The organism is Citrobacter telavivensis, from assembly GCF_041807075.1.
GTDB lineage: Bacteria > Pseudomonadota > Gammaproteobacteria > Enterobacterales > Enterobacteriaceae > Citrobacter_A > Citrobacter_A telavivensis.
This window is the reverse complement of sequence record NZ_JBGUBF010000015.1, coordinates 1-40,591: the sequence shown is the minus strand read 5'-3', so window position 1 is coordinate 40,591 and position 40,591 is coordinate 1. Positions and strand designations below refer to the sequence as shown.

Annotated in this window: 36 protein-coding genes and 1 other RNA gene; 23 read left to right on the top strand and 14 right to left on the bottom strand. The window is 53.2% G+C overall.

Annotated elements, in window-relative coordinates; genetic code table 11:
• Positions 1 to 220: 220 nt before the first annotated feature.
• The 11 genes from tdcG to garP all read right to left on the bottom strand — a co-directional run bounded on the left by tdcG (position 221) and on the right by garP (position 14,344).
• Entirely contained in the window at positions 221 to 1,585 is a 1,365-nt protein-coding gene (gene tdcG, locus ACERJC_RS25030; RefSeq protein WP_152406098.1) for an L-serine ammonia-lyase, read from the bottom strand.
• A gap of 85 nt (positions 1,586 to 1,670) precedes the next feature.
• On the bottom strand, positions 1,671 to 3,965 hold the full coding sequence (tdcE, locus tag ACERJC_RS25025) for a 2-ketobutyrate formate-lyase/pyruvate formate-lyase (RefSeq protein WP_102602845.1): 2,295 nt from the start codon (positions 3,963 to 3,965) through the stop codon (positions 1,671 to 1,673).
• A gap of 33 nt (positions 3,966 to 3,998) precedes the next feature.
• Positions 3,999 to 5,207 carry a propionate kinase gene (gene tdcD / locus ACERJC_RS25020; protein WP_178824150.1) on the bottom strand — a complete coding sequence of 403 codons (1,209 nt, stop codon included), beginning with the start codon at positions 5,205 to 5,207 and terminating at the stop codon, positions 3,999 to 4,001.
• A gap of 31 nt (positions 5,208 to 5,238) precedes the next feature.
• Positions 5,239 to 6,570 carry a threonine/serine transporter TdcC gene (tdcC, locus tag ACERJC_RS25015; RefSeq protein ID WP_152406100.1) on the bottom strand — a complete coding sequence of 444 codons (1,332 nt, stop codon included), beginning with the start codon at positions 6,568 to 6,570 and terminating at the stop codon, positions 5,239 to 5,241.
• 34 nt (positions 6,571 to 6,604) lie between these two features.
• Positions 6,605 to 7,594: a bifunctional threonine ammonia-lyase/L-serine ammonia-lyase TdcB gene (gene tdcB, locus ACERJC_RS25010; RefSeq protein ID WP_152406101.1), complete on the bottom strand. Its 990-nt coding sequence runs from the start codon at positions 7,592 to 7,594 to the stop codon at positions 6,605 to 6,607.
• Positions 7,595 to 7,693: 99 nt separating this feature from the next.
• On the bottom strand, positions 7,694 to 8,632 hold the full coding sequence (gene tdcA / locus ACERJC_RS25005; protein WP_042325209.1) for a transcriptional regulator TdcA: 939 nt from the start codon (positions 8,630 to 8,632) through the stop codon (positions 7,694 to 7,696).
• A 1,006-nt stretch (positions 8,633 to 9,638) separates the two neighbouring features.
• Positions 9,639 to 10,015: RNase P RNA component class A (rnpB, locus tag ACERJC_RS25000), an RNA gene on the bottom strand.
• Positions 10,016 to 10,047: 32 nt separating this feature from the next.
• A complete protein-coding gene (gene garK / locus ACERJC_RS24995) occupies positions 10,048 to 11,193 on the bottom strand; it encodes a glycerate 2-kinase (RefSeq protein ID WP_178823121.1) in 1,146 nt (381 codons plus the stop codon).
• Between the two features lie 97 nt (positions 11,194 to 11,290).
• A complete protein-coding gene (gene garR / locus ACERJC_RS24990) occupies positions 11,291 to 12,181 on the bottom strand; it encodes a 2-hydroxy-3-oxopropionate reductase (RefSeq protein WP_286631649.1) in 891 nt (296 codons plus the stop codon).
• A gap of 29 nt (positions 12,182 to 12,210) precedes the next feature.
• Positions 12,211 to 12,981, bottom strand: coding sequence for a 2-dehydro-3-deoxyglucarate aldolase (gene garL / locus ACERJC_RS24985; protein WP_046487582.1), 771 nt, complete (start codon positions 12,979 to 12,981; stop codon positions 12,211 to 12,213).
• Between the two features lie 28 nt (positions 12,982 to 13,009).
• Entirely contained in the window at positions 13,010 to 14,344 is a 1,335-nt protein-coding gene (gene garP / locus ACERJC_RS24980) for a galactarate/glucarate/glycerate transporter GarP (RefSeq protein WP_178823119.1), read from the bottom strand.
• A 382-nt stretch (positions 14,345 to 14,726) separates the two neighbouring features.
• On the opposite strand from garP, the gene garD reads away from it, so the two are divergent.
• The 7 genes from garD to ACERJC_RS24945 all read left to right on the top strand — a co-directional run bounded on the left by garD (position 14,727) and on the right by ACERJC_RS24945 (position 23,197).
• Positions 14,727 to 16,298 carry a galactarate dehydratase gene (garD, locus tag ACERJC_RS24975; protein WP_373672702.1) on the top strand — a complete coding sequence of 524 codons (1,572 nt, stop codon included), beginning with the start codon at positions 14,727 to 14,729 and terminating at the stop codon, positions 16,296 to 16,298.
• A gap of 355 nt (positions 16,299 to 16,653) precedes the next feature.
• Positions 16,654 to 17,913, top strand: coding sequence for an ABC transporter substrate-binding protein (locus ACERJC_RS24970; protein WP_373672703.1), 1,260 nt, complete (start codon positions 16,654 to 16,656; stop codon positions 17,911 to 17,913).
• A gap of 80 nt (positions 17,914 to 17,993) precedes the next feature.
• Entirely contained in the window at positions 17,994 to 18,938 is a 945-nt protein-coding gene (locus ACERJC_RS24965; RefSeq protein ID WP_152406112.1) for a carbohydrate ABC transporter permease, read from the top strand.
• Positions 18,939 to 18,948: 10 nt separating this feature from the next.
• Positions 18,949 to 19,773: a carbohydrate ABC transporter permease gene (locus ACERJC_RS24960; protein ID WP_373672704.1), complete on the top strand. Its 825-nt coding sequence runs from the start codon at positions 18,949 to 18,951 to the stop codon at positions 19,771 to 19,773.
• Between the two features lie 11 nt (positions 19,774 to 19,784).
• Positions 19,785 to 20,897: an ABC transporter ATP-binding protein gene (locus ACERJC_RS24955; protein WP_373672705.1), complete on the top strand. Its 1,113-nt coding sequence runs from the start codon at positions 19,785 to 19,787 to the stop codon at positions 20,895 to 20,897.
• A gap of 104 nt (positions 20,898 to 21,001) precedes the next feature.
• Positions 21,002 to 22,258: a Gfo/Idh/MocA family protein gene (locus ACERJC_RS24950; protein ID WP_373672706.1), complete on the top strand. Its 1,257-nt coding sequence runs from the start codon at positions 21,002 to 21,004 to the stop codon at positions 22,256 to 22,258.
• An 18-nt stretch (positions 22,259 to 22,276) separates the two neighbouring features.
• The gene (locus ACERJC_RS24945; RefSeq protein WP_178826151.1) at positions 22,277 to 23,197 is read left to right on the top strand and encodes an ROK family protein; all 921 of its coding nucleotides are present in this window, start codon (positions 22,277 to 22,279) and stop codon (positions 23,195 to 23,197) included.
• Positions 23,198 to 23,236: 39 nt separating this feature from the next.
• Here ACERJC_RS24945 and agaR read toward each other — a convergent pair whose 3' ends face one another.
• Both agaR and ACERJC_RS24935 read right to left on the bottom strand, forming a co-directional pair.
• On the bottom strand, positions 23,237 to 24,007 hold the full coding sequence (gene agaR, locus ACERJC_RS24940) for a transcriptional repressor AgaR (RefSeq protein ID WP_046487608.1): 771 nt from the start codon (positions 24,005 to 24,007) through the stop codon (positions 23,237 to 23,239).
• A 321-nt stretch (positions 24,008 to 24,328) separates the two neighbouring features.
• Positions 24,329 to 25,132, bottom strand: a complete 804-nt coding sequence (locus ACERJC_RS24935) for a DeoR family transcriptional regulator (RefSeq protein ID WP_178826149.1) — start codon at positions 25,130 to 25,132, stop codon at positions 24,329 to 24,331.
• 251 nt (positions 25,133 to 25,383) lie between these two features.
• On the opposite strand from ACERJC_RS24935, the gene kbaZ reads away from it, so the two are divergent.
• The 12 genes from kbaZ to ACERJC_RS24875 all read left to right on the top strand — a co-directional run bounded on the left by kbaZ (position 25,384) and on the right by ACERJC_RS24875 (position 35,825).
• Positions 25,384 to 26,679 carry a tagatose-bisphosphate aldolase subunit KbaZ gene (gene kbaZ, locus ACERJC_RS24930; RefSeq protein WP_152406118.1) on the top strand — a complete coding sequence of 432 codons (1,296 nt, stop codon included), beginning with the start codon at positions 25,384 to 25,386 and terminating at the stop codon, positions 26,677 to 26,679.
• An 18-nt stretch (positions 26,680 to 26,697) separates the two neighbouring features.
• Complete coding sequence (gene agaV / locus ACERJC_RS24925) at positions 26,698 to 27,171, top strand: PTS N-acetylgalactosamine transporter subunit IIB (protein WP_152406119.1); 474 nt, start codon at positions 26,698 to 26,700, stop codon at positions 27,169 to 27,171.
• 10 nt (positions 27,172 to 27,181) lie between these two features.
• The gene (agaW, locus tag ACERJC_RS24920; protein ID WP_061076209.1) at positions 27,182 to 27,961 is read left to right on the top strand and encodes a PTS N-acetylgalactosamine transporter subunit IIC; all 780 of its coding nucleotides are present in this window, start codon (positions 27,182 to 27,184) and stop codon (positions 27,959 to 27,961) included.
• Positions 27,951 to 28,829, top strand: a complete 879-nt coding sequence (gene agaE, locus ACERJC_RS24915) for a PTS N-acetylgalactosamine transporter subunit IID (RefSeq protein ID WP_046487621.1) — start codon at positions 27,951 to 27,953, stop codon at positions 28,827 to 28,829. The genes agaW and agaE overlap by 11 nt, the downstream gene beginning before the upstream one ends.
• 16 nt (positions 28,830 to 28,845) lie before the next feature.
• A complete protein-coding gene (gene agaF / locus ACERJC_RS24910) occupies positions 28,846 to 29,280 on the top strand; it encodes a PTS galactosamine/N-acetylgalactosamine transporter subunit IIA (RefSeq protein WP_042325173.1) in 435 nt (144 codons plus the stop codon).
• Positions 29,277 to 30,410 carry an N-acetylglucosamine-6-phosphate deacetylase gene (gene nagA / locus ACERJC_RS24905; protein ID WP_373672707.1) on the top strand — a complete coding sequence of 378 codons (1,134 nt, stop codon included), beginning with the start codon at positions 29,277 to 29,279 and terminating at the stop codon, positions 30,408 to 30,410. Before agaF ends, nagA begins: the two co-directional genes overlap by 4 nt.
• 295 nt (positions 30,411 to 30,705) lie before the next feature.
• Positions 30,706 to 31,860 (top strand): AgaS family sugar isomerase, encoded by a 1,155-nt coding sequence (locus tag ACERJC_RS24900; RefSeq protein WP_373672708.1) that lies wholly within the window; start codon positions 30,706 to 30,708, stop codon positions 31,858 to 31,860.
• Positions 31,861 to 31,872: 12 nt separating this feature from the next.
• A complete protein-coding gene (gene kbaY, locus ACERJC_RS24895; protein ID WP_286631664.1) occupies positions 31,873 to 32,748 on the top strand; it encodes a tagatose-bisphosphate aldolase subunit KbaY in 876 nt (291 codons plus the stop codon).
• Positions 32,749 to 32,935: 187 nt separating this feature from the next.
• Positions 32,936 to 33,412 carry a PTS galactosamine transporter subunit IIB gene (gene agaB / locus ACERJC_RS24890; protein WP_046487632.1) on the top strand — a complete coding sequence of 159 codons (477 nt, stop codon included), beginning with the start codon at positions 32,936 to 32,938 and terminating at the stop codon, positions 33,410 to 33,412.
• A 53-nt stretch (positions 33,413 to 33,465) separates the two neighbouring features.
• The gene (agaC, locus tag ACERJC_RS24885) at positions 33,466 to 34,272 is read left to right on the top strand and encodes a PTS galactosamine transporter subunit IIC (protein WP_046487635.1); all 807 of its coding nucleotides are present in this window, start codon (positions 33,466 to 33,468) and stop codon (positions 34,270 to 34,272) included.
• A complete protein-coding gene (gene agaD / locus ACERJC_RS24880) occupies positions 34,262 to 35,053 on the top strand; it encodes a PTS galactosamine transporter subunit IID (RefSeq protein ID WP_042325161.1) in 792 nt (263 codons plus the stop codon). The genes agaC and agaD overlap by 11 nt, the downstream gene beginning before the upstream one ends.
• Before the next feature lie 52 nt (positions 35,054 to 35,105).
• Positions 35,106 to 35,825, top strand: a complete 720-nt coding sequence (locus ACERJC_RS24875) for a galactosamine-6-phosphate isomerase (RefSeq protein ID WP_373672709.1) — start codon at positions 35,106 to 35,108, stop codon at positions 35,823 to 35,825.
• A 59-nt stretch (positions 35,826 to 35,884) separates the two neighbouring features.
• On the opposite strand, the gene rsmI is transcribed toward ACERJC_RS24875, so the two are convergent.
• Complete coding sequence (gene rsmI, locus ACERJC_RS24870) at positions 35,885 to 36,745, bottom strand: 16S rRNA (cytidine(1402)-2'-O)-methyltransferase (protein WP_373672710.1); 861 nt, start codon at positions 36,743 to 36,745, stop codon at positions 35,885 to 35,887.
• Positions 36,746 to 36,809: 64 nt separating this feature from the next.
• Between rsmI and ACERJC_RS24865 the strand changes: the two genes are divergently transcribed.
• From ACERJC_RS24865 to dolP, 4 genes are all read left to right on the top strand, one after another.
• Entirely contained in the window at positions 36,810 to 38,864 is a 2,055-nt protein-coding gene (locus ACERJC_RS24865; RefSeq protein ID WP_373672711.1) for a penicillin-binding protein activator, read from the top strand.
• Positions 38,822 to 39,217: a YraN family protein gene (locus tag ACERJC_RS24860; protein ID WP_178823272.1), complete on the top strand. Its 396-nt coding sequence runs from the start codon at positions 38,822 to 38,824 to the stop codon at positions 39,215 to 39,217. Before ACERJC_RS24865 ends, ACERJC_RS24860 begins: the two co-directional genes overlap by 43 nt.
• 67 nt (positions 39,218 to 39,284) lie before the next feature.
• Positions 39,285 to 39,875 carry a DnaA initiator-associating protein DiaA gene (diaA, locus tag ACERJC_RS24855; protein WP_042325150.1) on the top strand — a complete coding sequence of 197 codons (591 nt, stop codon included), beginning with the start codon at positions 39,285 to 39,287 and terminating at the stop codon, positions 39,873 to 39,875.
• A 9-nt stretch (positions 39,876 to 39,884) separates the two neighbouring features.
• On the top strand, positions 39,885 to 40,460 hold the full coding sequence (dolP, locus tag ACERJC_RS24850) for a division/outer membrane stress-associated lipid-binding lipoprotein (RefSeq protein ID WP_152406126.1): 576 nt from the start codon (positions 39,885 to 39,887) through the stop codon (positions 40,458 to 40,460).
• The last annotated feature ends 131 nt before the right edge of the window (positions 40,461 to 40,591 follow it).

Sequence of the window (40,591 nt, the reverse complement as noted above, 5' to 3'; positions counted from 1 at the left end):
GATAAGGCGACAGCCGTCATCCGGCAAAAACAACTAAATGCCCGATGGCGCAGGCTTATCCGGCCTACAAACGGTGAACGTGTAGGCCGGATAAGGCGACAGCCGTCATCCGGCAAAAACAACTAAACGCCCGATGGCGCAAGCTTATCGGGCCTACGAACGATGAACCTGTAGGCCGGATAAGGCGACAGCCGCCATCCGGCAAGCTTTCTGGCGTTAGCTAACTGCACACCACTTTGATAGCCAGGCCGCCGCGCGATGTTTCGCGGTACTTATCGTTCATGTCCTTACCCGTCTCGTACATGGTCTCGATGACTTTATCCAGCGAGACGCGCGGCTCAGAGGTGCGGCGCAGTGCCATACGTGCGGCGTTAACGGCTTTAACCGCGTTGATCGCATTGCGTTCAATACACGGAATCTGTACCTGTCCGGCCACCGGATCACAGGTTAAGCCAAGGTTGTGCTCCATCGCGATTTCCGCCGCGATGCAAACCTGCGCCGGACTGCCGCCCAGCAGTTCAGTCAACCCCGCCGCGGCCATTGAACTGGCCACGCCGATTTCCCCCTGACAGCCGACTTCCGCCCCGGAAATGGACGCATTCATTTTGTACAGCGCCCCGATGGCCCCGGCCGCCAGCAGGTAGCGAGCAATGGAGTTGGCATTCAGCGGGCGACGGAATTTATCGTAATAAGCCAATACCGCAGGAATAATACCGCATGCGCCATTGGTTGGCGCAGTCACCACGCGCCCGCCTGCCGCATTCTCCTCACTGACCGCGAGCGCAAACATGTTGATCCAGTCGATGACGTTCATCGGATCGCTGGAGAGACTGTCATTGGAGACCAGCAAACGGCGTAGCGCCACCGCGCGACGCGGCACATTCAGTGGACCGGGTAAAACCCCTTCGGTATTCATCCCGCGTTCAATGCCACCCTGCATCACATCCCAGATCTGGGCGAACCCGGCATCAATCTCCGCCTTACTGCGCAGCGCCAGTTCGTTTTGCATCATCAGTCCGGAGACCGAAAGGCCGTTGTGCTCACACAGTTTCAGCAATTCTCTGGCGGAATGGAAATCATAAGGGACCGGCGTTTCTACGTCGTGCGCCTGACCAAAGCGCTCTTCCTCCACGATAAACCCGCCGCCAATGGAGTAGTAGGTTTTACTCAACAGCGTGTCCTGGTTTTCCCAGGCGGTGATCCGCATTCCGTTCTCGTGCCGTGGTAGCGTTTCTTCATGAAAAATAATGCTCTCGGCAACCGGGAAATCAACGACATGCGTCCCCTCAGCAACCGGCAATCGACCGGTACGGGTCACCTCGCCAATAAACGCGGGGATGGCGTCAATGTTGACGCTTTGCGGACTGTTCCCGGCCAACCCCATCATAATGGCGGTATCAGTCGCATGGCCTTTTCCGGTCAGCGACAGCGAACCATACAAATCAACCGACATGCGCGTCGTGCGCGATAAGCGTCCACTGCTGACCAGTTGATCGATAAAACGTTTTCCTGCATTCATCGGGCCTACGGTATGGGAGCTGGAAGGACCAATGCCAGGTTTGAAAATATCGAATGCGCTAATCATTTCTACACCCTCGGACTCGTTCAGTGGAGACCAGGTTTTCATACGCATAGTGAATCGGGGCGATCCGCAGACCGCCCCGATAACGTTACATCGCCTGGGTGAAAGTACGCGAAATGACGTCCTGCTGCTGCTCACGGGTGAGTGCGTTGAAGCGCACAGCGTAGCCGGAGACGCGGATCGTCAGGTTCGGATAGTTTTCCGGATGTTCAATGGCATCCAGTAACATCTCCTTGTTCATTACGTTAACGTTCAGGTGCTGCCCACCTTCCACGTGTGCTTCATGGTGGAAGTAACCATCCAGCAGCCCGACCAGGTTGGTCTTGCGCACCGGATCCTCTTTCCCAAGTGCCGCAGGCACAATCGAGAAGGTGTACGAAATCCCGTCCTTCGCGTAGGTAAACGGCAGTTTCGCGACCGAAGTCAGCGAGGCAACCGCGCCTTTGCGATCGCGTCCGTGCATCGGGTTAGCGCCCGGCGCGAATGGCGTCCCGGCGCGACGTCCGTCCGGGGTATTCCCGGTTTTCTGCCCGTACACCACGTTGGAGGTAATGGTCAGAATCGACTGCGTCGGTACCGCGTTCCGGTAGGTTGGCAACACTTTAATTTTCTTCATAAAGCGTTCAACCAGATCGCAGGCGATGCTGTCCACGCGCTCGTCGTTATTTCCGTATTGCGGATATTCCCCTTCAATCACGAAATCGACCGCCAGCCCGTTATGGTCACGAACCGGTTTCACCGTTGCATACTTGATGGCAGAGAGCGAATCCGCCGCCACCGACAGTCCGGCAATACCGCATGCCATCGTGCGATAAACGTCGCGATCGTGAAGCGCCATCAGCGACGCTTCGTAACTGTACTTGTCGTGCATGTAGTGGATGATGTTCAGCGCGCTGATGTACTGCACCGCCAGCCAGTCCATAAAGTGATCCAGACTGTCCATCACGGTGTCGTAATCCAGCACGTCGTCCAGCAGCGGCGCGGTTTTCGGCCCCACCTGGATTTTCAGCTTCTCATCCACACCGCCGTTGATCGCATACAGCAGCGTTTTGGCGAGGTTGGCGCGCGCACCGAAGAACTGCATCTGTTTACCGATCACCATCGGACTCACGCAGCAGGCAATCGCGTAGTCATCGCTGTTAAAGTCGGTACGCATCAGATCGTCGTTTTCATATTGCAGCGACGAAGTGACGATAGAGACCTGCGCGGCATACTTTTTAAACGCAATCGGCAGCGCTTCTGACCACAGCACGGTGAGGTTGGGTTCCGGTGCCGGTCCCATCGTGTGCAGCGTATGCAGGTAACGGAAGGCGTTTTTGGTCACCAGTGTGCGACCATCCAGCCCCATCCCGCCGATCACTTCCGTCGCCCAGATCGGGTCGCCGGAGAACAGCGTGTCAAACTCCGGCGTACGCAGGAAGCGCACCATGCGGATCTTCATAATGAAGTGGTCGATCAACTCCTGCGCCTGTTGCTCTGTGAGGATCCCGGCGTTAAAGTCGCGCTCGATATAAATATCGAGGAACGATGCGGTGCGGCCCAGCGACATCGCGCCGCCGTTTTGTGATTTCACCGCCGCCAGATAGGCGAAGTAGACCCACTGTACCGCCTCTTGCGCGTTACGCGCCGGACGAGAGATATCGCAGCCATATTTCGCCGCCATCTCCTGCATTTGCAGCAGCGCGCGACGGTGCTCCGCCAGTTCTTCACGCAGACGAATCGTGGCTTCCAGACTCTGTCCCCACTCCAGATTCGACTGGAGATCGGCAAACTGCAGTTCACGCTCACGAACCAGATAGCGGATGCCGTACAGCGCTACGCGACGGTAATCACCGATAATACGCCCACGACCGTAGCCGTCCGGCAAACCGGTCAACACACCGGATTTACGGCAGCGCAGCATGTCCGGAGAATAGGCGTCAAAAACGCCCTGGTTGTGCGTTTTACGCAGCTCAGTGAACAGGTATTCGAAGTTCGGATCCATTTCACGACCATAAGCATCGAACGAGCTTTTGATCATGTTGACGCCGCCAAACGGATGCAGCGCGCGCTTCAGCGGTTTATCCGTTTGCAGACCGACTATCTTCTCCAGTTCTTGCTCGATGTAACCCGCATCGTGTGCGGTAATGGTGGTCGCAATATTGGTATCGAAATCGACTGGCGCATGCGTCGCGTTTTCGATACGAATGCCCGCCATCACCTTTTCCCACAATGCGGTGGTTGCAGGCGTTGCGTCAGCGAGGAAGGATTCATCCCCTTCATAAGGCGTATAGTTGTGCTGAATAAAATCACGGACATTAATTTCTTCTTTCCAGTCCGTACCTTTAAAGCCAAGCCATGCTTCGGCATACAGCATATCGCTGGTATCGATATCTACCTTCATGAAAAATAATCTCTCTACAGAACTACAAATAAATTAGGCGTATTCCATGGCTGCATTAATGCGGCCTAATTGAATCGCATCGAGCGCAATCATTTTTTCTTCGTTCGTCGGGATCACGGCGCAATTAACCCGGGCATCACGGGTGGAAATAATGCGTTCGCCATGAGAATTCGACAGGTTATTTCGGTCGCTGTCGATATTCACCCCCAGTACCGCCAGATGTTCAACCACCAGGCGACGAATTAATACCGAGTTCTCACCAATACCGCCGGTAAAAATAATGCCATCCAGACGATGTAACGAGGCAGCATGACCGGCAATATGACGGGCAATTCGGTGAACAAAGGTTTTAATCGCCAGTTGTGCGCGCTCATGCCCTTCATGCCAGGCTTTTTCCAACACCCGCAGGTCAGACGACAGGCCAGAAATCCCAAGCAAACCGGACTCTTTATTCACTACCCGCTCCAGATCGCTCAGAGTCTGATGGGTTTCACTGGCTACCCACGCCATCGCGCCGAAGTCCACGTCGCCGCTGCGTGTGCCCATCATCAGCCCTTCCAGTGGCGTCATCCCCATAGAGGTGTCGACGCTGTGTCCATTACGGACGGCGCAAATTGACGCACCGTTGCCGAGGTGGGCAATCACCAGACCAGAGTCCTGTTCGGGCAGCGTTAGCAGTTCATGGGCACGTTGAGAAACATAGCGGTGCGACGTTCCGTGAAAACCATAGCGCCGCACGCCCAGTTCTTCGAAATACTTCCACGGCAGACCATACAGATAAGCCTCTGGCGGCATGGTCTGGTGGAAGCTGGTATCAAATACCGCCACCTGTGTGACGCCGGGGAACAGATGCTGTGCGGATTCAATCCCGCTCAGGTTCGCGTAATTATGTAACGGTGCCAATGGTGAAACACGGCGAATATTGTCAATCACCTCATCGGTAATAATGGCTGACTCGGTAAAGATATTTCCACCGTGAGCAATGCGGTGGCCAATTAAGGCCACGCTGTCATTTAAATTACGTTTTTCCAGTTCAAAAGCAATCGCCTTTAATGCGCCTTCGTAGCTGTGGTGAGCCAGTGTGACTGGCTCACCTCCATTTACAGATAAGAACGCATTTTCCGAATTAATACCATCCGCAATGCCTGCCATTAATACATCGCAGTTATTTGCATCCAGTACTGAAAACTTAATTGAAGACGATCCACAATTAATGACCAGAACTATCGGAAACTCATTCATTTCACTACTCCGCTCATCCTGAGCTTAAGGATTAAAACAGTTTGTACACGATATTCAGAATGGTCAGCAGACCAATGATGGTGACAAACACGTTATCCAGACGACCACGGTATTTCGCCAGCGACGGTGCCTTACGAATGGCATACATCGGCAGCAGGCACAGCAGTGAAGCAATAATCGGTGCACCCATCGCTTCAATCAGGTCCAGAATGTTCGGGTTGGCGTAGGCAACAACCCAGGTGGAACCCATGATGAAGATCATGCTGATGGTGTTGAGCTTGCCAGAGGACACCTTCGTTTTATCGCCTTTATAACCGAACTTCAGCACCAGACCGTTCAGCCCTTCCAGCGTTCCCAGATAGTGACCGAAGAAGGATTTAAAGATGGCAACCAGCGCAATAATGGACGCGCCATATTCCAGCACAGTGGCAAAAGTCGATTTCGTACCGGACAGGGACGCGAAATGGTTTGCCAGATAAGACAGTACCGGAATGTTTTGCGCTTTCGCATCCGCCATATTTGCCGGAGAGAGCGTGAACAGGCAGCTAAAGGCGAAGAACATGACCACGGCCACCATCAGCATGCTGGCGCGAGAGATGATCTGAGAACATTTCTGCTCGGTGTATTCACGACCAAAATCTTTCTCGTACTCTTCACGTTTAGAGACCACGAAAGACGAGACGATCGGCGAGAAGTTGAATGAGAACACCATGATGGAGATCCCCAGCCACACGGTGACCAGAATGCCATCGTGACCGGTTAACGCGATATTGCTGATATCGACCTGATCGATCACCGCAGAGTTCCAGTAAGGGATCAGCGACAGCGAGATCAGCACCAGGCTGGCAATGAACGGCCATACCAGGTAGCTCATCACTTTAACCATCAGATCCTTACCAAACCAGATAACGAACGCCATCAGCAGCAGCAGGAACAGGGCCACAAAGCCGCGGTTCAGCGCTGGCATCTGCAACTGGTTTTCCCAGAACGTCATAAACGTGTTGGTAATGGTGACGCCATAAATCCACAGCAGCGGACAAATCGCGAAGAAATAGAGGAACGTGATAACCACGCCGCCCGTCTTACCAAAGTGCTCTTCTACCGTTTCCGTGATGTTGCCAGACGGGTTTGACCCGGACAGACACAGACGCGCCAGCGCGCGGTGGCAATAAAAGGCGATGGGGTACGCCAGTACCAACATCAAAAGAATGGGGATTAAGCCGCCAAATCCTGCGCGGATGGGGAAGAACAACACCCCGGCGCCGATGGCAGTACCAAATAAACCCAGTGTCCAGGTGGTGTCCGATTTACGCCAGGACGACTGTTTTGTCTGGCTGGATACAATGCTGTCAGTAGTACTCATATCCTATCCTCAACGAAGAGATTAATAGCCGGATTTACGCGTCAGCTAAACCCGTAATTTGCGATACACGAGAAAGATCGATATTTCCGCCAGAAATGATGCTGACCGTTTTTCTGTTCTGGATATAACCATCTAATTTCCCACTTAATAAAGCAGCACATGCCAGTGCACCTGCACCTTCGGTCACCACTTTATTACGTTGAATTAAAGCAATCATGCTGTTGCGAATTTCGTCTTCGCTGACCAGGACAATGTCATCCACTAATTCACGCACAATTTCGTAGGTTAAATTACCCGGGCGGGAAACATCACAACCATCCGCCAGGGTGCCGGTCGTTCGGTGCGTGGTTATTTCTCCAGCCTGATAAGACGCCGCCATGCCGTGCACGTTTTCGGACTGCACGCCAATCACTTTAATGGTCGGGTTAATTGATTTAATGGCGATAGCAATACCTGCAATTAAACCGCCGCCGCCGATAGGAACAATCACGTTATCGACGTCATACAGGTCTTCCATAATTTCCAGACCGATAGTGCCCTGGCCGGCAATGACTTTCGGATCGTCATACGGCGGAATAAAAATACGCCCTTCCATTTCGACAATCTCACTGACCTTGGCGATGGTGTCGTTGAAGTTGTCGCCGTGCAGCACCACTTCCGCAGAGTAGTCGCAGGTGGCGGCCACTTTCGACTTCGGCGCGCCTTTTGGCATCACCACTTTGCCATCAATACCCAGCATTGCGCAGGAGAGGGAAACCCCTTGTGCGTGGTTACCCGCTGAACAGGCGACAACGCCTTTGCGTTTTTCTGCATCCGTCAATGAGCTGAGTTTGTTAAATGCGCCACGAATTTTAAATGAACCGGTACGCTGCATGTTTTCAAATTTAAGGAATATTTCCCCTTTGCACCGCTCACTAAAATAGTTTGAGCGAGGCATGCCTGTTTTATATATTTTCCCCGCCAGTCTTTTTTTTGCTTCGAGGATATCTTCAATGGCAACCGGGAGATCGTAAGTAATGTGCATTGTAACCTCTTACCTGATAGTAAAGTAATAGATAGCCGTAACCAACGTCTGATATTAAGATCGATGGTATGAATAAAGGATTAAATTAAATTTAATCGGTTAGTTGATTTCAATTAATTGCTTTCGCCTGCAACCTTTATAAGATGAATATTCTTTGGCTAATTCAACCAAAACAGAAGCAGCTTTTTTAATGCGATAGTTTTTTGACCATATTGCGGCATAGCGCGCAATGGGTAACGATTCTTCTACAGGGAGAGTAATAAACTGGTTTGAACCAAAAGGTGCGGCCATGTCGCACGGAATCACTGTCAGAAAATCAGCATTGAGAACAAGATTATAAATGGTCACAACAGAGTCAGTTTTAACGATGTTTTCAATGCTGATGCCATTTCTTTGCAGGGTGGTGAGGAGTTCGCTGTAGTAGCCCATATTCGTTTGTGGCAACACCCACTGTTCGTTCTGCAACGATTCCAGTGTGGTGGTGCCGGTGCATGTTCGGGACTTATTCGCCACCAGCACGAACTCCGACTCAAAGAGCGGCTCGACGTGCAGATCCTGCAATTTCATTTCGTCGCTGAGCGTACCAATCGCGAAGTCCAGTCTCCCGTCGCGGATCGCTGGCAGGAATGAGGAGAGTTGCGCCTCATACATGGAGACCTGCGATTTTGGGTAGACCTCTTTAAACTTCTGGATCATATCGGACATAAAGGTAAAACCAATCAGCGAAGGAAACCCGAATGAGATATCAACCACCGTGTTGTCGGTCATGCTGTTCATCTCATTCACCATGTTTTTCATCTCACGGGTGATGGATTCGGACCAGGAAAGTAAAACCTGCCCGGCATGGGTTAAGGTGACACCGGTATTTTTGCGGACCACCAACTCAACGCCGAAATAAGCTTCAATATCGTTAATGATTTTACTGACAGCCGGCTGAGTTAACCCTAATTCTTTTGCCGCAGAACCGATAGAACCGCTTCTGATTACTTCCTGAAAGACCACCAACTGCTGTGTTTTTGGGAGAGCAAACGTATTCATATCGACCTGCGTTAATAACTTTGTTGACGGCGTGAAGTGTAACAAATTACGTGAAGCAGGATATGTGCGACTACTCACAAATTGCCTTCACCTATATTTAAAGGGGTTATTATAAAATAAATAACTTGTTTGAATTCAATTGATTACACAAATACCATGTCACTTTAGTCTGATTTTTGTCAAAAAAATAGGGGGGGATAACAATATTTTATGGCGATAACACACGTTATTTTCACCTCAGGTTTAAAAATGAGGAATGACGATATTTCAAGCAATTATCGAGCAGTTAATGGCCAAATTGTTCATTAAATTTAATAAGTAATTTATCAAATATAATTATACTCAGGACATAAGTTGAGATAAATAACGTTATACATCACGTTTTTTTGCCTTATTTGTTTATAAACAAACATTGAATTTATCATTAATTAAATATAAGCATACAAATAATTATCATTTACAACAATGCATTAACACTGACATTTTTCACTTTTACAGAGTGTAATTTTATCTAAGAGAACGTTTGCTTTTCATTTCTCCCGACAAACTAACCACTGGCAGCGTTTTGTGTTGCCGCTCACAGAACCAGAAATCTCTTATTTGTGAGCAGCTCAAAACCATGCCGGATGGCGATGCTATCGCATCTTATCCGGCCTACAGGAGCTACAGGAGCGGGGTCGACGTTCGTAGGCCTGATAAGCGAAGCGCCATCAGGCAACAGCGTTGTTGCAGCCTGTAAAAGCAAAAACCCGCCGAAGCGGGTTTATACATTATGAGGTGAAGCTGACCGATAAGGCGCTTTCTTTCGGGTATAGCGTCGTGGACAGTCATTCTGCGAGCAGCTCAAAACCATGCCGGATGGCGATGCTATCGCATCTTATCCGGCCTACAGGAGCTACAGAAGCGGGGTCGACGTTCGCAGGCCTGATAAGCGAAGCGCCATCAGGCAACAGCGTTGTTGCAGCCTGTAAAAGCAAAACCCGCCGAAGCGGGTTTATACATTATGAGGTGAAGCTGACCGATAAGCCGGGTTCTGTCGTGGACAGTCATTCATCTAGGCCAGCAATCGCTCACTGGCTCAAGCAGCCTACCCGGGTTCAGTACGGGCCGTACCTTATGAACCCCTATTTGGCCTTGCTCCGGGTGGAGTTTACCGTGCCACGGACTGTTACCAGCCGCGCGGTGCGCTCTTACCGCACCCTTTCACCCTTACCTGATCCCACTTGCGTGGGCCATCGGCGGTTTGCTCTCTGTTGCACTGGTCGTGGGTTTCCCCCCCAGGCGTTACCTGGCACCCTGCCCTATGGAGCCCGGACTTTCCTCCCCTCCGCCTGTCTCCCTCGAAAGGGACGACGACGAAGCGGCGACTGTCTGGTCAGCTTCGGCGCGCAGTATAGAGGGTTTGCACGCCCTTGTCACCCCGCACTGCGCATTCCCACCGCCAGCGTCGCCGCAATGTTTCGCGATGCCCGGTAAATGTTGTCAAATGCGCCGCGAAAAGCCTCTTCCAGAGTACCAATACTGGTTAATACGCTGAACACGGCATCGATCCCATATTGATGCACCACGCCGACATCCCGCGTCAGACTGCCCGCAATACCAATCACCGGCTTGTGGTATTTTTTCGCTACGTTCGCCACGCCAACCGGCACTTTGCCGTGAATACTCTGGCTGTCGATGCGCCCTTCACCAGTAACAACCAGCGTACAGTCGTGAATATGTTCTTCCAGATTGAGCGCCTGAGTGACTATCTCAATCCCGCTTTTCAGCTCCGCGCCGAGGAATGCCATCAGCGCCGCCCCCATGCCACCTGCCGCGCCTGCGCCAGGCACGTTTTTCACATCCACACCCAGCGATTTTTTAATGATGTCTGCGTAGTGAGCCAGATTGCGGTCCAGTTCGAGGATCAACGCCTCCGTCGCCCCTTTTTGCGGACCAAAGATCCGCGAGGCGCCCAGCTCGCCCACCAGCGGATTAGTCACGTCACAAGCGACGCGGATAGCACAGTTTTTTATACGCGGATCCAGACCAGACACATCAATGGTGTTGAGACTATTCAGGCTGCCGCCGCCGTAGCCCATTTCAGTTCCGTTGGCATCACACAACTTCGCCCCCAGCGCCTGAACCATCCCGGCGCCACCATCATTGGTCGCGCTCCCGCCAATGCCGATAATAATATTGCTCGCCCCACTGTCCAGCGCCTGCAAAATAAGCTCCCCGGTGCCGCGCGAAGTGGTAATCAGTGGGTTACGTTTATCGGGGGGAACCAGCGCCAGTCCGCTGGCTGCCGCCATTTCAATAAACGCGGTCTTTCCATCGCCTGACATGCCCCAGCTGGCATTCACTTTTTCACCCAGCGGTCCGGTCACCAAAGCGGAATGTGCAGAACCGTGCGTGGCGGCAATCATGGCTTCAACCGTCCCCTCACCACCATCGGCGACCGGAACGGAAACATACTGCGCATCGGGGAAAATTTCCCGAAATCCTTTTTCTATCGCCTGCGCTACCTCAGTAGCTGAAAGGCTTTCTTTATAAGAGTCTGGGGCAATTACGATTTTCATGATGATCGCCTGTTACTGCACAACGCCGGATGGCGTTTTACTTATCCGGCCTACAATCCAGGCCCGGATCGCGACGCGCCATCCGGGCACAAGGTCATTAGCGAGTGACTTCCACTTTCGCCAGTTTTTCGTAATAGCACGCCAGCGCACTGTGGTCGGCGGTTCCCAGGCCGTCAGCACGCAGCGCCTGCATCATCTCCATAACTGCCGCAGTCAGCGGAAGCTGAGCACCAACACCGTGAGACGTATCCAGCGCGTTAGCCAGATCTTTAATGTGCAAGTCGATACGGAAACCTGGCTTGAAGTTACGGTCCATCACCATCGGCGCTTTCGCATCCAGTACGGTACTACCCGCCAGGCCGCCACGGATCGCCTGATAGACCAGATCCGGATTCACACCGGCTTTGGTTGCCAGCGTCAGCGCTTCGGACATCGCCGCAATGTTCAGCGCCACAATCACCTGGTTTGCCAGCTTGGTGACGTTACCCGCACCGATGTCACCGGTATGAACAACGGAACCCGCCATGGCTTTCAGCAGGGGATAGTACTTATCGAAAATCGCCTTGTCGCCGCCAACCATCACCGACAGCGTGCCGTCGATGGCCTTTGGTTCACCGCCACTCACCGGCGCGTCCAGCATATCGATGCCTTTGGCTTTCAGCGCGTCGCTGATTTCACGGCTCGCCAGCGGCGCGATAGAACTCATATCGATCAGCACTGTGCCCGGTTTCGCCCCTTCGATAATGCCGCCTTCGCCCAGCGCTACCTCTTTCACATGCGGAGAGTTCGGCAGCATGGTGATGATGACATCACACTGCTCAGCAATCGCTTTAGCGTGAGGAGCGGTTTCTGCGCCTGCCGCGATAACGTCAGCGATCGCTTCAGGATTACGGTCAGAAACCACCAGCGAGTAACCTGCTTTCAGGAGGTTTTTACTCATTGGTTTACCCATGATACCCAGGCCAATAAAACCAACTTTCATAGTCATATCAATAATCTCTCTTGTTTCGGTGGTGGTTATTTCTTAAAGGAGTCAGCCAGCTTCTGCGTGGCGGAACGGAACACGCCCAGGTCGCTACCGACGGCAACAAACGTAGCGCCCCATTCCAGATAGCGACGTGCGTCGGCATCAACCGGTGCCAGAATGCCGCTCGGCTTGCCGTGCGCTTTCGCGCGGGCAAAGATGTGCTGAATGGCTTTTTGCACCTCAGGATGAGACGCATTGCCGAGGTGGCCTAACGCCGCCGCCAGATCGCTTGGGCCAACGAAAATGCCGTCGACGCCTTCGGTGGCAGCGATAGCATCGACGTTATCCACGCCCTGCTGGCTCTCAATCTGCACAATGATGGTGATGTTCTTGTTGGACTGCGCGAAGTAATCCGGGACGGTGCCAAACATGTTGGCGCGATGCGATACAGACACCCCGCGGATCCCTTCTGGCGGATAGCGCGTTGATGCGACGGCATTCACCGCCTCTTCTTCCGTTTCAACAAACGGGATCAGGAAGTTGTAAAAACCGATATCCAGCAGACGCTTGATAATGACCGGCTCATTGGTTGGTACACGCACAACCGGCGCGCTGGCACTGCCTTTCAGCGCCATCAACTGCGGAATAAAGGTGGAGACATCGTTTGGCGCATGTTCGCCATCCAGCACCAGCCAGTCGAAGCCCGCCAGTCCTAAAACTTCGGTACTGATTGGGCTTGCCAGCGCTGACCAGCAGCCGATCTGAATCTGATGCGCAGCCAGCGCTGCTTTGAACTTGTTCGGGAAAATGTCGTTATTCATCACTTTTACCTTGTCACTTAACCGTTAATTATTTCTGCAGTTCCATACGTTTAATGTCACCGACAATAAACAGGTAGCACACCATTGCCATTAGCGCGGAACAACCAACGAATACCAGCGCAGCGTTGAAGGAGTGCAGTTCACTTACCAGGTAACCGATAACCAGTGGCGTTACGATGGATGCCACATTGCCAAAGACGTTAAATACTCCGCCGCACAGGCCAACAATCTCTTTCGGTGCGGTATCCGAGATAACCGGCCAGCCCAGAGCGCCAAATCCTTTACCAAAGAAGGCCAGCGCCATCAGCGTCACCACCAGCGCGGTGTTGTCGGTGTAGTTGCACAGAATGATGGTGGAGGCCAGCAGCATTCCCAGCACAATTGGCAGCTTACGTGCAACGGTGATAGAAAAACCGCGCTTAATCAGATAGTCCGAGAACACACCGCCCAGCACGCCGCCGGCGAAACCACACAGTGCCGGAATCGAAGCCACCAGACCCACTTTCAGGATCGACATCCCTTTTTCCTGCACCAGGTAAATCGGGAACCAGGTCAGGAAGAACCAGGTGATGGTGTTGATGAAATACTGTCCGAAGAACACGCCGAGCATCATGCGGTTGGTCAATAACTGCTTGATGTAATGCAGTTTCGGACCACTGGCCACTGCGTTGCCAGGCTTTTTGTGGTCCATATCCACGACCGCACCGTTTTCAGAGATGAACTTCAACTCTTCTGCGGACATCCGCGGGTGGTCAGTGGGGTTATGAATCAGTTTGACCCACAGCGCCGTCAGGACAAACCCGATGACGCCCATCACGGTAAAGACGTGCTCCCAGCCCCAGGCAAAGGTCAACCAGCCCAGCAGCGGCGAGAACAGTGCCAGTGAAAAATACTGGGCAGAGTTAAAGATGGCCGACGCGGTTCCACGCTCTTTGGTCGGGAACCAGGCCGCCACGATACGGGCGTTTGCCGGGAATGAAGGCGCTTCCGAGAAACCCAACATAAATCGCATAAAGAACATGGAGACCCCTGCCCAGGCCAGCGGGAACATGTCCACGAAGCCTTGCAGGAAGGTGAACAGCGACCAGAAGAACAGGCTGTAGGTGTAAACTTTTTTCGAACCAAACTTATCGAGCAGCCAGCCGCCGGGGATTTGCATCAGCAGGTAGGCCCAGCCAAATGCAGAGAAGATGTAGCCCATCGACACGGCGCTCAACTGCAACTCTTTGGCGACTTCGGTACCGGCAATGGATAGCGTCGCCCGGTCCGCATAGTTAACCGCAGTGACAATAAAAATTATCAACAGAATTAAATAGCGGGTATGCGTACCTTTCTTTTTTTCTTCAACTGTATCCAGGATCATTTTATTTACCTCAGGAACTTAAGCAGACGTATTTATTATTATTTATTGATGACAGACGCTATCGCTTATTAATTAATGCAGATACTCATTTCGTGATTCAGTATAATCAGGCGGGAAGCATTAAGCATTGTGCAGATGCTCATTAACAATGCTTATTACAAATAATATCTTGAGCACATGCACATAACGCTGGGCGCTGATGCACATATTTACGCTTTACTCCCCCTGATAGCAGGGCTTTCACCATAACGAGTGATCTGGATCACATTCTTAATTTTGAACTCCTGACATCCTTATTTCACGACAGGACATCCTTATTTTAATAATCAGATTCGTAGAACCCTCTATATTAATATCACCCCCGGCTGGAGAATACTGGACAATGGCCAACATCGAAATCAGACAAGAATCGCCGAGCGCATTTTATATAAAGGTCCACGAGACAGATAATGTGGCGATCATTGTTAATGACAATGGTTTGAAAGCCGGGACGCGTTTCCCGGATGGACTGGAGCTTATTGAGCATATTCCACAGGGACATAAAGTCGCGCTGGTGGATATTCCGGTTCATGGCGAAATCGTACGTTATGGTGAAGTGATCGGCTACGCCGTGCGCGACATTCCGCGTGGAAGCTGGATTGATGAATCCATGGTTGAGCTGCCGAAAGCCCCGCCGTTGAATACCCTGCCGCTGGCGACCAAAGTACCGGAACCACTGCCGCCGCTGGAAGGCTATACCTTTGAAGGGTACCGCAACGCCGATGGCAGCGTGGGCACCAAGAATCTGCTCGGCATCACCACCAGCGTGCACTGCGTGGCGGGCGTGGTGGATCACGTCGTCAAAATCATCGAGCGCGATCTGTTGCCTAAATACCCGAACGTCGATGGCGTGGTGGGACTTAACCACCTGTACGGCTGCGGCGTGGCAATTAACGCCCCTGCTGCGGTGGTACCTATCCGCACCATCCATAACATCTCACTGAACCCAAACTTTGGCGGTGAAGTGATGGTCATTGGCCTGGGCTGTGAAAAACTACAGCCGGAACGTTTGCTGGAAGGCACGGACGATGTGCAAAGTATTCCGGTAGATAGCGCCAGCATCGTCAGCCTGCAGGACGAGAAGCACGTGGGCTTTCGCTCCATGGTCGATGATATCCTGCAGGTTGCTGAGCGCCATCTGGCCAAGCTGAACCTGCGCCAGCGCGAAACCTGCCCGGCCTCTGAACTGGTCGTCGGGATGCAGTGCGGCGGCAGCGATGCGTTTTCCGGCGTGACGGCAAACCCGGCGGTGGGCTATGCCTCTGACCTGCTGGTACGCTGCGGGGCCACGGTGATGTTCTCTGAAGTCACCGAAGTCCGTGATGCGATTCATCTGCTGACGCCTCGCACCATCAACGAAGAGGTCGGTAAACGTCTGCTGGAAGAGATGGCCTGGTACGATAACTATCTCGATATGGGAAAAACTGACCGCAGCGCTAACCCCTCTCCGGGTAACAAAAAGGGCGGTCTGGCGAATGTAGTGGAAAAAGCGCTGGGCTCAATTGCGAAGTCCGGCAAAAGCGCGATTGTCGAGGTGCTCTCTCCGGGCCAGCGTCCGACCAAACGCGGTCTGATTTATGCTGCGACACCAGCCAGCGATTTTGTCTGCGGCACACAACAGGTGGCTTCCGGGATCACCGTGCAAGTGTTCACCACCGGTCGGGGCACCCCATATGGCCTGATGGCCGTGCCGGTCATTAAGATGGCGACCCGTACTGAACTGGCAAACCGCTGGTACGACTTAATGGATATCAATGCGGGCACCATCGCCACAGGCGAAGAGACCATTGAGGACGTCGGCCAGAAGCTGTTCGAGTTTATTCTTGATGTCGCCAGCGGCCGTAAAAAAACCTTCTCCGACCAATGGGGACTACACAACCAGCTGGCGGTGTTTAACCCGGCGCCAGTGACCTGATATTTTCGAAACGAAAGCAACCGGGAAAACGGGGAGTGCTCCCCGTTTTTCTTCCCGTCCCCGAAAGATAAAGTGATAGTGCTCGCAGTTTTGAAGGTTAATTTTTCACCCGACATTTTTCGATTTTCACCGGTAGAAAAATCCTAAGCTGTTGAAAGAAAGCGCAACACCTGAAGTCTCCCTTTCTGCCCTCTTTTCGTTTTGATAAAAGAGAAACCTACCGAAAGCGCCACCGGTTTTAATGCGATAATCCCCTCATTTTTCCCCCTTTGACTTTCCCCTTTGTTAAACAGAATATTCAATGGCTTCTGTAATTTACCTCACCGACATTCTGACCCGAATAAAGAGGGAAGTTATGTATACCTTAAATAAGAATAATGTCGCCCTGGCATGCCTTTTTACATGTTTACTGACGGCACCGGCTATCGCCAGTGCTGAAGGCCAGACGACAGATAAACCCGTTAAATTACGCTACACGCTGTGGGATCGAAATCAACTTCCCGGCGAACAGCAACTGGTTAATGAGTTTGAAAAAAATAACCCCGGTGTGAAAGTTGAAATCGAGTTAACGCCTTATGATCAATATTTCATAAAACTCAGTTCAGCGGTCGGGGGAAATGTTGCGCCGGATGTATTCTGGATGAATATGCCGAATTTTCAGCAGTACGTTAAAAACGGTATGCTGGAACCACTGACCCCTTATTTAAAAGATAAATCATCGCCCAACCTTGATGACTTTGTGAAAAGTTCCGTCGATGCTTATCAGTTCCAGTCAAAACAATACGCTATACCTCGTGATATCGACGCCATTGCCGTCTGGTATAACAAAAAAATGTTTGATCAGGCGGGCGTGGCTTATCCCGATAAAAACTGGACGTGGGACGATTTAAAACAGAAATCAGAACAGCTACGTAAAAAACTGGATCAACAATCTTATCCACTGGCAATGGAATTCAGCAGCGGTCAGGACAGCTATTTTAACCTGCTGTTACAGGCCGGCGATAAGATTGTCCTGCCTGAGGGTAAAACGGATGTTGCCAATGACAACGCGATCGCGGTATATCGCGACGTTCAGGGTATGCTGAAAGCGGGACTGATCCAGCCCCCAGGTGAAATGGAAGCATCCGATGTCTTCCAGTCCAGCAGAGTCGCAATGGTCTACGCGGGCTCATGGTGGGCGCTACCCTTCTCACAAAACGAACTGATCAAAGATCATATTGGCGTAGTCCCAATGCCCAAAATGGCAGAACAGGCTGGCGTCTCGCATAGCCTGGCATTCGCCATGTCGGCCAAAAGCCAACATAAAGAAGCGGCCTGGAAGTTCATTGAATTTATGAGTTCTGAACATGCCCAGCAAACGCTGGCCGCGGGTAAAGTGGTGATTCCGGCCAATCAGAAAGTCGCCAAAGCGTGGGCTGAAGGCTTTAAGGATATCGATGTCTCCGCCTATATCGATTCACTGGCGTTTTCCCATAAATATCCCACTGCCGGTTCCAATACCGCAAAATGGAATAGCATTCTTAACGATGGGCTGAAGAAAGTCTGGATGGGGAATGATCCGCAACAAGTGATGCCCGGTGTTGCAAAACGCGTTGAGCGTGAAATGCAGAAATAATATTGAGGGAGCCCGGCTCCCTCTCACCTCTCCTGCGTAAACCCATTTATTGTTTGTAAAGTGAGCATCCCGGAGTCTGTATGAGCTATTCAGATGAAGCGACATCTCCGCCGTTATCGGCCAGGGAACCCAATAAGAAATCCCTGACCCGACTGGAAAAAGAAGAACGTTTCTGGGGGTGGATAATGATTCTGCCGCTACTGGCGGGATTAGTTATTTTTTACTTTACGCCGTTCTTCCAGAACGTATTTTACAGTTTTACCGATCTGGGCGAATTTCAGATCTGGACGACAATCAGTCTGGATAATTACATTAATTTATTCAGCGATGATGAATTCCGCTCAGCCATATTTAACACGCTGGCCTACGTCTTTATTTGTGTACCGGCGATCACGGTACTGTCTTTACTGCTGGCCATTGGTTTAAACCAGGCGATTCGCGGTCAATGGTTGTTCCGCACGCTGTTATTTCTTCCGGCCGTCACAATGCCAGCCGCCATTGCGATGGTCTGGCAGTGGTTGATGAACCGTAATTTCGGTTTGCTCAATCAGATCCTGGCCTATTTCGATATCCCTGCCATCGGTTGGCTGTCCGATCCGGATATTGTCCGTCTGAGCGCGTCACTGGTCATTATCTGGTCGGCTATTGCTCTGAAGATGATCATTCTGCTCGCCGGACTGCAGGGGATCCCCAGGCAAATCTATGAAGCTATGTCTCTGGATGGCATCAGTAAACTGCGCGGCTTCTGGTCAATTACCCTGCCGTTGATGATCCCGACGCTGTTCTTTGTTCTGGTGATCTCATTTATCGAAACGCTGCAAATATTCGATGTGGTGTATCTGCTGTTTGGCAGTTCTTCCATGGTGGACGATCAGACCATGACCATCGCTTATCTCTTTTATAAATATGCCTTTATCTACCATGAAAAAGGGTACGCCTCAGCGATTGCCGTGGTGATTTTCGTTATCACGATGGTACTGACCCTGCTGCAAGTATGGATAGGCAAACGGCTTAAGGCACAGTAAGGCAACCACTATGTTCATGACAAAACGTGATAAATGGCTGATTTATGGCCTGATGATCCTGGCAACGCTGGTCACGGTGGTTCCCTTTCTCTGGATGGTGATCACCTCGTTTAAAACCCAGGCGGAAAGTATTGCCTTCCCGCCAATCCTGCTGCCCGCCAATCCGGGGTTTCAGGCGTACGATAAAATCTTGCATGAGATGCCGTTTGACAGCTTTTATTTTAACTCGATCGTTTCCACGCTGGTCATCGTCATCTTACAGACGCTGATTGCCGCGATGGCGGCGTATGGCTTCTCCCGCCTGCGTTTTAAAGGGCGCGATATCCTCTTTATGCTCTGCATTTCGATTCTGATGGTCCCCGGACAGATCTTTTTGATCCCGCAGTTTTTAACGATCGAAAAAATAGGCCTGCTGAACTCGATTCCCGGTCTGGTGCTGCCGGGGTTATTCAGTATTTATAGCGCTTTTTTATTGCGTCAGTTTTTTCTGTCCGTACCGAAAGAACTGGAAGAAGCGGCAATTATGGATGGATATAACCATTTAACGATCTTTTTCAAAATCATGCTGCCGCTGATTAAACCCGGGCTTATCGCCTGCGTCATTATTAACGGGTTGTGGAGCTGGAATAACTTAATGTGGCCGCTCATCGTCAATACGTCGATGGACAAAATGACGCTGCCAGTGGGACTGGCCTCGCTTTCCGGCCGTTCAGGGGTGGAGTACCCCATGCTCATGGCCGGGGCGTTACTCGCGATTATCCCCATGTTGTTACTTTATATTTTCTTCCAGCGCTATTTCATTCGTGGCATCGCCGGTGCCGGAATTAAAGGATAAGGGGCATTGTTATGTCAGGCATTCAATTACAGTCAGTAGGCAAAATCTATCCGAATGGCTTCCAGGCGATTCATGGCGTTGATCTTGAAATTCATGATGGCGAATTTATGGTTTTTGTCGGGCCATCCGGCTGCGCAAAATCAACGTTGCTGCGCATGATCGCCGGACTGGAAGATATTACTCAGGGTCATATTTCAATTGGCGAACGGTGCGTCAACGATCTGCTGCCAAAAGAGCGCGGCGTGGCGATGGTCTTTCAAAATTACGCCCTCTATCCCCACATGACTATCTACAAAAATATGGCGTTCAGCCTGCAGGGCAAAATGAACAAGCAGGAGATTGATGTTCGCGTACGGGATGCCGCGCGCAAACTGGAAATCGAAACGCTACTCGACAAAAAGCCCGGTCAGCTTTCAGGGGGACAATGCCAGCGCGTGGCCGTTGGCAGGGCCATTGTTCGTAAGCCTGAAGTGTTTTTGTTTGATGAGCCGCTGTCCAATCTCGACGCCAAACTGCGCGTGTCGATGCGCGTGCGCCTGACGGAACTTCATCGCCAGCTGCGTCACGAAGGCGTGAACGCGACGATGGTGTATGTCACCCACGATCAGATTGAAGCAATGACCATGGGAGACCGCATTTGTGTACTCAACGGCGGACGGATTATGCAGGTCGACACCCCGGGCAATATCTACCATCAGCCAAAAAATAAATTCGTGGCGGGTTTCATCGGTAACCCGGCAATGAATATTCATCTTCTGGCACTCGATCCCGATACGCGCGGACTCCGTCTGGATGACGCGCTGATCCTGCCCTTAACCGCACGACTCGCCTCCCAACTGGCGGATTATCCGCACGACAGCGTCTGGTTTGGCATCCGGCCAGAGGCGATTCAGTTGGCGCAGCACAACGATCCTGCGGCGTTCGACGCCCGGGTAACCAACGTGGAAAGAATGGGCAATGAAGATCTCCTGCATTTCAATATCGGCGCACAGCTAATGATCTTGCGAGTCAATTCGTCACCGGACTGGAACCCTCTCCCCGGCGAATCGATCAAAGTGAAATTCAATCTTGACGCCGCTTTTTTATTCGACAAGCAGGATGAAGAAAATTTAGCCAGGTCCTGATGTCGCGTACGTCATTGGCTGGCGCAAAAAATATCCGTTTGTTTTTTCATGCCCCACGACGCAGAACAACGCGAATTCAGGCGAGGGCAAAATGAGAGGTTTATATGTGTGCAAAGAAAGTGACCGTATTAGTGGTTGGCGCAGGCGCGCGCGGCGAAATATATTCTCGTTACGCGCTTGAACATCCGGACCGTATGCAGGTTGTCGGCGTGGCAGAGCCCAGAGAGGCGTATCGCCAACAATTTGTCGCTCAGCATAATATTGAGCAGGAAAATATCTTTAACGACTGGAAAGCGGCGGCGGCTCGTCCGCGAATGGCAGACGTCGTGCTGATCTGCACTCAGGATACAATGCACAAAGAGCCTGCCATCGCGTTTGCCGACCTCGGCTATCATATTTTGCTGGAAAAGCCTCTCGCCCCCACGCCGGAAGATTGCCGCACCATCATTGCGGCGGTGAAGCGCAACAACGTTTTATTGGGTGTCGCCCACGTTCTGCGCTACACCCGCTACACGCAGAAACTCAAGTCCCTGCTCGACAGCGGGGTGATTGGCGAGATTGTCAGCATGCAGCATCTCGAGCCGGTGGGTTACTGGCACCAGGCGCACTCTTTCGTGCGCGGTAACTGGCGTAATGAAGCGGAATCGTCGTTTATGCTGCTACAAAAATCCTGCCACGATATGGACTGGATCCGCTACATCATGGGCGACCACTGTCAGGATGTGACCTCATTTGGCAACCTGAGCCATTTCGTGAAGGAGAACCAGCCGGAGGGTGCCGCCGATCGCTGCCTGGATTGCCAGGTTGAAGCGACCTGCCCCTGGTCAGCCTGCAAAATTTATCTTGGCGAGGATCACAAATGCACGCCGCATTTCCGTCGCGTGCTGACGGCGGATCCCACAGAGGAAAATGTCCGCCAGGCGCTGCGCGAGGGGCCGTATGGCCGCTGTGTTTATCGCTGTGATAACGACGTGGTGGATCATCAGGTGGTCAACTTACGCTTTGCCCATCAACAAACCGTCACGTTCACCATGACCGCCTTTACCCGCATGGAAGATCGAAAGACGCGGCTTTTCGGTACGAAAGGCTATCTCGAGGGCAATGGCGAGCAGATCCGGGTGTTTGATTTTCTGACGGACCGCGAGACGGTCTACGCGATCGAAGAGATCGCCGCAGGCACACAAACCCAGATGGGAGGCCACGGCGGCGGTGACTACTATCTGATGGATCGCTTTATTCACGCCGTGATGGCGGGCGATCAAAGTATGATTCTCTCCGGCCCCGATGAAGCACTGGAAAGTCACTTAATGGTCTTTGCCGCAGAGCGCGCTCGCAAGGAAAACTGTCTGGTTACACTGTGAAGTTCGAGGAGATGTGGCATGTTTTACGGTGTTGATATTGGTGGCACAAAAACTGAAATTGTCGCCTTTGATAAGGAAATGCAGGTTCGCTGGCGCAAGCGCGTGGCCACGCCGGTTCAGGATTACGAACTTTTTCTCTCGACCTTTACCTCGCTTATCGATACAGCCGACTGGGCAACAGGCATGCAGGGCAAAATCGGCATTGGCATGCCCGGATTGATGGACAGGCATACCGGAAAGCTGCTGTCGTCGAATGTCCCCTGCCTGACCGGGCGTCAGGTAATGAACGATCTGGCGCATCGACTCAACCGCTCGGTGGCGCTGGATAATGACTGTTGCTGCTTCGCGCTGTCGGAAGCGCATACTCATCAGGCTCGTCAGTTCTCACGAATTTTTGGTGCGATTATCGGTACCGGCATGGGGGGAGGACTGGTGATCGACGGGCAGTTATATCGTGGGCGTAACCGGATGGCCAGCGAGTTTGGCCATCTACCGCTACCCGCCACCTTTATGCGTCGCTATAACCTGCCGGAAATCAAGTGCGGCTGCGGCCTACAGGGCTGTCTGGAGCGCTACCAGTCCGGGCCTGGTTTACTCTGGCTGCATAAGCACTTAAGCGGTGAGCCGCTCAAAATGGAGACGCTGCTGGAAAACTACCGTCATGGCAACGCCAGCGCCGTCGCCACCGTCGAGGCGTGGATTGATATGCTGGGCTGTACGCTGGCGCAACTGCAGCTCATTCTGGACGTCGACGCCTTTGTTCTGGGGGGAGGCGTCTCCAACATTGAGGAAATTTACACCCTACTGCCGGGTGCCATGTCGCGCTACCTCTTCCCCGGTCTGGCTCCCGCTAACGTCTTCCCGGCCGTGCACGGCGCGTCCAGCGGCGTACGCGGTGCTGCCCTGTTGCTGGTCGAACAGGATGCGCTGATGCACTAAGACGTCGCCGGCAAAAACGCGTTTTGCCGGCGACGTCCCTTATTCATCCACGATAACGACATCCACCCCCATCTGGCTGAGCGCCTGATGGTAATGCGCCGGGATACCGCTGTCGGTAATCACCCGATCAATACCGTTAATTTCACTGATCATGCAAAAACTCTTGCGGCCGAACTTACTGGAATCCGCCACCACCGTGACCTCCTGCGCCACCTGACACATCACCTGGTTAAGGTGCGCTTCTCCCGGATGCGGCGTGGTGATCCCGGCTTCCAGACAAAATCCATCGACGCCCAAAAAAAGCTTATCAAACCGATACTGTCTGAGCTGATGTTCCGCCGAAGGGCCATACAGCGAGTAAACGCTTTGCCTGACATTTCCCCCCAGGATCATGACATCCACACGTTCAAAATTGGCCAGTTCCCAGGCAATGTTCAGCGCGTTGGTCATCACCACCAGATCGCGGCGACTTTTCAGCAGCGGAGGAATAAGCGTGGTGGTCGAACCGGAATCAAGAATCAACGTGTCACCATCTTTCACAAAGCTGGCCGCCTTTTCCGCAATGCGCGATTTCACATCGCGGTTCAGTCGATCTTTATCCTGTAAGGGACGATCGAGGGCAAAATGTTGATTTAACACGGCTCCGCCATAGGAGCGCATGACGCAGCCTTTCTGCTCGAGATAACGTAAGTCATTGCGGATCGTGACGCTTGAGACACCGAAATGCACACTGAGGGGTTCGACACGAACGCTGCCTTGATCGCATAACAGGTCAATTATTTGCTCGCGACGTCTTAAGTTATCCAGCATTGCTTTTGCTCCATTGCATGTTGTTATGTTTTAGCGATTTATCGCTTTCGTTTTCTTTTAAATATATTAAATCAGAAGACTTAAGGCGAATTTGTGAACACGTCTACAGCGCGGATTTTGGCAAAAACACCGCTTTTTCTTTCGTTTTATCTAAACCGAAAATGGGAAAGGCGAAAGATCGAAAAGCGTGCAGGACAGGTGAGCGGGAGACTGGGACGAAAAATCAGTGAAAAAACGAAAGCGGGTTCGTAAAAAACCCGCTGACATTTTTCTTTTTGTTTAATTGAAGGACATCACAATTTTGAATTTTAACGACGCCACCTAAACGATAATGACCTCAACGCCGCTGCGATGAAACTCCTTCAGGCTCTCTTCCGGGATGCCTTCATCGACGATGATGGTATGAATACGTTGAGTATCAATAATTTTATGCAGGCTCGAGCGGTTAAATTTGCTGGAATCGGTGACCACGATAATCCGTTCCGCCACTTCACACATCCGGCGATTCAGTCGGGCTTCGTCTTCGTTGTGGGTACTGACGCCCCGCTCTAAATCAATGGCGTCGACGCCCAGAAACAGCATATCGAAGTGATAATTCTGCAACGATTGTTCGGCCTGGTCGCCGTAAAACGACTGCGACTGCCGACGCAGATGACCACCGGTCATCAGCAGCTCCACCCCATCCGCGTCCAGTAAAGCATTAGCGACGTTCATCCCGTTGGTCATCGCTATCACATCGGTATGCTGACGCATCAGGCGCGCAATCTCATACGTCGTTGTGCCGGAGTCCAGGATCACGCGGTGACCCGGTTTGATAAGCCCCACGGCCGCTTTGGCGATACTGCGTTTCACCGCCGTGTTCAATGAACTTTTATCTTCGACGGAAGGCTCCGCGCCCGGCGTATTACTGTCGCAAATCAACGCGCCGCCATAGGCGCGAACGGCGATCCCCTGCTTTTCCAGGAACGCCAGATCGTTGCGGATCGTCACCGTGGAAACGCCGAACAATCCCGAAAGATCGTTCACCTGTACGCTTCCTTGCTGCCGCAACCGCTGGATAATCTGCTCACGTCTTTCGCTGGTGCCTGACACCCGCTTTTCTCCAGAAGCATCGGTATTGCTCATAAGAAATCCTTTGGCTAATTCTTTCGTTTCATTTCGTTTTGCCTATTAACGCCTTTCTTTTGTCGGAATGCAAGCCGAAAAAAGCCGCCCGGAAGGGCGAAAACGTCGGCTGAATGCTTTCATTATGTTTCTTTTGTGAAACAGATCGGAAAACTATTATCTTTCGTTTTATTTTTATAAGACCATGATGCAGTATCAATTGAAACAAAACGAAAGATTGCAAGTCGCAGTTACCCGATCTGGAGAGGAAAGTGAAACATCTGACTGATATGGTGGAGCAGCATAAACGAGGTAAGGCAATCGGAATTTACGCCGTTTGTTCCGCGCATCCGCTGGTACTGGAATCCGCAATACGTTACGCGCAGGCAAACCACTCGCCGCTGCTGATTGAAGCAACCTCGAATCAGGTTGACCAGTTTGGCGGTTATACAGGCATGACCCCAACCGATTTTCGCCATTTTGTCTGCCAACTGGCTGACTCGCTTGGCTTCCCTCAGGAACAGTTAATTCTGGGGGGGGATCACCTCGGTCCCAACCGTTGGCAAAATCTGGCCGCAGAACCGGCAATGGCCCATGCCGATGAACTGATCAGAAGCTATGTCGCCGCTGGATTCAAAAAAATCCACCTCGACTGCAGCATGTCCTGCCAGGGCGATCCCGTACCATTGACCGATGCCATCGTCGCGGAACGCGCCGCGCGCCTGGCGAAAATAGCCGAAGAGACCTGCATCGCCCACTTTGGTGAGTCGGATCTCGTCTATGTGATTGGCACTGAAGTGCCGGTACCGGGCGGTGCCCATGAGACGTTAACCGAACTGGCGGTAACCACGCCCGAGGCCGCGCGCGCAACGCTGGAAGCCCATCGTCACGCCTTTGAAAAACAGGGACTCGACGATGTCTGGCCGCGCATCATCGCGCTGGTGGTGCAACCCGGCGTTGAGTTCGACCATACCCACATCATTGATTATCAACCGCAGAAAGCCGTCGCGTTAAGCAAGATGGTAGAGGCGTATGACACGCTGGTCTTTGAAGCGCACTCCACGGACTATCAAACGCCGCAGTCACTGCGCCAGTTAGTGAAAGATCACTTTGCCATCCTGAAAGTCGGCCCGGCCCTGACCTTCGCCCTGCGCGAAGCGCTGTTCTCGCTGGCCGCCATTGAAGAAGAGTTGCTCCCGGCAAAAGCCTGTTCCGACCTGCGTCATGTCCTTGAGAGCGTCATGCTCGATCGTCCGGAATACTGGCAGAGTCACTACCACGGCGATGGCAACACCCGTCGTCTGGCGCGCGGCTACAGCTATTCCGATCGTGTTCGTTACTACTGGCCAGACAGCCAGATTGATGACGCGTTTGAACGACTGGTGCGCAATCTGGCGGATGAGCCGATTCCACTGCCGCTCATTAGCCAGTATATGCCGTTACAGTACGTAAAAGTGCGCGAGGGAGATCTCAATGCCACACCGCGAGAACTCATCATCAACCACATTCAGGACATACTGCAGCAGTACCATGCCGCCTGCCAGGGCGTAACGTCCCAGAACAAATAACAAAAAGAGGAATACGCTATGCCAAATATTGTACTCAGCCGTATCGACGAAAGGCTCATTCATGGCCAGGTCGGGGTGCAATGGGTCGGATTTGCGGGGGCAAATCTGGTGCTGGTTGCCAACGATGAGGTGGCGGAAGACACCGTGCAGCAAAACCTGATGGAGATGGTACTGGCGGAAGGGATCGCCGTGCGTTTCTGGTCACTGCAAAAAGTGATCGACAACATTCACCGCGCCGCTGACCGACAGAAGATTTTGCTGGTCTGCAAATCACCCACCGACTTCCTCAGGCTGGTCGAAGGTGGGGTTCCTGTTACACGAGTCAACGTAGGAAATATGCACTACGCCAATGGCAAACAGCAGATTGCCAAAACGGTCTCTGTCGACACGACCGATATTACGGCGTTTAACGGCCTGAAAGCCGCCGGGGTGGAATGCTTCGTTCAGGGCGTTCCGACAGAACCCGCGCAGGATCTCTTTAAACTCATCTGAGGCCTTCACCATGGAAATTAGTCTGTTACAGGCTTTTGCATTAGGTATCCTCGCCTTTATTGCGGGCCTGGATATGTTCAACGGATTAACACACATGCACCGCCCGGTGGTGCTCGGGCCGCTGGTCGGCCTGATTCTGGGCGATCTGCATACCGGTATTTTAACCGGCGGTACGCTGGAGCTGGTGTGGATGGGGCTCGCCCCGCTGGCGGGCGCACAACCGCCAAACGTCATTATCGGCACCATCGTGGGTACGACGTTCGCCATTACGACAGGGGTGAAACCGGATGTCGCCGTGGGCGTTGCCGTGCCGTTTGCTGTGGCAGTACAGATGGGGATTACGTTCCTGTTCTCCGTGATGTCTGGGGTGATGTCCCGCTGCGATCGCATGGCGGCGAATGCCGATACTGCCGGCATTGAACGGGTGAACTATCTGGCGTTACTGGCGCTGGGGATTTTCTATTTTCTCTGCGCGTTCCTGCCGATTTACTTCGGTGCAGAGCACGCGAAAACAGCCATTGATGTCCTTCCGGAACGTCTGATTGACGGCCTCGGCGTCGCGGGCGGCATCATGCCAGCCATCGGCTTTGCCGTGCTGCTGAAAATCATGATGAAAAATGTCTATATCCCTTACTTTATCATCGGTTTCGTGGGGGCCGCCTGGCTCAAGCTGCCGGTACTGGCTATCGCCGCCGCGGCGCTGGCCATGGCGCTGATCGACCTGCTGCGTAAATCACCTGAACCGACCCAACCTGCGGCCCAGAAAGAGGAATTCGAAGATGGCATCTAATCAACAAACTCTTCCGACTGTTTCCGACAGCGAAGAAACGCTGCTTTCCGGCGTAAACGAAAACATCTATGAAGATCAGAGCATTGGCGCAGAGCTGACCAAAAAAGATATCAACCGGGTCGCCTGGCGTTCCATGCTGTTGCAGGCGTCGTTTAACTACGAACGTATGCAGGCTTCCGGTTGGCTGTATGGTCTGCTGCCTGCACTGAAAAAGATCCACACCAATAAACGCGACCTGGCGCGCGCCATGAAAGGTCACATGGGTTTCTTCAATACCCATCCCTTCCTGGTGACGTTTGTGATTGGCATCATCCTGGCGATGGAACGCTCAAAGCAGGACGTTAACAGTATTCAGAGCACCAAAATTGCCGTTGGCGCACCGCTCGGCGGGATTGGCGACGCGATGTTCTGGCTGACGCTACTGCCTATTTGCGGCGGCATCGGGGCCAGTCTGGCCTTGCAGGGCTCCATCCTCGGCGCGGTGGTCTTCATTGTGCTGTTTAACGTGGTCCATCTGGCTCTGCGTTTTGGCCTGGCGCACTATGCTTACCGTATGGGGGTCGCCGCCATTCCACTCATCAAGGCCAATACGAAGAAAGTGGGCCACGCGGCGTCTATCGTCGGGATGACGGTGATCGGCGCGCTCGTCGCGACCTATGTGCGCCTGAACACCACGCTCGAAATCAAGGCGGGTGATGCCGTCGTCAAGCTCCAGGCTGACGTTATCGACAAGCTGATGCCTGCCTTTTTACCGCTGGTCTATACCCTGACGATGTTCTGGTTGGTCCGTCGCGGCTGGAGTCCGCTGCGCCTTATCGGTATCACCGTGGTGCTGGGTGTTGTCGGCAAGTTCTGTCACTTCCTGTAAAGCAAAGAGGTCTTCGATGTTAGGTATTATTTTGACGGGGCACGGTGGGTTTGCCAGCGGTATGGAAAAAGCGATGAAACAGATCCTTGGCGAGCAGTCGCAGTTCATCGCTATCGACTTTCCGGAAACCTCCACCACCGCGCTGCTCACCTCGCAGCTTGAGCAGGCGATTGAGCAACTGGACGGTGAGGAAGATATCGTTTTCCTGACCGACCTGCTCGGCGGCACACCGTTTCGCGTCGCCTCAACGCTTGCGATGTTGAAACCCGGCCGGGAAGTGATTACTGGTACTAACCTGCAACTGCTGCTGGAAATGGTACTGGATCGTGAAGGGCTCAGCAGCGAGGCATTTCGTGTGCAGGCGCTGGAATGTGGGCATCGCGGTCTGACAAGCCTGGTAGATGAGCTGGGCCGCTGTCGCGAGGAGCACCCCATCGAGGAAGGAATATGACGCAGGTTTTGCGTGCCAGACGCCTGCTCACCGAACACGGGTGGCTGGACGATCACCAGTTGCGCGTTGAAGAAGGCGTCATCACGGCAATCGAGCCGATTCCGGCGGGCATCACCGTGCGCGATGCCGAGCTACTCTGTCCCGCCTATATCGACATCCACGTCCACGGTGGCGCGGGAATCGATGTGATGGACGACGAACCGGATGCGCTCGATAAGCTGGCGATGCACAAAGCGCGTGAAGGGGTTGCCAGTTGGCTCCCCACCACCGTTACCGCGCCGCTAAAGACGATTCATCGCGCGCTGGAGCGTATTGCCCAGCGCTATCATTGCGGCGGGCCTGGCGCACAGGTGCTGGGAAGTTACCTGGAAGGGCCGTACTTCACGCCGCAGAATAAGGGTGCCCATCCGCCGGAGCTGTTTCGGGAGCTGGACCTTGCGGAGCTGGATGAGCTGATCGCCATTTCGCGACAGACCCTGCGCGTGGTGGCGCTGGCACCGGAAAAACCGGGGGCATTGCAGGCGATTCGCCATCTCAGGCAGCAGGGTGTGCGGGTGATGTTGGGGCATAGCGCGGCAAGCTGGGCGCAAACCCGTGCCGCCTTTGACGCGGGCGCGGACGGACTCGTGCACTGCTACAACGGCATGACCGGGCTTCATCACCGGGAGCCCGGGATGGTCGGCGCAGGACTCACTGACCCGCGCGCGTGGCTGGAACTTATCGCCGATGGGCACCACGTCCATCCGGCGGCTATGACGCTCTGTTGCTGCTGTGCAAAAGAGAGGCTGGTGCTGATAACCGATGCGATGCAGGCCGCCGGTATGCCCGACGGAAACTACACGCTGTGCGGTGAAAAAGTCGAAATGCACGGAGGTATCGTGCGAACCGCATCCGGTGGCCTGGCGGGCAGTACGTTGTCGGTTGATGCGGCAGTGCGCAATATGGTCGAACTGACAGGTATCGCCCCTGAGGATGCTATCCATATGGCCTCTCTCCATCCAGCGCGTCTGTTGGGGATCGACAGCCACTCAGGATCGTTAGCCCCAGGCAAACGCGCCAGCACGATCGCCCTCGATAGCGGACTGCATTTACAACAGATTTGGATTCAGGGTCAGCTCCTCCCCCTTTGACCCTTTTTTCCTCCCTGGCCTTCGATCATGAATCGTAAGGCCTTTCTTTTCCTTTCGATTAAGAAAACCCCCATTCCTGGATGGTGGCAGAGAATCATTACAGATCAATAAGATAAAAAACCTCTCCGTACAATCGATCACACTTTTCGTTTTATTTCATTTTGCATTATTGAACTTTCGATTTCTTTCCTATAAATTTTAATCAATCGATCATGTGAACAAGTGAAACGAAACGAAAGATAGCGACATTTTGCCAGCGTCTGATGTGGAATTCACAAGACTAAGGACTTACGTTATGCCAGAAACCTATACCCCTGCTGCTGCAACAACCGGAACCTGGACTGAAGAAGAGATCCGCCAGCAGCCTGCCAGTTGGATCCGCTCGCTGACGAACATTGACGCGATTCGTACCGCGATCGACAATTTTCTCGCGCCACTGCTGCGTAAAGACGATCTGCGGATCGTCCTCACCGGGGCTGGCACCTCGGCATTCATTGGCGAGATAATCGCCCCCTGGCTTGCCAGCCACACCGGGCAAAACATCAGCGCAGTACCGACCACCGATCTGGTCACCAATCCGATGGATTATCTGAACCCGGCGCATCCGCTGCTGCTGGTCTCGTTTGCCCGTTCCGGCAACAGCCCGGAAAGCGTTGCGGCAGTGGAACTGGCAAACCAGTTCGTCCCTGAGTGCTACCACCTTTCGATCACCTGCAATGAAGCAGGCAGCCTGTACCAGAACGCCGTTGCAAGCGATAACGCCTTTGCCCTGCTGATGCCGACAGAAACTCACGATCGCGGGTTTGCGATGACCAGCAGTATTACTACTATGATGGCCAGTTGCCTGGCGGTGTTCGCACCGAAACTCATCAACAGCCGGACCTTCCGCGATGTTGCGGATCGCTGTCAGACTATCCTGTCGTCACTGGGTGATTTCAGCCACGGCGTGTTTGGCAATGGCGCCTGGAAACGGATCGTCTATCTCGGTAGCGGTGGATTACAGGGTGCTGCGCGTGAGTCAGCCCTGAAAGTACTTGAGCTGACCGCCGGTAAGCTGGCCGCGTTTTACGACTCGCCAACCGGCTTCCGTCACGGTCCGAAATCACTGGTGGATAACGAAACGCTGATCGTGGTGTACATCTCCAGCCACCCTTACACACGGCAGTACGATCTCGATCTGCTGGCGGAGCTGCGTCGCGATGGTCAGGCAATGCGCGTTGTCGCTATCGCGGCCGAAAGCGATTCCATCATCGAATCTGGCCCGCACATTCTGTTACCCTCCGCGCGTCATTTTATCGATAGCGAGCTGGCTTTCTGCTACCTGATGTATGCCCAGGTCTTTGCGCTCACCCAGTCCATTAATGTCGGTAATACGCCGGATAACCCTTCCCGCAGCGGTACGGTCAACCGCGTCGTGCAGGGCGTCGTTATTCACCCGTGGCAGGCTTAAGAGGATCCGATCATGAGTATCATTTCTACGAAGTATCTCCTGCAGGATGCTCAGGCAAAAGGCTACGCCGTACCGGCCTTCAACATTCATAACGCCGAGACTATCCAGGCGATCCTCGAAGTGTGTAGCGAAATGCAATCACCGGTGATCCTCGCCGGTACGCCAGGCACCTTTAAACATATCGCGCTGGAAGAGCTTTACGCGCTGTGCACCGCCTACTCCACCACCTACGGTATGCCGCTGGCGCTGCATCTCGATCATCATGAATCACTGGACGACATTCGCCATAAGGTGAACGCCGGAGTACGCAGCGCCATGATCGACGGTAGCCATTTCCCGTTTGAGGAAAACGTAAAGCTGGTGAAATCGGTTGTCGATTTCTGCCACGCCCGCGATTGCAGCGTAGAAGCGGAACTGGGACGCCTGGGTGGCGTCGAAGACGACATGAGCGTTGATGCAGAAAGCGCCTTTCTGACCGATCCACAAGAGGCCAAACGCTTTGTTGAGCTGACCGGCGTCGACAGCCTTGCTGTCGCCATCGGCACCGCACACGGCCTCTACACCAAAAAACCGAAAATCGATTTCCAGCGCCTGGCTGAAATCCGTGAAGTGGTGGATATTCCGCTGGTGCTGCACGGTGCGAGCGATGTGCCTGACGAGTATGTACGCCGCACGATAGAGCTGGGCGTCTGTAAGGTTAACGTCGCTACCGAACTGAAAATTGCCTTCGCCGATGCCGTGAAAGCGTGGTTTGCTGACAACCCACAGGGCAACGATCCGCGCTATTACATGCGTGTCGGTATGGATGCGATGAAAGAGGTCGTGAGAAGTAAAATCACGGTTTGCGGTTCGGCTAACAAATTAGTGGCTGATTCCGATTTAACTTAAAAAATACTGTTTCAACATCATATACAGAAGCGTTATCTGATTAATATCAGGTAGCGCTTTCTGACCAGATAGCGGGGGAGAATAAAGAGATTACATCACGCTGAATAAATTCATGAATGCGTTACGGTAACAATAATATATTTCAACAAGTTCTGTCATTCTATTATTTTATGGTGAGGATTTAAGAATGGGTAGTCCAAATATCCTGTTAACGCGTATTGATAACCGACTGGTGCATGGTCAGGTGGGCGTCACCTGGACATCGACAATCGGTGCCAATCTGCTGGTTGTCGTGGATGATGATGTCGCTCAGGATGAGATTCAGCAGAAATTAATGGGCATCACCGCAGAAACCTACGGTTTCGGCATCCGTTTCTTTTCTATAGAAAAAACCATCAATGTCATCGGTAAGGCCGCGCCGCACCAGAAGATATTCCTGATTTGCCGCACCCCGCAAACGGTCCGAAAACTGCTCGAGGGCGGTATCACGCTCAACGACGTGAACGTCGGCAATATGCACTTCTCGGAAGGTAAAAAGCAGATTAGCAGCAAGGTTTATGTCAATGAGCAGGATCTTCAGGACCTGCAGTTCATTAAGAAACACGGCGTAAACATTTTTATTCAGGATGTCCCTGGCGATCAAAAAGAAGCGATCCCGGAGTAAATAACAAGCCAATGTTTTCATATTAAAGGGACTTATTTACATGAGGTGTCAAAATGCATGAAATAACACTTTTACAAGGGATATCCCTTGCTGCATTAGTCTTCTTTCTGGGAATCGATTTTTGGCTGGAAGCCCTGTTCTTATTCAGACCGATAATTGTCTGTACGCTCACTGGCGCCATCCTTGGCGATATTCATATTGGTTTGATCACCGGCGGTCTGACCGAACTGGCCTTTGCCGGTCTGACGCCCGCCGGCGGCGTACAACCGCCAAACCCCATCATGGCGGGGCTGATGACCACGGTGATCGCCTGGTCTACCGGCGTGGATGCCAAAACCGCCATCGGCCTCGGCTTGCCGTTCAGCCTGCTGATGCAATACGTGATTCTGTTCTTCTATTCCGCCTTCTCCCTGTTCATGTCCAGGGCCGACAACTGCGCTAAAGAAGCCAATACCCGCGCATTTGCCCGTCTGAACTGGCTGACAACGCTGATTGTCGCCTGCTCATACGCCATTATCGCGTTTCTGTGTACCTATCTGGCGCAGGGTGCCATGCAGGCGCTGGTGAAAGCCATGCCAGCCTGGCTGACTCATGGTTTCGAAGTCGCGGGGGGGATTCTGCCTGCCGTCGGTTTTGGTCTGCTGCTGCGCGTGATGTTCAAAGCGCAGTACATTCCTTACCTGATCGCCGGCTTCCTCTTTGTGTGCTACATCCAGGTCAACAACCTACTCCCGGTCGCCGTCCTCGGCGCGGGCTTCGCCGTGTACGAATTTTTCAATGCCAAAGCTAAACAGCAGGCGCAACCCCAGCCTGTCGCCCGTAAAAATGATGATGAAGAGGATTACAGCAATGGGATCTGAAATCAGTAAAAAAGACATTACCCGTCTTGGCTTCCGCTCTTCCCTTCTTCAGGCGAGCTTTAACTATGAAAGGATGCAAGCGGGCGGCTTTACCTGGGCGATGCTGCCGATTCTGAAAAAAATCTATAAAGATGATAAGCCGGGTCTGAGTGCGGCCATGAAAGATCATCTGGAATTTATCAATACCCACCCGAACCTCGTCGGTTTCCTGATGGGCTTACTGATCTCAATGGAAGAGAAAGGAGAAAACCGCGACACCATCAAGGGTCTGAAAGTGGCGCTGTTTGGCCCCATCGCCGGGATTGGCGATGCCATTTTCTGGTTCACCTTGCTGCCGATTATGGCGGGGATCTGCTCCTCATTCGCCAGTCAGGGCAATTTGCTGGGGCCGATTCTGTTCTTCGCCGTCTATCTGATGATCTTTTTCCTGCGCGTCGGCTGGACTCACGTCGGCTATTCGGTCGGGGTAAAAGCCATTGATAAGGTGAGGGAAAACTCGCAGATGATCGCCCGTTCGGCGACGATCCTCGGGATCACGGTGATTGGCGGTCTGATCGCCTCCTACGTTCATATCGATGTCGTAACCTCTTTTGCCATCGACAGCACGCACAACGTGGCACTGCAAAAGGACTTCTTTGATAAGGTCTTCCCGAACATTTTACCGATGGGCTACACGCTGCTGATGTACTACCTGCTGCGGGTGAAAAAAGCGCATCCGGTATTGTTAATCGGCGTCACCTTTGTGCTTTCTATCGTCTCTTCCGCACTTGGCATTTTGTAAACCGCACGGGCGCGACGGTACGTGCGCCCCTCGTCAAAAGGATGACTGACAGATGCAATACATACAGTACTGCGACCATTATGACGCACTCAGCGATCGCGCCAGCGAACGGTTAATTCAGGTAATACAGAACAAACCTGACGCGACGATCTGCCTGGCGACCGGCGCGACGCCTGAACTGACCTATCGTTTCCTGGTCGAGAAAATACAGCAGCGTCATGTTGATATCCGCAACGTGACCTTTGTGAAGCTCGATGAGTGGGTGGGAATGCCCTTACACACGCCGGGCACCTGTGAATCCTTCCTGCAACAGCACATCGTGCAACCGCTTGGCCTGCGTCCGGAACAGCTGATCGGTTTTCAGTCAGAAAATATCGACGAGACGGAGTGCGAGCGCGTGACGGATTTGATTGCCAGCCGGGGCGGTCTCGATTTATGCGTATTGGGCATCGGCAAGAATGGTCATCTGGGGCTGAACGAACCGGGAAGCGCGCTGGAGCCGTTTTGCCATATCAGCAGGCTTGATGAACAAACGCGTCACCACGACATGCTTAAATCGGCCGGTCGTCCCGTGACGCACGGTATCACTCTGGGCCTGAAGGAGATCCTCAATGCAAAGGAAATATTGCTGCTGATTGCCGGAGAAGGAAAACAGGCCGCTGTTGAAAAATACCTGACCACTGCCGTGACGACTGCAGTTCCGGCCTCGTTTTTGTGGCTGCATGACAATACGACATGTTTACTGGATGGCTCGCATTATTCAGATCGATAACCCCCCCCTCTCATTCTGACACGCTGTAGTTTTTCTTTTGTTGCAGCGTGTTTCCCGGATTATCCCTGCTGATCCAGCGCATATTTGTACAGTGCGTTCTTTTTCACGCCGTGGATTTCTGCCGCCAGCGCTGCGGCTTTCTTCAGCGGCAACTCGGCCTGTAACAACGTGAGGGTGCGCAGGGCATCGGCAGGCAGTTCGTCTTCCTGCGCCTTGTGTCCTTCCACAATCAGCACCATCTCGCCTTTACGCCGGTTCTCGTCCTCTTTAACCCACGCCAGCAGTTCACCCACCGGTGCGCCGTGAATTGTCTCCCAGGTTTTGGTCAGCTCGCGCGCCAGCACCACGTAACGGGATTCGCCCCACACCGCGACCATATCTTCCAGGCTGTCCAGCAGGCGATGCGTGGATTCATAGAAAATCAGCGTGCGCGGTTCGGTTTCGATAGCTTTCAGCGCGTCACGACGTCCTTTTGATTTCGCGGGTAAAAAGCCTTCATAGCAGAAGCGGTCGGACGGCAATCCCGCCGCGCTTAATGCGGCAATCGCCGCACAGGGCCCCGGCAACGGCACGACACGGATGCCCTGCTCACGACAACTGCGTACCAGGTGGTAACCCGGATCGTTAATCAGCGGCGTCCCGGCATCGGAAACCAGCGCGATGTTCAGCCCTTCTTTCAACTTCGCCACCAGCGTGTCTGCTTTTTGCTGCTCGTTATGATCGTGCAGGGCGAACAGTCGGGCATTAATCGCGAAATGCTGCAATAATAATCCGGTATGGCGAGTATCTTCAGCGGCAATTAAATCAACAGCTTGTAACACTTCGAGCGCACGCTGGGTAATATCAGACAAATTCCCGATAGGAGTAGGTACAATAAAGAGTTGGCCGCGAGAATTATCCGCCGATTCGTGTTGTGTCATTGTGTCGTCCGTATTGCCGATTTAATATTGAGCATTGCGTATAAAAAATATCACTGGATACAGTATGGTACCCTTAACATTCTCTCGTTTAAAAGCCGCGCGCTGTCTGCCCATCGTTCTGGCAGCCCTGATTTTCGCCGGCTGTGGCACCCAGGCGCCCGATCAGAGCACTGCCCATATGCAGGGCACAGCGCAAGCTGATTCCGGCTTTTATCTGCAACAGATGCAGCAAAGCGCAAATGATAGCAAGACCAACTGGCAATTACTCGCCATTCGTGCACTGCTGAAAGAAGGCAAAAGCCAGCAGGCTATCGAACTGTTTAACCAACTGCCGCAGGATCTGAATGATACCCAGCGCCGGGAACAGTCGCTGTTAGCCGTTGAAATCAAACTGGCGCAGAAAGATTTTGCCGGAGCGCAGGCGCTACTGGAAAAGCTTACCCCGTCTGATTTTGAGCAAAATCAGCAGGCGCGCTACTGGCAGGCGCAGATTGACGCCAGCCAGGGCCGCCCATCACTCTCGCTGCTGCGCGCCCTGATTGCGCAGGAACCCCTGCTTGGCGAGAAGGATAAGCAGAAAAATATGGACGCCACCTGGCAAGCATTGTCTGCAATGACGCAGGAGCAGGCCCAGGCGTTAGTTATCAATGCCGATGAAAACGTGTTGCAGGGCTGGCTGGACCTACAACGTGTCTGGTTTGATAACCGCAGCGATCCGGACATGATGAAAGCGGGCATTGCCGACTGGCAAAAACGCTATCCGCAAAATCCGGGAGCAAAACTGCTGCCAACCCAACTGGTCAATGTGCAGAGCTTTAAACCCGCCTCGACCAGTAAAATCGCCCTGCTACTGCCGCTGAACGGTCAGGCAGCCGTATTTGGTCGCACCATTCAACAGGGCTTTGAAGCCGCCAAAAATCTTGGTACGCAGCCTGTCGACGCGCAGCCCGCCGCACAACCGGCTCCGGTCGCAGCCCCAACGCCGGCGGACCCGCAGCCGCAGGCGACCGATGGCGTCGCCAGTCCTGCCCAGGCTTCAGTGAGCGATTTGACCCATGACGAGCAGGCCGAACAGCCCGTGCCGGTCAGCGCACCGCAGACAACGTCTGCACAGCCAACCACCGCAAGCGCGGCGGCAAATCCTTCCGCAGAACTGAAAATTTATGACACCAGCGCCCAACCGCTCGATCAGATCCTGACGCAGGTTCAGCAGGACGGCGCGAGTATCGTGGTCGGCCCGCTGCTGAAAAACAACGTCGACGAACTGCTAAAAAGCAACACTCCGTTGAACGTGCTGGCACTTAACCAGCCGGAATCGGTGCAGAGCCGCGCAAACATCTGTTACTTCGCCCTCTCACCGGAAGATGAAGCGCGTGATGCGGCGCGCCATATCCGTGAACAGGGCAAACAGTCGCCGCTGCTGCTGATCCCGCGTAGCGCGCTTGGCGATCGTGTTGCTAACGCCTTTGCCCAGGAGTGGCAAAAACTGGGTGGCGCTACGGTGCTGCAACAGAAATTTGGCTCAACGGCGGAACTGCGTATGGGCGTCAACGGCGGTTCAGGGATAGCGTTAACCGGTAGCCCGGTCGCTGCCAGCGCACCGTCTCAACCTGGCGTCACTATTGGCAATTTAACCATTCCGGCTGCGCCAACGGATGCCCAGATTAGCGGTAACGGTGGTCGCGTGGACGCCGTGTATATTCTGGCAACACCTAATGAGATAGCCTTCATCAAGCCGATGATCGCCATGCGCAACGGTAGCCAGAGTGGTGCCACGCTGTACGCCAGTTCGCGTAGCGCGCAGGGGAATGCCGGTCCTGACTTCCGTCTGGAAATGGATGGCCTGCAGTACAGCGAGATCCCGATGCTGGCGGGCGCGAACCCGTCGCTAATGCAGCAGGCGCTCGGCGCAGTGCATAATGACTACTCGCTGGCGCGCATGTACGCAATGGGCGTGGATGCCTGGTCGCTGGCGAACCATTTCTCCCAGATGCGTCAGGTGCAGGGCTTCGAAATTAATGGCAATACCGGCGCGCTGACCGCCAGTCAGGACTGTGTGATTAACAGGAAGTTATCATGGCTCCAGTACCAACAAGGGCAGATTGTCCCCGCCAGTTAACGAGCAAACAGGCCGGTGACGCGTGGGAAACCGCCGCGCGTCGCTGGCTGGAGCGCAAGGGACTGCATTTTATCGCCGCCAACGTGCATGAACGCGGCGGCGAGATCGATCTGATCATGCGTGATGGCAAGACGACCGTCTTTATTGAGGTCCGCTACCGGCGCTCTACCACGTTCGGTGGTGCCGCTGCCAGTGTGACGCGCAGCAAGCAACGTAAATTATTACAGGCTGCCCGCTTGTGGCTCGCGCGCCACAATGGGAGTTTTGATACTGTGGATTGCCGGTTCGATGTGTTAGCCTTCACCGGAAATGATGTTGAGTGGTTCAGGAATGCCTTTACTGACTGCTCATAATTGAAGATTCAGAACAGACCCATTGGGCAAATAAAATAGCCTAATGGGTCAGCTCTTAAGGATTAGCGTGTTAGACAGAATTAAAGTCTGCTTTACCGAAAGCATTCAAACTCAAATTGCAGCGGCAGAAGCCCTCCCGGATGCTATCTCTCGCGCCGCCGTGACGCTGGTTCATTCACTGCTCAATGGCAACAAAATTCTCTGTTGTGGTAATGGGACATCCGCTGCCAACGCACAGCATTTTGCGGCCAGCATGATCAACCGCTTTGAGACAGAACGCCCCAGTTTACCTGCGATTGCACTAAATACGGATAATGTGGTCTTAACAGCGATTGCTAACGACCGTCTGCATGACGAAGTGTATGCAAAACAGGTTCGGGCGTTGGGTCATGCTGGCGACGTCTTACTGGCCATCTCGACGCGCGGCAACAGCCGCGATATCGTTAAGGCTGTGGAAGCTGCCGTCACGCGAGACATGACGATTGTGGCACTGACCGGGTATGACGGGGGTGAACTGGCTGGACTCTTAGGGCCACAGGATGTTGAGATCCGCATCCCTTCACACCACAGCGCACGCATTCAGGAAATGCATATGCTGACGGTAAACTGCCTGTGCGATCTGATCGATAACACGCTTTTCCCCCACCAGGATGATTAAGGAGTACACATGAAGGCTTTATCGCCAATCGCAGTCCTTATTTCTGCTCTGCTATTGCAAGGTTGTGTAGCCGCCGCAGTGGTCGGTACCGCCGCCGTTGGCACCAAAGCAGCAACAGATCCACGTAGCGTAGGCACTCAGGTGGACGATGGAACCCTGGAAGTGCGCGTCAACAGTGCGCTGTCGAAAGATGCACAGATCAAGAAAGAAACGCGCATTAACGTGACGGCTTATCAGGGTAAAGTGTTACTGGTCGGTCAGTCGCCGAATAGTGAACTCTCCGCACGGGCTAAACAGATTGCGATGGGCGTCGACGGCACCACCGAGGTCTATAACGAGATCCGTCAGGGCCAGCCGATTGGCATGGGCACCGCGTCAAGTGACACCTGGATCACCACCAAAGTACGCTCTCAGTTGCTGACCAGCGATCAGGTTAAATCATCCAACGTGAAAGTGACGACCGAAAACGGCGAAGTGTTCCTGTTAGGCCTGGTGACCGACCGTGAAGCGAAAGCGGCTGCGGATATCGCCAGCCGGGTCAGCGGCGTGAAGCGCGTCACCACGGCGTTTACCTTCATCAAGTAATCCCCCAGGCCTGATTAGGCGCTTTAGCGTCGACATCAGGCCATATGTGCCGGATGGCGGCGTGACCGCCTTATCCGGCCTACAGAGTGTATTATCGTAGGCCGGGCAAGCGAAGCGCCCCCGGCATTCCT

Bases quoted from the DNA above. Each gene is read 5' to 3' on its own strand.
- tdcG (WP_152406098.1), bottom strand. From the start codon at position 1,585: ATGATTAGCGCATTCGATATTTTCAAACCTGGCATTGGTCCTTCCAGC.
- tdcE (WP_102602845.1), bottom strand. From the start codon at position 3,965: ATGAAGGTAGATATCGATACCAGCGATATGCTGTATGCCGAAGCATGG.
- tdcD (WP_178824150.1), bottom strand. From the start codon at position 5,207: ATGAATGAGTTTCCGATAGTTCTGGTCATTAATTGTGGATCGTCTTCA.
- tdcC (WP_152406100.1), bottom strand. From the start codon at position 6,570: ATGAGTACTACTGACAGCATTGTATCCAGCCAGACAAAACAGTCGTCC.
- tdcB (WP_152406101.1), bottom strand. From the start codon at position 7,594: ATGCACATTACTTACGATCTCCCGGTTGCCATTGAAGATATCCTCGAA.
- tdcA (WP_042325209.1), bottom strand. From the start codon at position 8,632: ATGAATACGTTTGCTCTCCCAAAAACACAGCAGTTGGTGGTCTTTCAG.
- garK (WP_178823121.1), bottom strand. From the start codon at position 11,193: ATGAAAATCGTAATTGCCCCAGACTCTTATAAAGAAAGCCTTTCAGCT.
- garR (WP_286631649.1), bottom strand. From the start codon at position 12,181: ATGACTATGAAAGTTGGTTTTATTGGCCTGGGTATCATGGGTAAACCA.
- garL (WP_046487582.1), bottom strand. From the start codon at position 12,981: ATGAATAACGACATTTTCCCGAACAAGTTCAAAGCAGCGCTGGCTGCG.
- garP (WP_178823119.1), bottom strand. From the start codon at position 14,344: ATGATCCTGGATACAGTTGAAGAAAAAAAGAAAGGTACGCATACCCGC.
- garD (WP_373672702.1), top strand. From the start codon at position 14,727: ATGGCCAACATCGAAATCAGACAAGAATCGCCGAGCGCATTTTATATA.
- ACERJC_RS24970 (WP_373672703.1), top strand. From the start codon at position 16,654: ATGTATACCTTAAATAAGAATAATGTCGCCCTGGCATGCCTTTTTACA.
- ACERJC_RS24965 (WP_152406112.1), top strand. From the start codon at position 17,994: ATGAGCTATTCAGATGAAGCGACATCTCCGCCGTTATCGGCCAGGGAA.
- ACERJC_RS24960 (WP_373672704.1), top strand. From the start codon at position 18,949: ATGTTCATGACAAAACGTGATAAATGGCTGATTTATGGCCTGATGATC.
- ACERJC_RS24955 (WP_373672705.1), top strand. From the start codon at position 19,785: ATGTCAGGCATTCAATTACAGTCAGTAGGCAAAATCTATCCGAATGGC.
- ACERJC_RS24950 (WP_373672706.1), top strand. From the start codon at position 21,002: ATGTGTGCAAAGAAAGTGACCGTATTAGTGGTTGGCGCAGGCGCGCGC.
- ACERJC_RS24945 (WP_178826151.1), top strand. From the start codon at position 22,277: ATGTTTTACGGTGTTGATATTGGTGGCACAAAAACTGAAATTGTCGCC.
- agaR (WP_046487608.1), bottom strand. From the start codon at position 24,007: ATGCTGGATAACTTAAGACGTCGCGAGCAAATAATTGACCTGTTATGC.
- ACERJC_RS24935 (WP_178826149.1), bottom strand. From the start codon at position 25,132: ATGAGCAATACCGATGCTTCTGGAGAAAAGCGGGTGTCAGGCACCAGC.
- agaV (WP_152406119.1), top strand. From the start codon at position 26,698: ATGCCAAATATTGTACTCAGCCGTATCGACGAAAGGCTCATTCATGGC.
- agaW (WP_061076209.1), top strand. From the start codon at position 27,182: ATGGAAATTAGTCTGTTACAGGCTTTTGCATTAGGTATCCTCGCCTTT.
- agaE (WP_046487621.1), top strand. From the start codon at position 27,951: ATGGCATCTAATCAACAAACTCTTCCGACTGTTTCCGACAGCGAAGAA.
- agaF (WP_042325173.1), top strand. From the start codon at position 28,846: ATGTTAGGTATTATTTTGACGGGGCACGGTGGGTTTGCCAGCGGTATG.
- nagA (WP_373672707.1), top strand. From the start codon at position 29,277: ATGACGCAGGTTTTGCGTGCCAGACGCCTGCTCACCGAACACGGGTGG.
- ACERJC_RS24900 (WP_373672708.1), top strand. From the start codon at position 30,706: ATGCCAGAAACCTATACCCCTGCTGCTGCAACAACCGGAACCTGGACT.
- kbaY (WP_286631664.1), top strand. From the start codon at position 31,873: ATGAGTATCATTTCTACGAAGTATCTCCTGCAGGATGCTCAGGCAAAA.
- agaB (WP_046487632.1), top strand. From the start codon at position 32,936: ATGGGTAGTCCAAATATCCTGTTAACGCGTATTGATAACCGACTGGTG.
- agaC (WP_046487635.1), top strand. From the start codon at position 33,466: ATGCATGAAATAACACTTTTACAAGGGATATCCCTTGCTGCATTAGTC.
- agaD (WP_042325161.1), top strand. From the start codon at position 34,262: ATGGGATCTGAAATCAGTAAAAAAGACATTACCCGTCTTGGCTTCCGC.
- ACERJC_RS24875 (WP_373672709.1), top strand. From the start codon at position 35,106: ATGCAATACATACAGTACTGCGACCATTATGACGCACTCAGCGATCGC.
- rsmI (WP_373672710.1), bottom strand. From the start codon at position 36,745: ATGACACAACACGAATCGGCGGATAATTCTCGCGGCCAACTCTTTATT.
- ACERJC_RS24865 (WP_373672711.1), top strand. From the start codon at position 36,810: ATGGTACCCTTAACATTCTCTCGTTTAAAAGCCGCGCGCTGTCTGCCC.
- ACERJC_RS24860 (WP_178823272.1), top strand. From the start codon at position 38,822: ATGGCTCCAGTACCAACAAGGGCAGATTGTCCCCGCCAGTTAACGAGC.
- dolP (WP_152406126.1), top strand. From the start codon at position 39,885: ATGAAGGCTTTATCGCCAATCGCAGTCCTTATTTCTGCTCTGCTATTG.